Annotated in this window: 55 protein-coding genes and 11 pseudogenes (1 of these 66 running past the window's edge); 34 read left to right on the plus strand and 32 right to left on the minus strand. The window is 58.1% G+C overall.

The genetic code is table 11. The features are described from left to right. On the plus strand, positions 1-81 hold the final stretch of the coding sequence (istB, locus tag P9292_RS41430) for an IS21-like element helper ATPase IstB (protein ID WP_309962218.1). 708 nt of this gene lie to the left of the window's left edge; 81 of the gene's 789 nt are visible here — the last part of the coding sequence; the start codon falls outside the window, past its left edge; the stop codon is at positions 79-81. A 555-nt stretch (positions 82-636) separates the two neighbouring features. On the opposite strand, the gene P9292_RS41435 is transcribed toward istB, so the two are convergent. The 3 genes and pseudogenes from P9292_RS41435 to P9292_RS41445 all read right to left on the minus strand — a co-directional run. Next, positions 637-1086 (minus strand): response regulator, encoded by a 450-nt coding sequence (locus tag P9292_RS41435; RefSeq protein WP_309965796.1) that lies wholly within the window; start codon positions 1084-1086, stop codon positions 637-639. Positions 1087-1451: 365 nt separating this feature from the next. Next, positions 1452-1733 (minus strand): annotated as a pseudogene (locus P9292_RS41440) (transposase); the annotation flags it as partial. Between the two features lie 284 nt (positions 1734-2017). After that, positions 2018-3153: pseudogene (locus P9292_RS41445) on the minus strand (IS3 family transposase); the annotation flags it as partial. Between the two features lie 152 nt (positions 3154-3305). Here P9292_RS41445 and P9292_RS41450 point away from each other — a divergent pair. From P9292_RS41450 to P9292_RS41460, 3 genes are all read left to right on the plus strand, one after another. Further along, a complete protein-coding gene (locus P9292_RS41450) occupies positions 3306-3746 on the plus strand; it encodes a response regulator (protein WP_309965799.1) in 441 nt (146 codons plus the stop codon). 344 nt (positions 3747-4090) lie between these two features. Continuing rightward, positions 4091-4384 carry a DUF6723 family protein gene (locus P9292_RS41455; RefSeq protein WP_309965803.1) on the plus strand — a complete coding sequence of 98 codons (294 nt, stop codon included), beginning with the start codon at positions 4091-4093 and terminating at the stop codon, positions 4382-4384. A gap of 246 nt (positions 4385-4630) precedes the next feature. After that, positions 4631-5065 (plus strand): response regulator, encoded by a 435-nt coding sequence (locus tag P9292_RS41460; RefSeq protein ID WP_309965805.1) that lies wholly within the window; start codon positions 4631-4633, stop codon positions 5063-5065. Between the two features lie 27 nt (positions 5066-5092). Here the strand turns inward: P9292_RS41460 and P9292_RS41465 are convergent, their stop codons facing one another. Next, complete coding sequence (locus tag P9292_RS41465) at positions 5093-5644, minus strand: DUF1003 domain-containing protein (protein WP_309965808.1); 552 nt, start codon at positions 5642-5644, stop codon at positions 5093-5095. A gap of 308 nt (positions 5645-5952) precedes the next feature. Here P9292_RS41465 and P9292_RS41470 point away from each other — a divergent pair, with 308 nt between their 5' ends. The 5 genes and pseudogenes from P9292_RS41470 to P9292_RS41490 all read left to right on the plus strand — a co-directional run. Then, entirely contained in the window at positions 5953-6669 is a 717-nt protein-coding gene (locus P9292_RS41470; RefSeq protein WP_309965811.1) for a YrzE family protein, read from the plus strand. A gap of 11 nt (positions 6670-6680) precedes the next feature. Beyond that, complete coding sequence (locus tag P9292_RS41475; protein WP_309965814.1) at positions 6681-7130, plus strand: YsnF/AvaK domain-containing protein; 450 nt, start codon at positions 6681-6683, stop codon at positions 7128-7130. An 84-nt stretch (positions 7131-7214) separates the two neighbouring features. Next, positions 7215-7622: a hypothetical protein gene (locus P9292_RS41480; RefSeq protein WP_309965817.1), complete on the plus strand. Its 408-nt coding sequence runs from the start codon at positions 7215-7217 to the stop codon at positions 7620-7622. Continuing rightward, positions 7564-8076 carry a YsnF/AvaK domain-containing protein gene (locus tag P9292_RS41485; RefSeq protein ID WP_309965820.1) on the plus strand — a complete coding sequence of 171 codons (513 nt, stop codon included), beginning with the start codon at positions 7564-7566 and terminating at the stop codon, positions 8074-8076. Before P9292_RS41480 ends, P9292_RS41485 begins: the two co-directional genes overlap by 59 nt. 476 nt (positions 8077-8552) lie before the next feature. Continuing rightward, positions 8553-9688: pseudogene (locus P9292_RS41490) on the plus strand (IS3 family transposase); the annotation flags it as partial. A 363-nt stretch (positions 9689-10051) separates the two neighbouring features. Here P9292_RS41490 and ligD read toward each other — a convergent pair. From ligD to P9292_RS41505, 3 genes are all read right to left on the minus strand, one after another. Then, positions 10052-12013 (minus strand): DNA ligase D, encoded by a 1962-nt coding sequence (ligD, locus tag P9292_RS41495; protein ID WP_309965822.1) that lies wholly within the window; start codon positions 12011-12013, stop codon positions 10052-10054. Between the two features lie 12 nt (positions 12014-12025). After that, positions 12026-12235, minus strand: coding sequence for a hypothetical protein (locus P9292_RS41500; RefSeq protein ID WP_309965826.1), 210 nt, complete (start codon positions 12233-12235; stop codon positions 12026-12028). Positions 12236-12401: 166 nt separating this feature from the next. Continuing rightward, positions 12402-12731, minus strand: a complete 330-nt coding sequence (locus P9292_RS41505) for a hypothetical protein (RefSeq protein ID WP_309965829.1) — start codon at positions 12729-12731, stop codon at positions 12402-12404. Positions 12732-13685: 954 nt separating this feature from the next. Between P9292_RS41505 and P9292_RS41510 the strand changes: the two genes are divergently transcribed. From P9292_RS41510 to gcvA, 12 genes and pseudogenes are all read left to right on the plus strand, one after another. Next, positions 13686-14090, plus strand: coding sequence for a hypothetical protein (locus tag P9292_RS41510; RefSeq protein ID WP_309965832.1), 405 nt, complete (start codon positions 13686-13688; stop codon positions 14088-14090). Next, on the plus strand, positions 14087-14362 hold the full coding sequence (locus tag P9292_RS41515; protein WP_309965836.1) for a phage integrase family protein: 276 nt from the start codon (positions 14087-14089) through the stop codon (positions 14360-14362). Before P9292_RS41510 ends, P9292_RS41515 begins: the two co-directional genes overlap by 4 nt. Continuing rightward, positions 14362-14556, plus strand: coding sequence for a hypothetical protein (locus P9292_RS41520; protein ID WP_309965839.1), 195 nt, complete (start codon positions 14362-14364; stop codon positions 14554-14556). The genes P9292_RS41515 and P9292_RS41520 overlap by 1 nt, the downstream gene beginning before the upstream one ends. Before the next feature lie 6 nt (positions 14557-14562). After that, the gene (locus tag P9292_RS41525) at positions 14563-15042 is read left to right on the plus strand and encodes a hypothetical protein (protein WP_309965844.1); all 480 of its coding nucleotides are present in this window, start codon (positions 14563-14565) and stop codon (positions 15040-15042) included. A gap of 467 nt (positions 15043-15509) precedes the next feature. Beyond that, positions 15510-16078 (plus strand): annotated as a pseudogene (locus tag P9292_RS41530) (ABC transporter ATP-binding protein); the annotation flags it as partial. Continuing rightward, a complete protein-coding gene (locus tag P9292_RS41535) occupies positions 16078-16812 on the plus strand; it encodes an ABC transporter ATP-binding protein (RefSeq protein WP_309965850.1) in 735 nt (244 codons plus the stop codon). The pseudogene P9292_RS41530 and the gene P9292_RS41535, both read left to right, overlap by 1 nt. Before the next feature lie 690 nt (positions 16813-17502). Next, positions 17503-17739, plus strand: a pseudogene (locus P9292_RS43450) (transposase); the annotation flags it as partial. Between the two features lie 439 nt (positions 17740-18178). Next, positions 18179-19639 (plus strand): ATPase domain-containing protein, encoded by a 1461-nt coding sequence (locus P9292_RS41540; RefSeq protein WP_309965853.1) that lies wholly within the window; start codon positions 18179-18181, stop codon positions 19637-19639. Continuing rightward, the gene (locus tag P9292_RS41545) at positions 19629-21284 is read left to right on the plus strand and encodes a response regulator (protein ID WP_309965856.1); all 1656 of its coding nucleotides are present in this window, start codon (positions 19629-19631) and stop codon (positions 21282-21284) included. Before P9292_RS41540 ends, P9292_RS41545 begins: the two co-directional genes overlap by 11 nt. A 181-nt stretch (positions 21285-21465) precedes the next feature. Further along, entirely contained in the window at positions 21466-22662 is a 1197-nt protein-coding gene (locus P9292_RS41550; protein ID WP_309965859.1) for an SDR family oxidoreductase, read from the plus strand. 52 nt (positions 22663-22714) lie between these two features. After that, positions 22715-23725 carry a D-cysteine desulfhydrase family protein gene (locus P9292_RS41555; RefSeq protein WP_309965862.1) on the plus strand — a complete coding sequence of 337 codons (1011 nt, stop codon included), beginning with the start codon at positions 22715-22717 and terminating at the stop codon, positions 23723-23725. Positions 23726-23807: 82 nt separating this feature from the next. Next, positions 23808-24725, plus strand: coding sequence for a transcriptional regulator GcvA (gene gcvA, locus P9292_RS41560; RefSeq protein ID WP_309965865.1), 918 nt, complete (start codon positions 23808-23810; stop codon positions 24723-24725). Positions 24726-25263: 538 nt separating this feature from the next. On the opposite strand, the gene P9292_RS41565 is transcribed toward gcvA, so the two are convergent. Next, entirely contained in the window at positions 25264-25923 is a 660-nt protein-coding gene (locus P9292_RS41565) for a flavin reductase family protein (protein ID WP_309965867.1), read from the minus strand. A gap of 218 nt (positions 25924-26141) precedes the next feature. Further along, entirely contained in the window at positions 26142-27047 is a 906-nt protein-coding gene (locus P9292_RS41570; RefSeq protein ID WP_309965870.1) for an AraC family transcriptional regulator, read from the minus strand. Between the two features lie 192 nt (positions 27048-27239). Between P9292_RS41570 and P9292_RS41575 the strand changes: the two genes are divergently transcribed. The 5 genes and pseudogenes from P9292_RS41575 to P9292_RS41595 all read left to right on the plus strand — a co-directional run. Next, positions 27240-27551 (plus strand): SDR family NAD(P)-dependent oxidoreductase, encoded by a 312-nt coding sequence (locus P9292_RS41575; RefSeq protein WP_309965873.1) that lies wholly within the window; start codon positions 27240-27242, stop codon positions 27549-27551. Next, on the plus strand, positions 27499-27894 hold the full coding sequence (locus tag P9292_RS41580; RefSeq protein WP_309965876.1) for a transposase: 396 nt from the start codon (positions 27499-27501) through the stop codon (positions 27892-27894). The genes P9292_RS41575 and P9292_RS41580 overlap by 53 nt, the downstream gene beginning before the upstream one ends. Then, the gene (gene tnpB / locus P9292_RS41585; protein WP_309851376.1) at positions 27891-28226 is read left to right on the plus strand and encodes an IS66 family insertion sequence element accessory protein TnpB; all 336 of its coding nucleotides are present in this window, start codon (positions 27891-27893) and stop codon (positions 28224-28226) included. The genes P9292_RS41580 and tnpB overlap by 4 nt, the downstream gene beginning before the upstream one ends. 57 nt (positions 28227-28283) lie before the next feature. Then, a pseudogene (gene tnpC / locus P9292_RS41590) lies at positions 28284-29816 on the plus strand (IS66 family transposase). A gap of 28 nt (positions 29817-29844) precedes the next feature. Continuing rightward, a pseudogene (locus P9292_RS41595) lies at positions 29845-30435 on the plus strand (SDR family NAD(P)-dependent oxidoreductase); the annotation flags it as partial. Positions 30436-30623: 188 nt separating this feature from the next. On the opposite strand, the gene P9292_RS41600 reads toward P9292_RS41595, so the two are convergent. From P9292_RS41600 to P9292_RS41610, 3 genes are all read right to left on the minus strand, one after another. Continuing rightward, on the minus strand, positions 30624-30905 hold the full coding sequence (locus P9292_RS41600) for a hypothetical protein (RefSeq protein WP_309965879.1): 282 nt from the start codon (positions 30903-30905) through the stop codon (positions 30624-30626). Between the two features lie 186 nt (positions 30906-31091). Beyond that, complete coding sequence (locus tag P9292_RS41605; RefSeq protein ID WP_309965882.1) at positions 31092-31244, minus strand: hypothetical protein; 153 nt, start codon at positions 31242-31244, stop codon at positions 31092-31094. Positions 31245-31631: 387 nt separating this feature from the next. Next, complete coding sequence (locus P9292_RS41610) at positions 31632-31790, minus strand: hypothetical protein (RefSeq protein WP_309965884.1); 159 nt, start codon at positions 31788-31790, stop codon at positions 31632-31634. A gap of 240 nt (positions 31791-32030) precedes the next feature. Between P9292_RS41610 and P9292_RS41615 the strand changes: the two genes are divergently transcribed. Beyond that, positions 32031-36146, plus strand: coding sequence for a chemotaxis protein CheB (locus tag P9292_RS41615; RefSeq protein ID WP_309965886.1), 4116 nt, complete (start codon positions 32031-32033; stop codon positions 36144-36146). 761 nt (positions 36147-36907) lie between these two features. Then, positions 36908-37128: pseudogene (locus tag P9292_RS41625) on the plus strand (hypothetical protein). Between the two features lie 109 nt (positions 37129-37237). On the opposite strand, the gene P9292_RS43455 reads toward P9292_RS41625, so the two are convergent. From P9292_RS43455 to P9292_RS41645, 4 genes and pseudogenes are all read right to left on the minus strand, one after another. Then, on the minus strand, positions 37238-37567 hold the full coding sequence (locus P9292_RS43455; RefSeq protein WP_409015637.1) for a hypothetical protein: 330 nt from the start codon (positions 37565-37567) through the stop codon (positions 37238-37240). Next, positions 37513-37746, minus strand: a pseudogene (locus P9292_RS41635) (hypothetical protein); the annotation flags it as partial. The pseudogene P9292_RS41635 and the gene P9292_RS43455, both read right to left, overlap by 55 nt. Further along, positions 37694-37978 carry a hypothetical protein gene (locus P9292_RS41640; protein ID WP_309965891.1) on the minus strand — a complete coding sequence of 95 codons (285 nt, stop codon included), beginning with the start codon at positions 37976-37978 and terminating at the stop codon, positions 37694-37696. The pseudogene P9292_RS41635 and the gene P9292_RS41640, both read right to left, overlap by 53 nt. A gap of 382 nt (positions 37979-38360) precedes the next feature. Then, positions 38361-38735: a DUF2934 domain-containing protein gene (locus P9292_RS41645; RefSeq protein ID WP_309965894.1), complete on the minus strand. Its 375-nt coding sequence runs from the start codon at positions 38733-38735 to the stop codon at positions 38361-38363. A 614-nt stretch (positions 38736-39349) separates the two neighbouring features. Between P9292_RS41645 and P9292_RS41650 the strand changes: the two genes are divergently transcribed. Then, entirely contained in the window at positions 39350-39652 is a 303-nt protein-coding gene (locus P9292_RS41650; RefSeq protein ID WP_309965897.1) for a hypothetical protein, read from the plus strand. Between the two features lie 602 nt (positions 39653-40254). Here P9292_RS41650 and P9292_RS41655 read toward each other — a convergent pair. Next, positions 40255-40569, minus strand: a complete 315-nt coding sequence (locus P9292_RS41655; protein WP_309965900.1) for a helix-turn-helix transcriptional regulator — start codon at positions 40567-40569, stop codon at positions 40255-40257. A 136-nt stretch (positions 40570-40705) separates the two neighbouring features. On the opposite strand from P9292_RS41655, the gene P9292_RS41660 reads away from it, so the two are divergent. From P9292_RS41660 to P9292_RS41670, 3 genes are all read left to right on the plus strand, one after another. Continuing rightward, positions 40706-41032, plus strand: a complete 327-nt coding sequence (locus P9292_RS41660; RefSeq protein WP_309965902.1) for a hypothetical protein — start codon at positions 40706-40708, stop codon at positions 41030-41032. Between the two features lie 250 nt (positions 41033-41282). Beyond that, positions 41283-41498, plus strand: a complete 216-nt coding sequence (locus P9292_RS41665) for a hypothetical protein (protein WP_309965905.1) — start codon at positions 41283-41285, stop codon at positions 41496-41498. Between the two features lie 326 nt (positions 41499-41824). Further along, entirely contained in the window at positions 41825-42067 is a 243-nt protein-coding gene (locus P9292_RS41670) for a hypothetical protein (RefSeq protein ID WP_309965908.1), read from the plus strand. A 440-nt stretch (positions 42068-42507) separates the two neighbouring features. Here the strand turns inward: P9292_RS41670 and P9292_RS41675 are convergent, their stop codons facing one another. Then, the gene (locus tag P9292_RS41675) at positions 42508-43116 is read right to left on the minus strand and encodes an RES family NAD+ phosphorylase (RefSeq protein WP_309965911.1); all 609 of its coding nucleotides are present in this window, start codon (positions 43114-43116) and stop codon (positions 42508-42510) included. Continuing rightward, complete coding sequence (locus P9292_RS41680) at positions 43113-43736, minus strand: integrase (protein WP_309851610.1); 624 nt, start codon at positions 43734-43736, stop codon at positions 43113-43115. The genes P9292_RS41675 and P9292_RS41680 overlap by 4 nt, the downstream gene beginning before the upstream one ends. A gap of 403 nt (positions 43737-44139) precedes the next feature. On the opposite strand from P9292_RS41680, the gene P9292_RS43460 reads away from it, so the two are divergent. Continuing rightward, on the plus strand, positions 44140-44361 hold the full coding sequence (locus tag P9292_RS43460; protein WP_409014303.1) for a ProQ/FINO family protein: 222 nt from the start codon (positions 44140-44142) through the stop codon (positions 44359-44361). Positions 44362-44590: 229 nt separating this feature from the next. Here the strand turns inward: P9292_RS43460 and P9292_RS41685 are convergent, their stop codons facing one another. The 4 genes from P9292_RS41685 to P9292_RS41700 form a co-directional block, all read right to left on the minus strand. Then, positions 44591-45112 (minus strand): RES family NAD+ phosphorylase, encoded by a 522-nt coding sequence (locus P9292_RS41685; protein WP_309853750.1) that lies wholly within the window; start codon positions 45110-45112, stop codon positions 44591-44593. Continuing rightward, complete coding sequence (locus tag P9292_RS41690) at positions 45109-45513, minus strand: DUF2384 domain-containing protein (RefSeq protein ID WP_309853747.1); 405 nt, start codon at positions 45511-45513, stop codon at positions 45109-45111. The genes P9292_RS41685 and P9292_RS41690 overlap by 4 nt, the downstream gene beginning before the upstream one ends. Before the next feature lie 338 nt (positions 45514-45851). Continuing rightward, positions 45852-46181 carry a type II toxin-antitoxin system RelE/ParE family toxin gene (locus tag P9292_RS41695; protein WP_309965915.1) on the minus strand — a complete coding sequence of 110 codons (330 nt, stop codon included), beginning with the start codon at positions 46179-46181 and terminating at the stop codon, positions 45852-45854. Further along, complete coding sequence (locus P9292_RS41700) at positions 46178-46414, minus strand: type II toxin-antitoxin system ParD family antitoxin (RefSeq protein ID WP_309853741.1); 237 nt, start codon at positions 46412-46414, stop codon at positions 46178-46180. The genes P9292_RS41695 and P9292_RS41700 overlap by 4 nt, the downstream gene beginning before the upstream one ends. A gap of 870 nt (positions 46415-47284) precedes the next feature. Between P9292_RS41700 and P9292_RS41705 the strand changes: the two genes are divergently transcribed. Next, a complete protein-coding gene (locus P9292_RS41705; RefSeq protein ID WP_309965918.1) occupies positions 47285-47767 on the plus strand; it encodes an Lrp/AsnC family transcriptional regulator in 483 nt (160 codons plus the stop codon). An 11-nt stretch (positions 47768-47778) separates the two neighbouring features. On the opposite strand, the gene P9292_RS41710 is transcribed toward P9292_RS41705, so the two are convergent. The 9 genes and pseudogenes from P9292_RS41710 to P9292_RS41745 form a co-directional block, all read right to left on the minus strand. Next, positions 47779-48921 carry an FAD-dependent oxidoreductase gene (locus P9292_RS41710; RefSeq protein WP_309965921.1) on the minus strand — a complete coding sequence of 381 codons (1143 nt, stop codon included), beginning with the start codon at positions 48919-48921 and terminating at the stop codon, positions 47779-47781. A gap of 191 nt (positions 48922-49112) precedes the next feature. After that, positions 49113-50491 (minus strand): annotated as a pseudogene (locus P9292_RS41715) (LLM class flavin-dependent oxidoreductase). A gap of 20 nt (positions 50492-50511) precedes the next feature. Continuing rightward, positions 50512-50808, minus strand: a complete 297-nt coding sequence (locus tag P9292_RS43465; RefSeq protein WP_409015639.1) for a hypothetical protein — start codon at positions 50806-50808, stop codon at positions 50512-50514. Between the two features lie 70 nt (positions 50809-50878). After that, positions 50879-51352, minus strand: a pseudogene (locus P9292_RS41720) (ATP-binding cassette domain-containing protein); the annotation flags it as partial. Positions 51353-51355: 3 nt separating this feature from the next. Then, positions 51356-52192, minus strand: coding sequence for an ABC transporter ATP-binding protein (locus P9292_RS41725; RefSeq protein ID WP_309965924.1), 837 nt, complete (start codon positions 52190-52192; stop codon positions 51356-51358). Further along, positions 52189-52344, minus strand: coding sequence for a hypothetical protein (locus P9292_RS41730; RefSeq protein WP_309965927.1), 156 nt, complete (start codon positions 52342-52344; stop codon positions 52189-52191). The genes P9292_RS41725 and P9292_RS41730 overlap by 4 nt, the downstream gene beginning before the upstream one ends. Before the next feature lie 20 nt (positions 52345-52364). Continuing rightward, positions 52365-53105, minus strand: coding sequence for an ABC transporter permease (locus P9292_RS41735; protein WP_309965930.1), 741 nt, complete (start codon positions 53103-53105; stop codon positions 52365-52367). 4 nt (positions 53106-53109) lie between these two features. Next, entirely contained in the window at positions 53110-54099 is a 990-nt protein-coding gene (locus tag P9292_RS41740; RefSeq protein ID WP_309965932.1) for an ABC transporter permease, read from the minus strand. Between the two features lie 10 nt (positions 54100-54109). Beyond that, positions 54110-55663 (minus strand): ABC transporter substrate-binding protein, encoded by a 1554-nt coding sequence (locus P9292_RS41745; protein ID WP_309965935.1) that lies wholly within the window; start codon positions 55661-55663, stop codon positions 54110-54112. Positions 55664-55812: the final 149 nt, after the last annotated feature.

The following is a 55812-nucleotide window of genomic DNA, read 5'->3' on the forward strand; positions in this document are numbered from 1 at the left end:
GAGAGCTACCGTGTTCCACGCCCGATGCCCGAGAGCAACAAATCAGCACTTGCGAAAGGAGGTAAAAACAAGGATTCTTGATCCCCGTTCGAGCCCCGAATCAGGCGCCTTTCGCTGGCGCCATTGCGCCGAAAACACCCGGCCCCTTTACGGCGAAAAGCAACAGCACGTGATTTCGTGATCGCCAAGAGAGGCGGTCGGCCCGCCAAAGCGGGCCGACACCGTTGCTATCGTGACATGTGCCTAGACCTAGGACACCTGTCAATCTTAGGCTACCGCTTACTGAAAGCCAAAGACAATTTGCCTCGGCTTCAACCGCAGTGGGGCAGCGGGATCGCTCGATCAAAGTTGAAACAATACGCGAACGTACGTACCACTAAAAAAAGCCCGCTCGTTAGAGCGGGCTGAAGGAACGTGCCCTTGCGAGACAAGATAATCAGTCTGCTCTAATGTGCCGAAGTCATACTGTTAGGTAACGAACGTGAGCCGTGCTGCAGCCAAAATTCCACACGTTGTAGGTGCCGAAAATGACGCCATTCGGAAGGCGCGAGTCATAACGAAGCGATTGTCGCAACTCAGGTCTTTTAAGCGCTTAATTGGGCGTTCCAAAACACCTCCTCACGGTGCGCTGTACCGCTACCGCGGCGAGTGGTTCAATGCTCCCCAAACGCTTGCAACGTTGTGAATCGCGTTGAAGTACTCGGAAACAACAAGTGGCTTAATGATGTAAGCGTTCGCTCCTAGTTCGTAAGCCCGACGCACGTCTTCGTGCCCGTTGGACGACGTGAGCATCACTACTGGGACCCTCGAAAGTTCGGGAGCTTGCCGTATTCGGCGCAGGACGTCAAAGCCATCGGAGCGCGGCATTTTGACATCTAGAAGAACGAACGCAGGCGAAATCGGCAGCCTGTCCTTCCAAGCTCCTCTGCACGTCAGGAAATCGAGCGCTTGCTGACCATCTTCCACCGCGATCATCTTAAGGCGCCGCTCGCTTTTCGCAAGCGCTGCCGTCGTCAACTCGCGATCTGACGCGCTGCTATCAACGACAAGCACGGTCCGCACTTTAGCTTCCACTTTCCTGTCCATCTCCGGCACCCTGTTTTGCGGCCAAGAAAGTCTCGGTCGTCGCTCCGCTATTTTAGATGGGCCGACGTCCCCAGACCAACGGCTACTTAACACATCGGGCGAAGCGCTCTGATCGTGAGCATCAATCTTAGGGCGCGGCGGGTGCTGAAGACCCTATGCAAACTCGCTGCGAAAGCCTTCTCCCAGCCACTAGTTCCCGTCTGGCGTTTGCAGAGGGCACATCGTTGTCCAGCGCAAAGAGGGGCTCATTCTCGCCGTCGTCATTGACGAGGATCAACGGATCAACACGTCAGCCTACGTGCCCAGTCCGCTGGCTTCGATCCACAATATGGGGATGAGATTACGCCGTCGAGTTGGTCTAAGTCGGCTACACGCAATCGCGCAAGCAGCGCCTCGTGCAACTCCTCCCATGCGCCGGCGGCCTGCCGGTCACGCGAACGACTTCAGGAACTCATGCCACTGCCGTCGCCCACCTCGCGAGGCATTGGTCCCACGCAGGCCCGTCTGTAAGACGAGGAGGATGCCTGTGAGCACCGCTCAATTATCAAGCGGCTTGCGTCCCGGATAACGGATTTGTCGCGGTTTGGGAGGGGCAGCAGCCGTTCAATGAGTGCCCACGGTTCGTCGTAGAGGATCGGCTTAGCCATTTTTCGTCGTCGATACAATGGAAGGTTAGGGTGTTCATCGAGAGTAAGTAGCCTGTTCGCGCTTTTTTTAGGGCTTCTTATAGAAGTGCTCGTACAATTCATTTGAGATTGACCCGCTCTGACGGACGGATTTGCAGTCAAGGGTTCAACGTTATCTAGCCTCCGTTGAGTGTTGAATCGCGAGTTGTCCACGGACGGGCAGCGGGTCGCTTTTCACGACCACGACGCTGCCCGTCGGTGGGCAACTCGCAGGGTGATGCGGCTTTTGTCTTCGCGCTCAGGTTTTCGAATTCGAGCGGCGAACAATATCCGATGCTGCTATGCAGGCGGCGTACGTTGTACCAACCTTCCAAGAATGAGAAGATGCACCGCCGTGCTTGTTCGTGGGTCGCGAAGTGTTCGCGCAGCAGCAGTTCTGCCTCAAGCGTGCCAAAAAAGGATTCGCACATTGCGTTGTCGTAGGCGTCACCGGCTGTACCCGTCGACGGCTGTACACCCGCTTCGCGGCAGCGTCGCCCAAATGCAATTGACGTGTATTGGGATCCCTGGTCGGTATGCAGGATGACGCCCTCGTGGCGCCGCTGCTGGAGCGCCATGTCGAGCGCGCGTAACATAAGTTCAGTGTACAAGTGGTTCGACATCGCCCAGCCGACAATGCGCCGACTGAATACATCGAGCACCACGGCCAGATATAGAAAGCCTTCCGCCGTCGGAATGTAGGTGGCATCTGCGACCCACAGTATGTTCGGCCCTCCAGCATTGAAGTGCCGGCGCACCAAATCCGGCGCGCGCCGTGCTCCCGCACGCTGACGCGTCGTATGTGGCCAGCGCCGTCGGCTTGCTCCCCTTAGGTCCGCAATGCGCATTAGGCGTGCGACTCGCTTGCGTCCCACGTGCACACCTTCGCGCGCGAGTTGCACATGGATGCGCGGCGCCCCATACGTACCGTGCGAACTCGCATGCAGCGTACGAATGCGTGCGAGTAATTGAGCATCGCTACGTGATTGCCTAGACGGCTCACGCACCAGCCACGCGTAGTAACCGCTGGTCGAGACTCCCAACAGCCGCGCCATCGTGGCAATGGGCCAACGGGCCCGGTTCGCTCTCATGAATCCGTATCCTTCGAAGATACGGCTCCTGTCTCGCGGGCGAACCAGGCCGCGGCGTGAGAGAGAATGTCGCGCTCCGTTTTTAGTTGCCGATTCTCGCGGCGCAAACGGGTGAGTTCCTGGCGCTCAGCGGTGGTTAAACCCTCCTGACGCACACCGGCGTCAATATCCGCTTGCGCGACCCAGTTAATTATCGTCTGTACGCTAGGCTCGAACTCTCGCGCCAGCTCCTCAGGTGTTCGCCCGGCCTTCACCAGGTCAACGATACGAGCCCGGAACTCCGCCGGGTACGGTGCTCGATGCCTACCCATTTTTAGCACCTCCTTATACAAAGAATAGGTGTCCGTTTTCCCGGGTCAATCTCAATTATCGAGAGCGCGAAGTCGGAGCGCAGCCATCATCAACTCGACGAAACGTCGCTTGTGGCCGCAGACCGTTGTCGGGTCGAACAATCGGAGAGCGTATGAAGTGGGATGCAGAACTATCGCCTCGATGTGAAATCTGGACGATGCGCAAAAGGCGGGGCGTCGCGATGCCTCGCGTGCTCGTGGTTGACGATTTTCGGGATACAGCTGATGCTATTTGTTGCGTGCTGAGCCTGTTTGATATCGACACGAGCGTCGCCTACGGAGGGGAGTCAGCGCTTCGAAAAGCGCGCGACTGGCAGCCCGACGTCGCGTTGCTAGATATCTGGATGCCGGACATAAGCGGGCTGGATGTCTCCCAACAAATCCGGAAGTCAGCGCACCTTGCCGACACGATTTTAATCGCACATTCAGCCGCCGCAGAGAGCGCGGACCGTGAACGCGCAAAAAGCGCGGCGTTCGATGCGTTCTGTGCGAAGCCCACTGACGCCGAGCGGCTTGTTCCGCTAGTGCGGTATTTCGTGCGGGAGTCTACTTGAACAAGCACTGAGCGGTTGAAACGTCCCAAGGGTAGGTCAAGGGTCTCGGCAGCGTGGATCCTGAGGCAGCGAATCAGCTTTCCGCGTTTTGTGTCGACGATCGGGTGATTGCGTGACACTGATATCTCGTCCCCTCCTTAGAACTGGCCAATTTCTTGTTCATCGCCGAAATCGTTTACTGTGGCTGGGTTTGCGAAAGGCGAGTCGTTGACGTTGCATTCGCGAGGGTCTTCCGAGGTCCATTAGTCAAACTTGGCGTTAGTAAGGCACCTACATGCAACTATGGTGTTGTTGAGGACCATGGATTGCACTCGTGTCGTCGGACTCCTCACCCGGGAGGTGCTATGAATGCAACGCAACGGCGTCCGAGAACGACTCGCTTGCCGAGGAAAGTCGTGCCTCCTGTTGCGGGCACCAGCGAAAGCGACTTCGAGGTCTACGCTGCCTACCGCGGATCACCGTCTGGAGGATTCTACGGAACTTTGGCGGTCGTGCGAACAACCGATGGTCGACTGCTTTATCCGTTTGAAGGCGCCGCAGAGATTGGGCCCTTCGGTAGCAAGCTCGAGGCGGTAGACGCAGCGAAACGACAAGGGCTCGCAATCATCGATGGCGACCTGCTGAGGCCCGAGCTTTAGTATTCGAGCCTGTCCGTGCACGATCGAATAATGCTGCCTGTTCCGGTAACCCGCTACCTCCACTGCCGTCCGTGTCGGGATCGGAATAGAGCAGGGCCGTGGGGCGGCCGTGAGTGGAAGAAGCGAAACGGCAAACAGCTGTCCGCACGACCGTCGTTTCCGATGTCGGCTCATTCAGGCTGCCAATCGCAGTCTTTGGCACCGTCGTTGCTGAGGGTGTGAAAGGTCTTGCCTCCAGGAAACCACATGTCAAGCGCCGCACTTTTGCCATCCTCCCGCGTCTGGAGCACGCGCATCTTTAAGTCATTGAACAGGCCTGTCTGCGCTCTGGTCATCGACGACGACGAACGAATCGCCCAAGCGCTTGCTGCAGTACTCGAGGTCGAAGGCTTCGAGGTGAAAATAACCGACTGCGTTCATTGCTTCGAAATAGTCAAGAGATGGCCCCCGAACGTGGTGCTGCTCGACATCGAAATGCCTTTCATGAGCGGCTTCGGCGTGGCCAAGGAGCTTCGCAAGCTGAGCCAATGTGCCGACACACCGATTGTCGCTCACACCTCGCTACCCGAAGACGCTGTGCTCTTGCAAGGCATACCGGCAGGCATCGACGCCTATTGTCGAAAAGGAAACGCACTGGACGCTTTGATTGCTCTTCTTGGGGTAATGGCGCCGAGCACATGAGGAGGACCTCTCCATCGACAAAACAAGCTATTCGCGCTGCTCCTTTCGTTGCTCAATTGCTTCAAGAACGGCATCTGGATTGGTCGCCGCCTGTAGCGTTTCCGCATGTTGGTCGTGCCGATCAGGCACGTGAGGAAGATCCCGTCGAAGCTCCTCAAGCAACATGATGATTTTTGTGGTTTTCTGCTCGGCCAGCAGATTAATCTGGAGTTCAAGGTGCGCGCGGTCTTCCTCTACGCGGGCTAAGCGATTTTGCCGAATCAGCACCGCCATTGTAATTAGGACGCCGATGAAAGTGACAATGCCTTGCAACAGAGAAAACGGTGGTTCGTCGAAGTAGCGATAGCCTAGGTGATGCAACAAGACGTCACTGACAATCCATGCCACGCTCGCGCATAGGAAAGTCAGTAGGAACCGTGGTTCGCCAAAGAACACGCTGACTCGCTCAATCACTCTTTGGAGCACGGTGCGCTTTGCATCCTCGCGCTGCGCAAACTGCGACACCTTCTCCAGATTTTTGTGAATCGCTTCAGAAATGCTCGTGGCGGTGCTGTTGTCGGCCCGTGGATCTGGTGTCATGTCAGCGTTGCAGTCTCGGTTGAAAGTGTCCAAGTGAGGAGGGAAATCCTTCACCTCCAACATAACGCAATGGCCGGGACAACGTGTTGCCCCTGCATCGACATCAACAAACGCCCGCGAAGCTGAAGGCGGCGTTCATCCGCTATGTGAGATCGCGATTGCTCTCGATTCATGTCGAGGGTTCCGTTGTTCGCGGCAACCTCCATCCATGATTTACCGCATTTTGAATGCCTTCGGTTCGACGCACGGCACGGCGTTTGCGGCCACTATAGGCTTGGACAAAATTAAACAAACATCAGGAGGAAATTATGAAACTGCTTACAACCAGCGATGGACTGCCACGCTTGTCTTGGGGGGCCGTCATCGCGGGCGTTATCCTTTCAATGATCGTGTATTTGATCATGAGCGTCCTAGGCACGGCGATCGGTGCCTCGCTCCTTTCGCCGATGTCGAAGCCCGATGCGTTGCAAGGGTTTGGATTTGGCTCTGGGGTGTGGGTTATCGTCACCACCGTCATTGCGGTTTTCGTCGGTTCCTATTACGCGGGGCGCTGCGCACCAGTACTTGGCTGGCTGCATGGCCTGCTTTCATGGGCAGTCATGACGCTCCTGGTTGTCTATGGCATGACTTCGCTCATCTCTGGAGCAGTTAGTACGGCGGGCAGTGTTGCCGCGACAAGCGCCCAAGTCGGTGCGACAGCTGCAAATCAGGCCGGCAGCAGTAACCAAATGGTCGACTCGGCCAAACAACAAGTCCAGGCGGCAGTAGCGTCGGCTGCGTCGGCGGCATCCGACCCGGACGCCGAGCAGAATGCGCGTGCGGTAGCGGACGCCGCCGCGCGAGGCGTTGCCCGAGCGAGCTGGTTCTCATTTGCCGCTCTGATCGTGGGCGCGATCATCGCGATCGTTTCGGGCGCGACCGGCTTCCGTCACCAGCCTCCGTTTGAAGAAGGCGGCGGATCGGCAGTCGATCGCGATGTAGCCCCCGCACGCGCTCGCACGGTTCAAGCGGGCCGTCGCACTTGATGGAACTTTCAATGAACTCAAAAATGCCTCCAAACGCTCCGCCGCCACCTGCTGTCGTGTCTGACGAGGTTCGCCTCGCTGCTGTGCAGGAGGAACTTGCGGTGGACGTCAGGAAAACAGAAACCGGCGCAGTGCGCGTGCGTAAGGTCGTGCATGAGGAGATGCAACCCGTCCCCATGCGGCTGAGGAGCGAACAGGTCGAAGTCAGCCGCGTCGCAGTCAATCGTGCGGTCGACGAGCGCAGCGAACCACGGCAGGAAGGTGACACCCTGATCATTCCTGTCTACGAATACGTGCCTGTCGTTAGGATGCAGTTGACCTTGAAGGAAGAGGTACGGATTAAGACCACCGAGACGCAGAAGGACGTGGTGCATCAAGTGCTCGTCAACACCGAGGAGCTGATCGTGGAACGGCGCGAAGGTGCGAATGGCGAGTGGAGACGCGACCCGACCGTGGATTGACCGTAACCAGGAACAGCGGTTGCGGAACCAGCGCACGCGCAACATTCCCCGGCTTAGCGTAGGCCTTTCTATGGAGATGCTGCTATGACTCAAACCATCATTGGGATATTCGATAGTTTTCAAGATGCCGAGGCTGCACAGACTCGCCTCGAAGCAGAAGGCGTCGCCCGTTCCGACATGAGCGTGCACGCGAACGATGCCGGTTCTACTCTTGGTACCGAGACGGCCACGCGCGATGTGACGACGGGCGCTACCGGCGAGCAGCACGAAGGGGCGATGGGACGCATCGAACACTTCTTCAAAAACCTGTTTGGCGACGACGATCGTCCCGAGGAAGTCGGCCACTATCAAGAAGCGGTTCGTCGCGGCGGCGCGCTCTTGTCGGTGGACGTGCAGGATGAATCCGCAAGCGAGCGTGTACGCGACGCACTGTATGCGGCAGGCGCTGTTGATATTGATTCGCGAGTTGCTCAGTGGCGCGGTGCCGGCTGATACCGGCTACGATCGGAGCGCTCCTGCCTACACCGCTGACCAGGTCGCGGCCGAACGACAGGCGTTTCCGGTTGTCCAGGAGTCGTTGGAAGTCGGCAAGCGTGTCGTCCAGACGGGCGGTGTACGAGCGTACTCACGGCTGACGGAGACGCCAGTCAGTGAGTCGGTATCGCTTCACGAAGAGCACGCAAGCATTGAACGGCGGGCGGTCGATCGGCCTGCGACTGCGGCAGACTTGAAGGAAGGGTTTGTCGAGATCAAGGAAACAGCGGAACAGCCGGTCGTTGCGAAGACAGCGCGCGTGGTCGAGGAAGTGGTCGTCGGTAAAGAGGCATCAAATCGAACAGAGACCGTCAACGACACGGTGCGTGGTACTGAGGTAGAGGTCGAACGAACCGCGGGCCTCGAAGGCGCGTCGACGACTACCCCTGATATCAAGAAAACACCGCTTTAACTCTTTGAATCGGCCAGCTTGCTTCGTCCCGCACAGGCAGTCGGCCGACCACTCAATTCTCGCGGGCGCACACCTAGCGACACATGTTCCGTCTTAACGACGGAACATGTTCCTTAACGAGTATGTCATCCAAGGAGTGAGTATTTGGCCGAACACCGTTCTCATCACGTGCTTGGGCCCTAGGACAACGGTTGCGACCAACACCACGGAAATCAGCTGCGCATAAGGCGACTGAAGAATCACCGGTCCGTGTTGAGCTGGACGGGGGCGCACGCCGCGCCGGGCTTCGGCAATCGACGAGTTGAAATGGTTGGCCGCGATCAATTCAGCTCGGGTCGCGGCCATTCGGGCGAGGACCGTCTGTTGGGAGGTATTAGCAGCGTTTGCGCTCACTTCATCGACTCCTTAACTGCCGCGATATCTGAGATTGACCCGGGAAAACGGACACCTATTCTTTGTATAAGGAGGTGCTAAAAATGGGTAGGCATCGAGCACCGTACCCGGCGGAGTTCCGGGCTCGTATCGTTGACCTGGTGAAGGCCGGGCGAACACCTGAGGAGCTGGCGCGAGAGTTCGAGCCTAGCGTACAGACGATAATTAACTGGGTCGCGCAAGCGGATATTGACGCCGGTGTGCGTCAGGAGGGTTTAACCACCGCTGAGCGCCAGGAACTCACCCGTTTGCGCCGCGAGAATCGGCAACTAAAAACGGAGCGCGACATTCTCTCTCACGCCGCGGCCTGGTTCGCCCGCGAGACAGGAGCCGTATCTTCGAAGGATACGGATTCATGAGAGCGAACCGGGCCCGTTGGCCCATTGCCACGATGGCGCGGCTGTTGGGAGTCTCGACCAGCGGTTACTACGCGTGGCTGGTGCGTGAGCCGTCTAGGCAATCACGTAGCGATGCTCAATTACTCGCACGCATTCGTACGCTGCATGCGAGTTCGCACGGTACGTATGGGGCGCCGCGCATCCATGTGCAACTCGCGCGCGAAGGTGTGCACGTGGGACGCAAGCGAGTCGCACGCCTAATGCGCATTGCGGACCTAAGGGGAGCAAGCCGACGGCGCTGGCCACATACGACGCGTCAGCGTGCGGGAGCACGGCGCGCGCCGGATTTGGTGCGCCGGCACTTCAATGCTGGAGGGCCGAACATACTGTGGGTCGCAGATGCCACCTACATTCCGACGGCGGAAGGCTTTCTATATCTGGCCGTGGTGCTCGATGTATTCAGTCGGCGCATTGTCGGCTGGGCGATGTCGAACCACTTGTACACTGAACTTATGTTACGCGCGCTCGACATGGCGCTCCAGCAGCGGCGCCACGAGGGCGTCATCCTGCATACCGACCAGGGATCCCAATACACGTCAATTGCATTTGGGCGACGCTGCCGCGAAGCGGGTGTACAGCCGTCGACGGGTACAGCCGGTGACGCCTACGACAACGCAATGTGCGAATCCTTTTTTGGCACGCTTGAGGCAGAACTGCTGCTGCGCGAACACTTCGCGACCCACGAACAAGCACGGCGGTGCATCTTCTCATTCTTGGAAGGTTGGTACAACGTACGCCGCCTGCATAGCAGCATCGGATATTGTTCGCCGCTCGAATTCGAAAACCTGAGCGCGAAGACAAAAGCCGCATCACCCTGCGAGTTGCCCACCGACGGGCAGCGTCGTGGTCGTGAAAAGCGACCCGCTGCCCGTCCGTGGACAACTCGCGATTCAACACTCAACGGAGGCTAGATAACGTTGAACCCTTGACTGCAAATCCGTCCGTCAGAGCGGGTCAATCTCAGAATGTCGTTCGCAACAGGTGCCGAAACCGGGGCAGGGCATTCTGCTAAGTCTTGTCTAAGTATTGCCCGATAAGCTGCGAGTTCTCTCAGAGGTATGATTGTTCTCGGAAATTCATACTTTTTGCGCCGCCCCGTGTGGGCGGCTTTTTTTCGTTCTCTCGTTCCTGGCGTATCGGTCCTATTACCGCATACCGACGGCACGGCGCATTGCTGCGGTGATGCCCTGCCGGCAGCGGAAATATCCCTGCCATGGGTCAGCGCCGAGCGTCCGTTGACGGTGCGCGGTCGTCTTGATCGTCCACTGATCGGCCGCATTGATGTCTGGCAGCTCGTCCCAGGCAACCGGGATAGAGACGCCAAGTCCTGACCGCGCCCGCGCAGAAAACACTGCGGCGGTACTGGCGCTCTTTCCGTTTCGTAAGTAGTCGATAAATATTTTACCGACGCGGTTTTTTGGGCCGAGCACCGCCGAAAACCGGTCCGGCATCACCCTGACCATATGCTGTGCGACGGCTTTGGAAAATCCCTTCACGTCATCCCAATCCTGCCGACGGGAAACCGGAATAACGATGTGATACCCCTTCCCGCCGCTGGTCTTTATAAAGCTTTTGAGGCCGATTTCATCGAGGAGCACTTTGGCAAGCTGCGCCGCCTCCGTCATCATCCGCCACGACAACTGCGGGTCTGGGTCGAGGTCGAGGACAAAGCGATCGGGATGCTCCAGATCCGGCCGCACCGCGTTCCAGGAATGCAGCTCGATCACGTTCATCTGCGCCAAGCCGATGAGCGCCTCGTGCGCATCGACGGCAAGCAGTGGCTGGTGGTTGGGAAACAGTTCTTTCGGAAGGCGTGTGATCCCTGGGATCTTCGCGCGCTCCTCGTGCTTCTGGAAAAATAGCTCACCCTGGATGCCATCAGGAGCCCGAACCAACGACACTGGGCGGTCCTGCAGGTACGGAAGCGCCCATTCCGCGATTTCGTCGTAATAGCGGACGAGATCAATCTTTTTCAGGCCGGTGACGGTGTCGATAATTCGGTCAGCATTCGAAACATTGACGCCGGCCAGCGCCAGGTTGCCACGACCGCGCGGCGCCGCCCGCGTCGATCCCGTCACCTTCTCCACCGGCTCACCGTATTCCACGTCGACCACCGGTTCCTCGGTGACGTTCTCGGCCGGTTTGTCGTCGCGCATGCCGTGAAAGACCGGATGCCGGACCTCGCCAGGCGTCCATTCAAGAAAGGATATTTCCGCGACGAGGCGCGGATCCAGCCAGACATGAGCGCGGTCTTTTACCGGTACAGGCGGGTTATAAAACGGGCTTTCCGCGCGTGTCAGCGCGTCGCACTTACGTTCAAGCGCCGTCAATTGTGACGGGCGCAGCTTCGGTTTTGCCGTGCCGGCGAAACGCAGGGAACCGTCACGTTCATGGACGCCGAGCATTAGCGCTCGAAGCCCGGACTTGGCGCCCTTCGTGTGGGTAATTCCGCCAACGACAAGTTCTTGCCTAAGCAGGCATTTCACCTTGATCCAATCCGTTGACCGGCCGGAAACGTAAGCCGCGTCCGCGCGCTTGCCGATAATGCCTTCCAACTGCATGCGGCAGGCGGAGGCGACCAGGCTTTGGGGGTCTTCAGAGAAATTGTCGCTGAAACGAATGCGATCGTCGTTGACCTCTCCCAGCAATTCAGCCAGCAAGGCGCGGCGCGATCGCAAGGGCACCGCGCGAAGATCGTAGCCGTTGAGGTATATAAGGTCGAACGCGAAATACGTCAGCTTCGCCGTGCTTCGCCGGTCGAACGCATTCTGCAGCGCGTTGAAATCAGGCAGACCACCTGAATTCAATACAACCACTTCGCCATCCAACCAAGCGGTCTCGGCCGGTAGGCTGGAAAGCGCCTCGCGAAGGCCAGCCATCTTGTCGGTCCAGTCATGACCGCCGCGGGTGAGCAAGGCCGGTTTCCCGTCCTCCAAGCGCACCATCAGGCGATAACCGTCGAATTTGATTTCGTAGGACCACTCTCCTTGCGTCGGCGGCGCCGAAACTAAAGAGGCCAATTGCGGGGCAATCGCCTGCGGAAAAGACGCACGAAAAGCCCCCGCCTCTTCCAGAGGATGAGGCCGGGGTTTCTTCGCCCGTGCCATGGCGAGCTTGCCTTAATCCTTACTGCCTAGCTCGCTGTGCTTATGTGAATGGGTCGCCCCATAGACCAATTCATAATGCGCGCCTTTCCCGCTCCGGGTGGGCGGGAAATGTTCGCCCTCGACGCACGTCACTTCGAACCCGCTACCGCCGTCACCTTCGTGAACCACCTTGTAAATGCCGGATGTTTTCACGGTCTCGCCGGGCTTGTGTTGATCGGCCATGGAAGCCTCCTCTCGTGAATTTCAGGGTAGTTTTATGAAGCAAAACGTGTTCCGATGACCGTTGCGGCTGTTCGGGGATAGCATATGTCAGCGAACGACATGGCGCGGATTTAAGTTGAGCTAGTCCTGGACAGTGTGCCAGTGCAGTGTCACCATTCTCAACCACCTAAATGGCAGCCGGCCCGTCCGCTATCTCATCGCTTGGACGCTCCTCATTTCGCGATTGCCCTTGCTTCGCAAGGAGGTGTTCGACTTTCTCTGATGCCCCAATGATCGCGTGCAGTCGGGTCTCGCGCATTTGGCGATCGTATTCGTTGATTACCAGCGTGAATTGATTGGTTAAAGCTTCCGTGAATGTCCACACACCACTGCTTGCGCCATTATCTAACGCATCAAAGGCACCTTTTCGAGCCTGTTGGACTAGAGGTAGCGGCAATAGACCATCGCCGGCTGCCGTGATCATCTCACACATCAGTGAGATTGAAGCCATGTTCATGGCGGCGGCTCTATCCCCTCGACCTTCCCGTATCGTCTGAAACCACAGGCGCGCTTGTAAGCACAACTGGTCAGATTCCGGCTGCTTTAGAGGCAAATACAACTGCTTTTTACGGCGCGGTTGTACGGTTCTCGATTCGGACGGCCTTTTGCGCTTTTTCGATACTGGCATGGTTAAACGGCGAGAGCAAAGAGCTCGATATTAGGTCGAGAAAAAGCGCTAGTGTGGTGCCATGCATGAACATTTTGAACGGCTAGTGCGCAACATCGTGTAGTCAATGATCTGCTTATCGCGAACAGTGGTCGCACTTCGTCTGAACAACTCGGTGAGGCACGGCTCATCGTCGCGAACGATGCCGATTGTCGACATCTATCGATCATTCAAGCCTGATAAGGCCGTATTATCGGGATAGCGTTTGAGGGGTAAAATTGGGCTTTTCCTATTTACCTGAGGTGGTAGCGCCCCGTGGCACAGGGCAACAGCGGCTTTTCTGACCAAGAGATCGCCCGCGCGGTCCTTCAGCTCGATAGCAGCGTGACGCTCTGGCGTCGTGCCGCAAGTGCGTCGCTTTCGGATTTGGCCGCCACAGCCTTTACCCATTCGGCCAAGCGGGATCGAGCTTGCGGTGCTGACCGCACTGGCGCAAAGCTACGTAACGCGATTGTGGAAGACCAACGGTTTTTGCCGGTGCTGGATTATGTTGCGCATGCGGTGGCATCACGCTTGTACAACGGGCGCTGTGGGGCGAACAGTTTGAAGACCTATGGCTTGCAAGGCAATTGTGCAAGGCGCGCCTGGCATTCGAGATACTCTGCGGGACGTGGCCTGACGTGTTCATGCGGCAAGCCCGTACGACCTTGACGCGACTTGGCCTGTCGGCGCTCGTGCCGCCGATGTTTCGCGATTTACCGCGCGCGCCTAGCGCGGGCGAGGGCGACGATGAGGCAGAGCGCGATGCTTGATGCTTCGAAGCCGCGCCCCCCGGAAAGGCTCACTTTTGAGCGGGGCTACACGACCAAGGACTTCACCGCGCTGCGTGCGTACGTCCAGCGTATCGCACCGGCTGTCATCGCCCGGACCTACTACGATCCCGACGACGATCCGCATGCTGTGACTCCTGGCGCGATGGAGCGGCATCTCAAAACCATGCTCGATACGCTGGTGACGCCAGCACTTGCACATGGTTCGACCGCGCTGGCCGAGCATCTGCGCGCGTCCGTCCGTCAACACGGGCACGCCAAGCTCACGGCGGTGACCTTCCGGATGGTCACGGAAGCAGCGCAACTGGCGGCGCGCTGCCTCCACATCCGGATCACGCCATTGGGGCGTGGTTGCGTCCGCGCATCGCCCGGCGTTTGAAAGGCGAGGGCATCACCACGCTGGCCGAGCTAGTCGCCTTCTGCAATCGACGTGGCGGCAGCTGGTGGCGGTCGATCTCGCGCATCGGTCCGGGTCGCGCCCGCGCGATCGTCAGTTTGCTGCGGCGTCAGCAGGCGGCGCTGCAACTGACCATCGAGGCCGATGTCGATTCGGCCGAGCAGCTTGGCGTTCCGTTGGTGGCGGCTGAACTCATTGAGGTGGCACCGGCTCTCTCTTGGACCAAGAGAAAAATCAGACCGCGAGCCGCCTAGTGCTCGCGCCGCTCGAACGGTTGGCCGTACCGCACGCTCTTTTGGGCGCCGAGGGCGAAAACCGCTCGACCGCCTTCTGCTATATCCAGGCGAGTCACGATTTGGATGCGGTGCGCGCCTATCTGAATCGCTATTGCGATCAGCCAAAAACGTTGCGCGCCTACACCAAAGAACTCGAGCGCTTTTTACTGTAGGCGGTAGTGCTGCGCGGTAAGGCGCTGAGCGATCTGCGCGTGGACGACTGCGAAGTCTATAAGGATTTTCTAAAAAAGCCCGATCCGCGGTTTGTGGGGGAGCGTTTTGCGCGCCACTCGCCGCGCTGGCGACCCTTTGCCTCGGTCGCCAACGGGTCGGCCGTTCTGTCGCCCGAATCCCAACGCTACGCGGTTCGGTTGCTGCGCAGTGCCTTCGCGTGGCTGGTGGATGTGCGCTACCTCGGCGGCAATCCATGGACGGCAGTGAATGATCCGCCGGCGGTGCGTCGCATGAATGGCATGAAGATCGATCGGGCGTTACCGGTTGACCTGTGGCGGCGCTTGCGCGACGAGCTTGATGTGCGTTGCGATGACCCGCTCGCGGCACAGCCGCGCGAATTCGGGGCAATTGGCCAATGGCGTGCCGTGCGCGCGGCAATCCTCTTGATGGGCGATTCGGGATTGCGGCGCGAAGAGGCCGCATAAGGCACGTCGCGAATGTCTTAGACCCTCGGCGTACGGGACGCTTGCGCGGCCCGTGTGGGAACTCACAATCGTTGGCAAAGGACAGCGCGAACGCACCGTCCCCGTCAGCGCCGCGACGTTTGCTGCACTACGCGCGCATTGGCAAGATCGCGGGAGGATGTTCGACGGCACTCAAACCAACTGGGCACCGGCGACAATTCCGCACGGGCCGCTACTGGCACCCGTTGTGATTCCATGGACGAATGCGTCACGCCGACGTCATCGACATGCGGGAACCGGTGACCCGCATCCCCTACCAAACAAATCTTTGCCTGCCGATGAGGTAGGCTATACGGCGGACGGGCTCAACAGGCTAATCGGTCGAATGATGAAGTGCCTGGTTGAAACGATAGATACGTTGAGTCTTGATGAGCGTGTCCAACTAGGCCGCGTGAATGCACACGCATTCCGGCATACCTTCGGCACGCAGTTATACGCCGACGGCGGTGTATCAGGTGGCGAAGGCGGGCATTGCGCGCACGTTCCAGAACATCCGGCTCTTCGGCGGCATGACCGCGCTCGAAAACGTGATGGTCGGACGCCATGTGCGCACGAAGCACGTCTCATCGGCGCGGTGTTTCAGACGCCGTCCGAGCGGCGCGAAGAGCGCGAGATCAAGGAGCGCGCGCTCGAGCTGCTCGAATACGTGGGCGTGCTGCAATACGCCGATTACACGTCGCGCAATCTGTCGTACGGCCACCAGCGGCGTTTGGAAATCGCGCGCGCACTGGCGACCGATCCGAAGCTGCTCGCGCTCGACGAACCGGCCGCCGGCATGAACGCGACGGAGAAAGTGGAGCTTACGCGTCTGCTCGACAAGATCCGTAGCGACGGCAAGACGATTCTGTTGATCGAACACGACGTGAAACTCGTGATGGGATTGTGCAACCGCATGACGGTGCTCGATTACGGCAAGGTGATCGCCGAGGGTCTGCCGCAGGACGTGCAGAAGGACCCGAAGGTGATCGAGGCATATCTGGGTGCGGGGGTGCATTAATGGCGACGCCAAGCGCAATGTTGAAGGTCAAGGGTTTGCAGGTGAACTACGGCGGCATCCAGGCGGTGAAGGGTGTCGATCTGGAAGTCGGACAGGGCGAACTCGTCACGCTGATCGGCGCGAACGGCGCCGGCAAGACCACGACGATGAAGGCCATCACCGGTCTCAAGCCGTATTCGGGCGGCGACATCGAATACATGGGTCAGTCGATCCGTGGCGTGCCGACGCACGAGTTGCTCAAGCGCGGTCTTGCCATGGTGCCGGAAGGCCGCGGCATCTTCGCGCGCATGTCGATTCTGGAAAACATGCAGATGGGCGCCTATCTGCGCAACGACGCCGACCAGATTCAGAAGGACACCGACCGCATGTTCGGCTTCTTCCCGCGGCTGAAGGAGCGCGCATCGCAATATGCGGGCACGCTGTCGGGCGGCGAACAGCAGATGCTCGCCATGGCGCGCGCGTTGTTGTCGCGTCCGAAACTGCTTCTGCTCGATGAGCCGTCGATGGGTCTTTCACCCATCATGGTCGAGAAGATTTTCGAGGTGGTGCGGGAGATTTCGTCGGAAGGGCTGACGGTGTTGCTCGTCGAACAAAACGCGCGTTTGGCGTTGCAGGCGGCGAATCGCGGCTATGTGATGGACTCGGGCGTGGTCACCATGTCCGGCGACGCCAAGATCATGCTCGACGATCCGAAGGTGCGTGCGGCGTATCTGGGGGAGCAAGCGTTCACGTAGCGCCAGGATGAACGCTTTGCGATGCAGGGAGAAAAACGGAAAGGCAGACAGCACGCCGCTCGCTCCAGACGCTGTTATAGCTTCACACCGTCTGAGGCTTGTCATGACGCCCTCCAGCACGGACACCGGCGGCGCCGGATCATCAATCACCCGTGCCATTGGCATAGCGCCGATCATGGCTACCAGCGCCAGGATGGCGTATCCAGACGCCGTTTGCTGAGAGACGTCCTGAAGTTGTGAACGCCGTCCAATGAGCGCTCATAGTCGACGTTAGTGACCTCATTCCGGTCTCGACGCAGCAATGTCTGCCTGGGCTACCATGACGCTCTATACGCAGCGTGGTCCGTCTTCGCCTTGAAAAGAGCAGGCAACGACGCACACACCATATGTAGAGGTGCGCTATTTCTGCTACTAGTACAAATCCAATAATGCAGCTTAGTCTGGAACTTGGTCTTCGGTCGCCTGCGTTAACGATGCTGAGCGGTCCGGGTGATACCCCCGTCCAGTAAGCGAGCTCGGAAGTAGAATTTCCAGCAAAGGGAGTTCTACGCAAAGAAGAAGTAGAAGTTCACGGATAGCCAACATTGAGTGGCGGGAAAGCCGTTGGCGATACGTTGCGACCACGGCCAGCAGTACATGAGTGACGCGATCACGTACTGGGCCTCGCACCGCGATGTCGCATTAAACTATATCCAGCTGGTCAAGCCGCAGCAGAAACGCCTACGTGGAACGCTTCAACCGCACGGTTCGTTATGAATGGCGGTCGCAGTACCACGGGGATGATCTGGCGCACGTCCAGCAGTTCGCAAAAGAGATGGATGTGGCAATATATTCGCGAGCGCCCCCAACATGGCCCTTGACGGGGTGACACCAAACAGCGGCCGAGGTCCGCCGTATAGCCGCTACTTCAAGCAGCAGATTTGCTAGCCTTCAACGGCTCCTTGTGAGGGGCGAGCAGCAGCCTTGCGGGCGGGCGCGCGTTGAGCTAAAGATTCGGGTTGATCTCGCAGCGACCGAGAGGAGCATCGAAGAGTCACTAGCGGTCACCGTGCCACGAGCCTCAGCGCGGACATGCGCCGGCGTTTAAAGGCAGGAATGCGCGTTTCGAAGGACTGCATCGGGCGCGCGGTCGTGAAATCGTCGCGGCTCACTCGGAGCAATGCCCGTGCCATAATTCGGGGTCGCGGCGTGATCTGTCCTAGCCCGTCGAAAAACTGCTTTTACGCAGGGCAAAGAGAAGGGAAGGGCACGGAGAGCTTTCGCGCTTCTCATCGCGGGACTAGAAGTTGCGTTCAGGGGCCGTCGCTAATTTTTCTTTTCTTCTTATATGCCTTTGCAACAGAAACTTGAGATCGTTGAAACGGGCGTGCCAGAACTGGATGTCATTCTGCGCGGAGGGCTACCGGAGAACCGGCTGCATCTGATTGAGGGTGCACCCGGAACGGGCAAGACGACGATTGCAATCCGTTACTTGCTCAACGGTTTAGGAAAGAAGAAACGCTGCCTGTATGTAACGTTGTCCGAATCGGTCGAAGAGCTCATCACAGCAGCCAGCACTCACGGTTGGAATTTAGACGGGATCGAACTCTTTGAGCTTATCCCTGACGAAGCACATGCCGAGCGGCAGCAGACCGTGCTTTTCCCGGCCGAAGTCGAATTCGGGAAGACGATTAGCCGACTCATGGAGCGCATTGAGCAAGTGAATCCGGATCGGCTGGTGATCGATAGTATTGCAGAGGTGCGCATGCTTGCGCAGGATCCTTTGCAATTTCGACTGCAACTCTTGACGTTGAAGCGATTTCTTCAAGGGAGGAAGATCACGACACTTTTGCTCGATGATCTTGCCGAGGACGACCAAGGCGACCTGCACAACTTTGTCCATGGGGTCGTTTCGCTACGCTCATTTGAGCGCGACTACGGTGCAGCACGCCGTCGAATGCGGATCAGCAAAATGCGCGGCGTCGACATTATGAGCGGCTGGCACGACTATGCGCTTGCCACTGGGGAGGTACTTGTTTTCCCAAGTCTCATCGCGGAGGAGCACGAAAGCGACGTGCAAGGTCCGCCTCTCACAAGCGTGTTTATAAGTTTGAACGACATGCTCCCGCAAGGGCTGGATCGCGGGACGACCACCATGTTGATTGGCCCGTCGGGAGCCGCAAAATCCACAATCGCCTTGAGCTACGTGCTTTCGGCGGTAGCCGACGGTGAAGCGACAAGCCTCTTTTCCTTCGATGAGACGTACGAGACCTTCCTGCGGCGAAGCAAGTCGATTAACCTGGACCCCGAGAAGGCGATTCAGGAAGAGCGCTTTTTTTGGCACCGCATCAATCCTTCGCGCATCTCACCGGGTGAGTTCGTATGGCAGGTCAGACGTGATGTTGAAGACCGAAATGTGCGGGTCGTGGTGATCGACAGCGTCAACTCGTACCTCAACACAATGCCGGAAGAACAATCCCTCATCCTGCATCTTCACGAATTGCTCAGTTATCTGAATAAGCGAGGCATCGTCACGATTCTTGTGCTTGCACAACAAGGCGTCGTAGGCGACGTCGAGAACCCAATCGATCTGAGCTTTTTGAGCGACACGGTCATCCTCTGCCGTTTTTTCGAGGCGGCTGGACGGCTCCGGCGTGCAATCTCGATCATTAAGCGGCGCACCGGCGCTCACGACATGGCGATACACGAGTATCAGTTGTCCTCCGATGGGCTGGAAATTGGCCCGGCTCTGGAAGCGCTAAACGCAATTTTCACGGGCGCACCGACTTACACCGGCGCCGCCGAAGAGCTACTTGCTATTAAGTCCAATAATAATCATGGCAGATGAAGCGATCGGCAACAGTATTGCAGTCTGTGCTCCCTCGGGCGCCGACGCACTGACCATCGTGCAGGTGTTGGACGCTGTCGACTTGCGCGCGCGCGTCCTCGGAACGCTTGAGCAGTTCGGCGACTATCTGTTGAACGGAGGGAGCAGTACATGCGCTGGCTTGATGGTAGCGGAAGAAGCGTTAGTCGACGATACATCACTCGTTGAGGCACTCGAGCGTCAACCAATATGGTCGGACCTCCCCGTCACAATCTTAACCGTTGCAGGTCATCGAGCAAGTAGCCGTCGACGATGGGAACTTTTTCGCAGCCTGGGCAATGTCACCTTGCTTGCTCGACCCTTGCGCCGTGAAGACCTTCAAAGCGCTGCACGCGCGATGGCGCGCATTCGCGCCCGCCAGTACCAGACACGCACCCACTTGATTGAGCTGGAAGCGGCGTCGCGATTTTTGGAGCAAAGAGTTGCCGAGCGAACCAAAGAACTGCAAGCCGTAGAGGCGACTTTGCGCCAGTTGCAGAAGATGGAAGCGATCGGACAGCTTACCGGGGGCTTGGCGCACGACTTCAACAATCTTTTGCAAGTGATTGGCTCTAGTGTTGAGATGATCAAGCTCAAGGTGAAGCAGGGAAGAAGCACTGAGCTTGAGCGGTACGTGCAAAACATCGCGAGCGCCAAAGACCGCGCCGCCGCCCTGACGCATCGGCTACTGGCGTTTTCCCGTCGGCAGATCCTTGATCCAAAGCCCGTCGACGTCAATCGGCTCGTGCTCGACATGCTTGACTTGGTGCGAAGCACTGTAGGTCCGTCTGTCAATGTGGAGACGCGATTACATCCAGAGCCGGTGCACTGTTTATGCGACCCACCGCAACTTGAAAATGCGCTGCTCAATCTTTGCATCAACGCGCGGGATGCAATGCCAGCTGGTGGCCACCTCGTTATTGAGACAAGCCAGGTCGTCCTTGACGCCGACGAGGCGAAGCGATACGGGCTTGCGCCCGGGAGCTACATATCGAGTGCGGTCATCGATGACGGCGAGGGAATGGCAAGCGATGTTGCTGAGCGGGCTTTCGATCCGTTTTTTACGACCAAGCCGATGGATCAAGGCACCGGACTCGGTCTGTCGATGGTCTACGGTTTTGCTCGACAATCGCAGGGACATACCAGCATTGAGACTGTCGTCGGGAAGGGAACAACTGTTCGGATCTGGCTGCCAGAACTAGAGGCGCGGGTAAGTGCTGTCGAGCACCCCGTTACTCACGAGGGTGAAACCTTACTGGTAGTACGCAAGAGAATCTTGCTGGTCGACGATGAGGCCAATGTGCGAGCGTTAATCGCTGAGATTCTTCAGAACGTCGGTCATGATGTTGTCGAGGCAAGTGACGGCGTACGAGGACTTGAAATCTTACAATCAGATGCCGTGGTTGATTTGGTGATAAGCGACGTTGGCATGCCGCGGATGAACGGGCTGGAGATGATTGCAAAAGCGCGCGCTAAACGTCCCGAGCTTGACGTGATCTTCATTACGGGGTATTCGCAAACGCCTGTACTCTCCGAAGGAGAACCTGATGCGCGCTTGCAGGTAATGACTAAACCGTTCCTAATGGACGCCTTGCTTGAACGGATCGAGACAACCTTGACGAGATAGTGCGCGGGTGAGCATTAGGCAATTTAGGAGTTCCGACGCTGCCGAGCAGCCTTGTTAGGACCTCAAATAGTCGTTGTGCAGCGTTATCTCTTCGATGTCTTACAATGGATGCTGTGCTCGTAGCAGAACTTGCACGTCGCATGGAACAGGCTTTGTTCGAGGCTTTAACATCCTTCTGCTGTTGATCAACCATGCTGTCCGACCCAGCTCGCATCGCGGGTTCAACCGAAATCGGTTTGTTGACACGCTGGCCTTTGCGAATTTTGATGCGCTTACCTGCCTTACCGCGCATGTGTTGCGCGCGCCGCGCGCGTTCATCAACTTTGTCGATGAGGCACACAGAGGTTCTTCAATTAATCGTTACAACGACGTGACACCCAGCGTCACCAACCGCAAGTACTACAGAAATGTGTTGGGCAGTCGCGAAAAGCTCAATCCGAGCACAGATGGCGATAGCGATTGTTATTCAAGAAGTTTTTGTACGGTCGGCAAAGGCGTTAAACGTTTCAAACTAGATTTTTTATTTTGGGTCGCTAGTTCTTCTCATTTGTCGTGCGGTTTGCGGTCGACCAAAATGGTTTTCATCGAAGACGCCAACGGTCCTCGTCAACTCACGTCAAGGAGATTTACCATGAAGCTGCAAGACAAAGTCGCTCTCGTCACTGGCGGCACGTCAGGTATCGGTCTGGAGACTGCCAAGCTGTTCCGTGCGCAAGGCGCCAAGGTTGCTGTCATCGGCACAAATCCGGCCCGTCTCGAAGCCGCAGCTAAGGAACTGGGCGGCGACGCGCTGATTCTCTCCGCGGACCTCCGCAATGCCGCCGACATCGACCGCGCCATCCGCGATGTGGCCGCGACGTTCGGCCATATCGACGTCGTATTCGCCAACGCTGGGGCGGGTCTGGCTGCCCCGTTAGCAGCGGTTACTCCCGAGATGATTCAGGAGCAATTTGCTCTGAATTTTACCGGCTTGTTCCTTACCATTCAAAAGGCGGCGCCGCTCATCCCGAATGGAGGTAGCATCGTGGCCACGACATCGTTCCTGAACACAGTCGGCACGCCGGGCCTATCCGTTCTCTCGGCGACCAAGGCAGCCATTCGGTCGCTGGTGCGTTCTCTCGGCGCGGAGCTTGCGCCGCGCGGCATCCGCGTCAACGCCGTCAGCCCGGGGCCGATTGCAACGCCGTTCCACACCAAGCTCGGCCTTACCGAAGGGCAACTCTCCGACACCGCAGCCGTCATTCAGGCAGCAGTGCCGCTCAAGCGCTTCGGTGAAGCCGCCGAAATCGCGAAGGCGGTTCTGTTTCTGGCGAGCGATGACTCTTCGTTCACGACCGCCGCTGAATTCGTAGTTGATGGTGGCCTGTCGCAAATCTAGTGTGACGGTGGGGCCGCCGTGATGGCGTCCCCACATCGATGGAGGATTCACGATGCAAGAAGGACATCCTGATCTGGCCGCTTATCCCCGATTCGCTCTGCTGGAAGGCGCGACGCCTGTCCAGCGTCTCACCCGGCTCGAACAACGGCTGGGCAACGTCGGGATCTTCGTTAAACGCGACGATCTGATGGGGCTCGGAGGAGGCGGCAACAAGCTGAGAAAGCTGGAATTTCTGATTGGCGAGGCGCTTGCGCAAGGTGCGAATACCGTAATTACCGTCGGTGCGCGCCAGTCGAACCATGCACGACTCACGGCCGCTGCGGCAGCGCGGGCCGGTTTGCAATGCGAGCTGGTTCTTACTCGCTCGGTTCCCAGAACCGACGCGACCTACACCGACAATGGCAACGTGCTACTGGATGAGTTGCTGGGCGCTACTGTCCATGACCTGCCGGGTTCGGAAGACGCGTTGCTGTTTGCCACCCGGCGTGCCACGACCCTGACAGAGCTGGGGCGCCGTGTGTATGTCGCTCCGTTGGGGGGCTCGAGCCCTGTCGGTTGTCTCGGTTATGCCGCATGCGCCGTGGAGATCGAGACGCAGGCATCGGAAATGGGTGTGCATTTTGACGAAGTCGTCGTCCCGCACGGGAGCGGCGGCACGCATGCCGGCCTGGTTGCGGGGTTCGTCGCTCAGGGAAGAACAGCCGCGTTTGTTCGCTCGCATGCCGTGCTCGCCGACGAAGACAGGTCACGCATCGTCTCATTCGAAAAGTCGACTGCAACGCTGGACCTGCTTGGACACAAGGCGGAGTTTTCCGCCAGCGACCTGAACATCGACGATTCGCATCTTGGGGATGGATACGGCCTGCCAACCGACGCCATGCGCGAGGCATTGCGCACACTTGCCCGAACGGAGGGGCTGCTCCTGGACCCGGTCTATAGCGGGAAGGCGTTCGCCGGGCTTCTGCATGATGTACGAACTGGCCGCTACCGTTCCGGGCAAAATGTCCTGTTCTTGATGACCGGAGGTCTGCCAGGATTGTTCGCGTATCGAAACGCATTCTGAAGTGCGCGACCCGCGCTTGACGACACGATAGACTTTGGCTAAATGCGTTGCGAAGATCCGTTATGGACAGTGACCTATTCAGATGCGAGCACCTCATAACCTGAACGCACTCCGCGCCTTCGAAGCGGTCTCCCGTCATCTAAGTTACGCTGCGGCAGCTGAGGAGCTAAGCGTCACGCCCGCGGCAGTCGGGCACTTGATCCGCGGCCTTGAAGACACCCTCGAAGTAGAGTTGTTCCATCGGACCACATCGGGCGCAACGCGACTGTTTCTGACGGACGCTGCACGGTCCATACTGCCAGCACTGCAATCGGGATTTGACCTGCTGTCCGAGGCCGTTGAACAGCTCAAGGCGAGCAAGTCGCGCACGGCATTCAGCGTCACCGTTCCCGCCGCCTTTGCCGACAAGTGGTTGCTGCCTCGTGTCGACCGATTTCAGCAGCGGCATCCGTATTATGACTTGCGCATCGACACGAGTAACCGTCTCGTCGATTTCACTGCCGACCGGGTCGATGTCGGCATCCGCTACGGTGCGGGCAAATGGCCAAACCTCACATCGACATTTCTTTTGCGCGATGAGTTCTTCCCTGTGTGCAGCCCGGTTCTCTTGCGCGGCAAGCAACGTCTGGAAACGCCCGCCGATCTTAAGCACCATCTCCTGATCCATGATGTCTCAATGCAGTCGTCGGGCGTGTTCCCGACGTGGCGCTCATGGCTTCAGAAAGCTGGATGCAGAAATAGCGTCGACTGCAATCGGGGCATCCAGATCAACGATTCGGCGGCGGCATATCAGACGGCCATCTCAGGAAACGGAGTCGCACTTGGACGGACCACACTCGTTGAAAGGGACCTTGAGGAGGGGCGCCTCGTTCGACCGTTCGACGTAGTTCAAAGCTGTGAACTCGCGTATTACCTCGTGCACAAAAAAGCGAACGAGAACTCGGCGCCTGTCGTTGCCTTCAAGGAATGGCTAATAGAAGAAGCTGGCGCACGGGGATGACACTCGGAGTCTTCATCCCAGGCCTGCGTGCTACCTCAACACCGACAAGTTGAAAATCCTCGGCGCGATCGACGTAAACGCGAGCGCCACGCAGCTGCTGAAGCTTATTGCGGACCAGCGCCGCAACGTCGATAAACGAGAGAACAGGACGTTTGCTCAGTGGAACGAGCGGCACACGCCACGGCCTCTCGTTCGCGATTGCACGAGCCGAACCGCCCAAATCGGCTCTTGGTCGAGCGAAGATATGAAGCTCCTTCGCACCAGTCGAAGACCTTTCGTTGGCTGGAGCGGCTGCTCCGCGTCCCTCACGATGGAAGAAGCCTCATGCGCGGAGGCCTCTTCATCGTCTATGTGTCTCGGTCGCCTCCTCTGGTACGCACGCCGTAGCGAAGGCTCGAATATCAAGGAGAGGTGTCGTCTACGGATTCGGTCGGCAAGGCGATGCCAGGTTCAGTCGATTCAGCATAATCAGTGCTCCACAGCGAGCGACGTGCTTCAAGAATCTTGGAAATCCAGAACGGAATTTTTAGGTCCGGCGTTAGACCTTTGCCAGACAGGCATAAGCAGTCTCCGGTATTTCGGCAAGTCGGGAAGGATGCACCTGTTCGCTCAGGCCATAAAACTTCTGAAAATTCATGATCAACGGCGACCACTTGTCCGGATCTATCCGGTTGACGTGACCTTCCATCAACATATCCGGATGAACGTGCACGCGCTGGACACGCACTTCGAACAGGCGGATCGCGCCGCGTAGCTCGTCGCTGTCCTCGCCGATCCCATGCGTTGCCGCCACGACCGCCTCGAGTTGGATCGGGCATTCGAGCGCGCGGGCCGCTTCGACAGTTTCGGACGCCAATTTCGTCATCCCAGCACGGCCGAACTTATCCGGTTCATATACGTAGCCCATATCCCGCCTGAACTCAGACACCGGATACTTACCGGTCGTCCGCGCGATGCGGTCGACTGCGCCGACTTCGGTGGGAGACGGAAGATTTAGCACGCATTCGCCGCTGCGAAGCAGATTGCGCGTCGTCTGCGAGTCGGACGCAATGCCGAGCACGCCTCGCCAGCCAAGCCAGAAAGCCGACGATATTGGCGCGAGGTTGTCGCTCCCATCTTCGTTGACCGTGCTGACTAAAACAACGGGGGTGCCGGGATACAGAATATGAGGTTCGACGACGACGTGGGACGCATTCATAAATTAGCTCCGTAAGTTAATGTATGCATGATGCGATCGCATTGTGTCAGGCACACTCCGGTTTTTGCTCCGTAATTATGATCAACCTGGGAACAGTCCGATCCACGCCAGGAAGCTGTCAAACGATCTTCTTAGGCCAGGAACCGCTGCGTGCGGGGTCGAAAACTAGTCTTGCTATTAGCGTGGGCGGTGTAAGCGCGCAAAAACCAAGACTCAGCTCAAAGCGTTGACGCGGACCAATTGAACGCGGTCTTCATCTGTTCGATTTCCTCAGTCGGCGATCGGCCGAATTCTCGCTTAAATTCCCGGCTGAATTGCGATGGGCTTTCGTAGCCCACCGTCGCGGACGCGGCAGCTGCCGTCAACCCGGTGCGGATCATCAACAGGCGCGCCTGGTGCAGTCGTGTCGACTTTAGATATTGAATTGGAGTCGTATGAGTCACAGCCTTGAAATGGCGGTGAAACACCGGCACGCTCATGCCGCTATCGTAGCTCAAACTATCGACGTCGATACGCTTGGCGTAATCGCTGTGAATACGGCGCAGCGCCCGTGCGATCTTCGAGAAATGACCGGTCGTCGCGAGCGATGCACGCATTGCATCGCCTTGCTCGCCCGTCAGCACCAGGAAGAATATCTCTTTCAGCACGAGCGGCGCGACAATCCGCGCCTCCAGCTGTGAACCAAGCGCCTCCAGAAGACGAAGCAGGGTGTTCGACAGCCTGTCGGTTAGTGGAGTGGAGTAGATCCCTCGTGGCGCCACGAGTGTTTTTTGGCCGGGCATGTCCACGCTGAGCATCAGGTCGGCGGTGACGCTCGCGTCGAGGCGAAGGGTGACGGCGAGAAAGGGTTCCTCGGATGTTGCTTCAGTTTCGGTGGAGAATGGCAATGGCACTGAGAGGATAAGATAGTGACTTGTGTCGTAGAGAAACACCTCTTCTCCAAGGAACCCGCGCTTGCGGCCTTGGCAGACGAGAATGATGCTCGGCTCGTACAAAACGGGAGTGCGGCCTAGTGAGCGGTTTGCACGAACGAAGCTGACACCGTCCAGCATCGATGCCGTACACCCCTCGTTAGGCGCAAGCATCTCGATCAGCCTGACAATTCGCCTTTGCATCTCAGGCATCCTCCCTCCCAAGTATTGACTGCCAATCACCAATATATTCGATACGCGGCGTCCATGTGCTCGTTTGATACTTTTAGGCAAGGGTCCGAGAACCACAGCCATGGCTCGTCGGATATCCGGCATGTACATTCATATCCACGAATTTGAATTGATCTATAGATGGCTCGAAAATCGACTTTTGAGGAAACGAACATGCAAGATATCAATGAGGTTGGAGACAAAGTCGCGATCGTCACCGGTGCGGCTAGCGGCATTGGGCGCGCAATCACTGACCTGCTCGTGGCACGTGGCGCATATGTGATAGCGGAGGACATCGATCCCGCCGTCGAATCGCTGGCAGGACCGAATGTCGTACCACTCGTCGCCGACATCTGTAAGCACGCGGCGATCACATCTGGTTTTCGATTGCTTGGCGTAAGAGCATACGTTTCCACGATCAGGAAGCGGACACGTGCACACTATTTCCCAAGACATATCGGCGGGCCGCACACGGCGGACCTATAGCGCCTCGTTCAAGTCTGAGCTTATCAACCAATGTCGGCAGGTCGGCGTCTCATGTTCAGCCGTGGCGATCTCCCATGGCCTAAATCCCAATGTGCTGCGACGCTGGATTAAAGCGGCCGCCGACCCCAGCGACGCTACGCCGCCTGGGCCCAACTCGCTTGATATCGACGTCAAGGCGGCTTTCATCGCGCTGCCAATGACTGTGCCGACACCACAAGCGCCCGATGCGGCGCAAGTGAACGTGCGTATCGACATTCAGCGCAACGGCACAACGGTGTCAGTGCTGTGGCCGCAGCTTTGCTTGAGTGAGAGTGCGGCTTGGGTTCGGGAGGTGTTGCGATGATCCGCATCGACGCCATTTGGCTTGCGACCGAACCTCTTGATATGCGAGCCGGCGCCGATACCATCCTTGCACGCGTGGTGAAGGTTTTTGGGTCCGCACGGCCACACCACGCATATTTATTTGCCAATCAGCGCTCGACGCGCATGAAGGTCCTGGTCTACGACGGATTTGGTGTCTGGCTTGCTGCGCGACGCTTGAACAAGGGTCATTTCGTTTGGGCCAGTGATCATGGCGATGTCGCTGAGACATTAAATCTCGAGCAACTGCACGCACTTGTGATCGGGCTGCCCTGGCAGACGTTGGCGCACGATCACGTCATCGCGGTGGTATAGCAAAGACGTATACAGTTTCGATTCCCCCGGCTTGCAGGTGCTGGCAAACTTGAGGACATGGAATCCCCCACTGATCTCGACGCTCTGAACCCCGATCAACTGCGCGCGCTTGCGCGTCAATTGATGACCCAGGTCGACGAGAAGACGCGCGAATCGCACTACCGCCAAACGCGCATTGACCAACTCACGCATGAGCTCTCGGTCATCAAACGTCTGCAATTCGGCAGGCGTAGCGAGCAGCTCACCACCGAGCAATTGAGCCTGCTGGACGAGGCAATCGATGAGGATTTGGCCGCGTTGGAAGCTGAGCTCGATGAGCTGCGCTCGGATGTGCCGCAGGAGAAGCCCCGCAAGTGTGCCAAACGCTTGCCGTTGCCGCCCCAGTTACCCCGTACCGATATCCACCACGAGCCGACGGAGTTGAGTTGCTCCTGTGGCTGCCAGCGGGTGCGTATTGGCGAGGATATCAGCGAGAAGCTCGACTACACGCCGGGCGTGTTCACTGTTGAGCGCCATATCCGCGGGAAATGGGCCTGTAAAGCGTGCGAGACATTGGTCCAGGCGCCCGTGCCGCCACATGTGATCGACAAAGGAATTCCGACTAATGGATTGCTTGCACAGGTGTTAGTCGCCAAATACGGCGACCACCTTCCTCTGTACCGGCAGGAACGCATCTTCGCCCGCGCGGGTGTTGCAATTCCACAGTCGACGCTCGGCGGCTGGGTGGGCATATGCGGTGTGCGTTTGCAGCCCCTGGTCGAGGCGCTTCGCGAGGAATTACTGCGCCACACCGTCGTACATGCAGATGAAACGCCGGTGCAGATGTTGAGCCCCGGCAAAGGGAAGACACATTGCGCCTATCTATGGGCGTACACGTCGACCCAATTCGCAGACGTGCGCGCGGTCGTGTACGAGTTTGCAGACGGTAGATCTGGCGAACATGCTCGCGCCTTCCTGGGCGACTGGCGTGGCAAGCTGGTCGTCGACGATTACAGCGGCTATAAAGCCGGATTCAAGCTGGGCATCACGGAAATTGGCTGTATGGCACACGCACGGAGAAAATTCTTCGATCTGTACGAGAGCAAAAAAAGCCAGATCGCCGAACAAGCACTGAAATTCTTCGTGGCGCTCTACGACGTCGAGCGCGAAGCAGCTAACTTGAACCCTGAACAACGACGAGCGATTCGCGAGGAGCGAGGCCGCCCGATTGCACAAGCATTGCACGTCTGAATGCTCGCACAGCGCAAACTCGTCGTCGCGGGTTCGCCGATCGCCAAAGCACTGGACTACAATCTCAAGCGCTGGCAGGCGCTTACGCGCTATCTTGACGATCCTCAGGTGCCCATTGATAACAATCGAATCGAGAATCTGATTCGGCCCTGGGCAATCGGAAGGGCGAATTGGCTATTCGCGGGTTCTTTACGCGCTGGACAACGAGCTGCAGCTATCATGAGTCTCGTGCGTTCCGCCCAGCTTAATGGGCACGACCCGTACGCATACCTAAAGGATATTCTCACGCGGCTGCCGACGCAGAGGGCCGATAAGATCACTGAATTGCTTCCGCATAATTGGGTACCAGCCGCCTCCTGATTAAGCGCACCCGTGACTTTGCCGGGCGCTTACCGACATCTCCGCCGTTGGCAGCGCGGAAAAAGCGGTAGCGCTTGCCGTCGAACGGTTTTCGCGGCTAGACCTGCTCGTGAACAACGCGGGCATCATTATCAACAAGCTGGTGGTGGACATGTCGCGCGACGACTGGGAGCGCATCATGAATGTCAACGTGACAGGCGCCTTCCTGCACTCACGCGAAGCGATGAAAGCGATGATCCCTCAGCGTTCCGGCGCAATTGTCAATCTGGCTTCCTATGCCTCGTACTTTGCATTCCCCACGGTCGCTGCTTATACCGCATCGAAAGGGGCTCTTGCACAGTTGACGCGAACGCTTGCACTAGAGGCTATAGAGTACGGTATCCGGGTCAATGCCGTTGGCTCGGGCGACGTACTTACGAACATCCTCAACAACGTCGCGTCAGACGGCGACGGCGTCGCGGCACTAGCTAAGCACGGTGAAGGCGCGCCGATCGGTCGGGCGGCCAATCCGAAAGAGATCGCGGAAGTGGTGCTATTCTTAGCCTCCGAGCGCGCCAGCTTCATGGTTGGGTCAGTCGTGATGGCAGATGGCGGAATGAGCGTAAAAGTTGGCTCGTAGCGCTGCGATGAGTGAGAAGTATCATAAGGCGGGAGTGCGTAAATCGTGAATAGCGAGCCGGCAACGGCACGAAACACTGCGGTCCTCTACATTGAGCGGTGACGCGTGCGCCGCAAAGGGCATGGGATCGCTTTACGCTACACCACGAGTCACAAGGGAAAAGCGCAACGTGCGAATGACAGGCCTCCTCATATCGGGGAGCCTCGCTGATTGAGCTTAGGCGGCGGGAAACGGAAAAAAGTCGCGACAATTCCCTTTTGCAGGCGCAATAATGCCAAGTTGTTTCTCTTTAAAGACATTAGTGAACGCACCATGATCAGCTCATGTTTCAACTGATCGTCCATTTCCATCACCTGCGCATGTTCGAGCAGCTCGTTAAGGCGGCACAGGAACTCGCTATCAGTCACCAGCAGGTTATCCAACTCCGCACTCAAGCTCTGAGTAGCGATGATTATTTCGTTGCGGTTCATACGCCATCTCATGCTAAATTTTTTTAGAACAGAAAGAGCAGCATTCCGTAGGCCATCTGCGACATGGTTGTCCAAGGGTTGAGCGCTGCAGTAGTGGCTGGTGGATCCAGCCATTGGCACCTTGATGCAACCGACAAAGGCTTGAGCCCCGTTAGCTTTATAACACCTTAGCTGCGACTGCGGCTTTCATTTGCGCGGTGACTTACCGACCGCACTGGCGCCACACTGCCGCAACACCAGGCGAGGAATGGACGACGAATGGTCGAAGATGCGTTTGGCCTCGAAGCCATTTTCCAATGCATAGGCGAGGGTGGCGCCATACGAGATCGACGCGTGCATTCGATGCAAGCTTCAATGTGACAGAGTCTGACCGTCTTTGTGTGTGAGCGAGTCGCTATGCGCGTTGCAAGCGTAAAGCGAACTCAGCTGTCGAAGGCCACGATCGTTACCAGTCAGCTTCCGATCCGACCACTGTTGCACAAACAGGGCAGAGCTAGGACGAGATCTTGGCCTTTCTCAACAGCACAGCTTGTCTATTGACAAGGTTGAGACCAGGCGTGCGGCTTGCTGGTCGTAGTGATCATTGAGGAAGTATGGAATCCTGTTCGCGCGGTTCTGTTCGGATCCCAAAATTCTCCCCAAAGTCTCGTCCAATCCGCATTCTGGCCGTTGACGACGGTGGCAGGCCGGCGCGGAGGCAGTCGCATTTGCGCTTATACCGGATGGTCACGATGCTAAGCCTCTACGCATGGTGACGAAGCTTTGAGATTCCTTGCCGCCTGAGTGCCACACATATCCGTACTCGACGTCAACATGCCATCCGCCGTATTTCACGCCCGCGGCGCCTTCGCTCGGTATCAAAAGCACGTCTGAAGCGATGATCATTGCTCACACCTTGCTGGATGAGAGCACAGTCTTGCCAATAGGGCCACCTGCCGTTTTTGACGCACTTTGTCGAAAACGTAACGTTCCTGAACCATTGCGCGGTATGATTTCGCGCGTGGCGGCTCGCTGAAAAGCGCCTTGCCCGCCTTGGGTATCTGCCCAATTACAACCTTAGCCAGCGCTTTTTCTCATGGTGGCTCCGATAAGTGGTTCCGCGTGTTGTGCCCCATGGAGAAAAGCATGCTCATTCGTGCCAAGTCTGGACAAGGGTCCCACGGACCCGATTTTCCGGTAGTGGGAATCGGTGCATCGGCTGGCGGGGTGCAGGCGCTGCTGCAGCTGTTCGAGGTCGCTCCGAATACGACGGGCGTCGCGTTCGTGGTGGTGATGCACCTATCACCCGACCATACGAGCCATGCCCACGAAGTCATACAGAACGTTACGCGTCTGCGGGTTCGACAGGTCGCCAGTCCTGTACCGCTTGAGAAAGACACGGTTTATGTGATTCCGCCCGGTAAGCTGCTTTCGATGGTCGATGGCTATTTGCGCATCAGTGAGCCGGAGCTTCCCCGCTTACCGCCTACGTCGATCGACGTGTTCTTTCGAAGCCTGGCCGAAGCGCACGGTTCGCGCGCAATTGCCGTCATTCTTTCCGGAACCGGTTCAGATGGCTCTGTGGGCATTTCACGCGTACGTGAGCGCGGGGGTGTGACGCTTGCTCAGCTTCCAGAGGAGGCGCAATACGGAGATATGCCGCGCAGCGCCATCGCCACTGGCGCCATCGATCTTGTGTTGCCAGTGGCGCAGGTCATCACGACAGTGCTGGAGCTAGCGAGAAACGCAGCGCAGATCGTTCTGCCTACGCCGTCAGACGCTTTGCCTGAGAGCCCATCGCCGCAGCCCACCACAGCTGATGACGCAATAGATGAGGTGCTAAAAGTCCTGCGTGTGCGCACACGTCACAATTTCGCAGGTTACAAACGAGGCACGGTCGTTCGGCGCATCGAGCGCCGCATGCAAGTTGCGCGCACACCCACCGTCGCGGCCTACCGCGCTTATCTGGAGGCAAACACCGAGGAAACGCCGAAGCTGCTTGCTGACATGCTCATCGGTGTCACTCAGTTCTTTCGCGATCCCCAATCGTTTGCAGGTCTTGAGCAAAGCGTCTTACCCCAACTGTTGGTCAACCTAAAGGGCCGCGACGAGGTCCGCGCATGGGTGCCCGCTTGTTCAACGGGGGAGGAAGCGTATTCTTTGGCTATATTGCTTGACGAGGCGGTGCGTCGCTTGCCCCATCGGCCTCGCGTGAGCGTCTATGCCAGTGATATCGACGAGCGCGCCATTGGCGTCGCGCGCGCAGCGACTTATCCGCAGGCCATTGAAAATGATGTTTCGCCTGAACGCCTGAGCCAGTATTTCAACAAAGAAGGTAGCCGCTATCGTTTGTGCAAAGCGCTTCGCGACACGGTTATTTTCGCTGCCCATAACTTGCTGCGCGATCCGCCGTTCTCACGGCTCGATCTTGTTTCGTGCCGCAATGTGCTCATCTACCTGGATCGGCGCGCGCAGTCGCACGTGCTCGAGACCCTTCACTTTGCGCTCAAGCCCCATCATGGCTTTCTGTTTCTCGGCACCGCGGAGTCAGCGGAGTTCGCGGGGGAGCTATTTACCCCCGTTGATAAGCATCAGCGAATTTATCGTGCCCGGCCTGACGCCGTCGGCCGAGGACTGAGCACCTTAGGCGATGTGAGTGCACCATTTCATTTTGGGCCGGGTTCCCTACAATCATCGGGTGCGTCACGAGCCTTGGACGAGGGCACCCGTCCAAGCGAAGCGCGCGCGCATGGACTGTACGGACCGCCCCTTGTCGCGGCCTGTATCGACGGCACGATCGTACACCGTTCGATGAGTGCGAACCGGCTCACCGAAAAGCCGGACCACTCTAGAGCTGCGAACATTCTGGATGTCGTACGTGCGGATGCGCAAGCAAGGTTGAAGCTCGCAATCGAGCGCTGCTTCGCAACTTCGCAACGTCAAGAGGAAGTCTCGGTACCTTTCGCAACCGCCTCAGGAGAGCTCTTGGCTGACCTGTCGCTACGCCGTTACCGCGATTTGTCCCATCAAGAATTTCTTGTGTCGATCACATGCGACGTGCTCACAGCGCTTGCGGATGACGGCAGCGAACGGACACAAGCGACAGATCCCGAGCAAGGCGATACGATCGATTCGCTGCGCGAGGCGCTCGAGGGCAGCGAATCCTTACTGCACCATTCGGTGCAACTGGAACGCTCATCGGGTGAAGCGCTTCGCGCGTCAAACGAAGAATTGCAGGCGATGAACGAAGAGTTGCGCTCGGCCACCGAGGAACTGGAAGCAAGTCGGGAGGAGTTGCAATCGCTCAATGAGGAGCTGATGACCGTCAATGCGGAGCTGCTCCTCAAGGTCCAGGAGTCCTCCCGCGTTAGCGATGACCTGAAAAATCTTATCTCGTCAGTAGGCGTCGCCACCGTGTTTGTGGACCGAATGCTTCGTATCAAGCGCTACACTTCCCCGGCAGAAACACTTTTTAATATTCGTTCGGGCGATGAAGGGCGGCCCTTGCGAGATCTGACGCACAACCTTGAGTATCCCGAACTCGTCAACGACTTGCGCGGCGCATTCGAGTCCCTCAAACGCTCGGAGCGGGAGGTGTACGGGCATGACGGTCGTGTCTTTTTGGCGCGGGTGTTGCCCTATCTAACCGATGACAACCGCATCGATGGTGCCGTGCTCGCGCTCATCGATATCAGCGAGCAGAAGACAGCGCAGAATCAGGCCCGCGCCAGCGAGGAGAAGCTTCGGCTCGCAGCGCGAGAAACACACGACTTCGCCATTATTGTGCTGGACGACGACGGCATTATCGTGAGTTGGAACGTAGGGGCGGCTCGCATGTTTGGGTTTGCCCCGGACGAGATGCTCGGCCAGCCACTTGACTCCATATTTACGCCGGAAGACATCGCCGAAGGCGTGCCCTCGCAGGAACGACACACAGCGGCGACACGGGGGCGAGCTGAAGATGAGCGATGGCACGCATGCAAGGATGGGCGTCGCATTTTCTGCAGCGGCTTTTTAAGCCGCGTCCAGGCGCCGGGATTCTCCGGGTTCACCAAGATCGTTCACGATGCCACCAGCCGCAAGCTCGCAGAGAGTAGGAAAGAACGCGTGCTCGAGCGTGAACGCGCGGACAACACGGAAGTTCGCAAGCTCAGCCGCCTTAAGGACGAGTTTATTGCGGTTCTCTCTCACGAGTTGAAGAATCCGCTCAATCTGATTTTCATGAAGTCCGAGATCCTAATCCGAACGCCGGAGGCGAAGACAAGCGCGAGGATTCAGGACGTCGCGAGCACGATCCAGAAATCCGTCTTGGCTCAGGCGCAGATCATTGATGACCTGCTGGATTTTTCACGAATTCAAACGGGCAAACTTTCGCTGCGTTTTACGCCCGTCGATATCACCGGCATTATTCGCACCATTGCTGATGCCATGCGTGACGACTTCCACACGAGCAACGTGGGGCTGCAGCTAGATATCCCGTCAACGCCCGTGCTCATTCATGCGGACCCGGTTCGCCTCGAGCAAATCGTATGGAACCTGTTGAGCAACGCCTTAAAATTTACGCCAAGCGATGGGCAGGTTGCCGTAAGGCTTAATCTAGAAGCAGGGCGGATGCGGTTGGAGGTTGCCGACACAGGGTGCGGCATCGAACGCGACGCAATCGCATCCGTCTTCAACATCTTCGAACAAACGCCGAACAAGCCCTATCGCACGCGCCCCGGTGGACTTGGCATCGGCTTGTCCTTGGTCCAGCAGATCGCTCAACTACACGGCGGAACGGCTGAAGCATTTTCGGATGGCGCAGGCCGTGGCGCCCGGTTCATCGTGTCCTTACCGGCGGACGGCTCGCTCGCGAACCGACAAGCAGGAGACAAGTCAGCCGATCTTAGTGTCTTTGTCGACGCCCACATCCTGATTGTGGAAGATTCCAAGGAGTCGCTCGATGCAATGGCTGAACTCCTCACGCTGCACGGGGCTCGCGTCGAGACGGCGAGCAAGGCGGCAGATGCCCTTGCCATCGCGAACCAGGTCAGCTTGGACGCGGTCGTGACCGATGTGGGTCTTCCGGACATGGACGGTTATCGTCTGGCTGCCCAACTGCGCACACTTAAAGGCCTGTCAAACATCTTGATCGTCGCTGTTACGGGACGTCCGGTGAGCCAGGACGCGGATATTGCACGAGAGGCCGGCTGCGATGAGTTGTTATCCAAGCCGTTTAATCTAAAAGCACTTGCGGATGCGATTCGCGCCAAGCGGCGCTGATTTCACTATCATCGAGAGACCTCGCTACGCGGCTAAGACGGCAACGATTGGCGCGCGTGGCTGATCCTTACGATCGGTTGGGGCAGCAAAGCTAAGCTGGAACGCGCTCGCTGCAGCCAGTGCGTCCAGCAATGCCTATTTAATGGTTGGACGCGCTCCTTGAGATGCCGCCGCGATCAGAAGTTCAAGTGTCCCGAGTGCCTAACACCTTGTCGTTTGTAGCGGCCCTGCCGTTATCTTCAATGCAAGACACGGCAGTCCAGTTCCGGAATCCGTGCTTTGGCTCCACATGGGCTGATGCTCGTTGACGTCTTCTACGAGAACGTCATGCGAGCGAAGTGCGAGAACACCTTGTTCGAAACGCATGACGGGCCGCAGGCGCCCGGCGAAAACCTCGTCTTACAGTTTCTGCCCAGCAACGGTCAGTTGCTATCGTCGCATGTCTCTCGTCAAAGTGGACGGCGCCCAGTTAACCGGATCTACGCTCGTTTGCCGCCATCACAGACGAGCCGCCTGCCGAAGTAGAGGCCGTAGGCCACGATCGCTGCATCATCCCGAACAAGCGTGAAAATGTCGACGCCTGGTTGAATTCGCGGGCTTCCAACCTCGCCGCACTCGATGCAAATCTCGTGGATCGAGACCGGCCTTACTACGAGCATCGACTCGCCGCATAAATCGTGGACAGCGGCAGCCGCTTGCCGGACGCCACTCGGAACGCGTCTTGCTGAGCTGTTTGTGTTCTTTACTGAGGAGATGCAACGATGGCAGGCGACAACTCGTATAAGCCCGGTAGATCGTCAAGGTGTCCGGCATCTATTCCGTCGTGCATGACGATGGCAAAGATACGTTCGAAGTCACGTGTGTCGAGGGCGAGCATTTTCCGCCGACGAGAAGCGGCAAGGGCGCCCACTTCGAACTTAAATATGCGGCCACGCACTCTCACAAGCACGGCGAACTGAAGGGCACCGAGGCGCGTGGGTGACATCGCCAACAGGTCTGATTGTCTGATCCACCGGCATGAAGCATTACGTCTAACGCTTCATGCCGACCGCGCGGCGCATCGCGGCAGTGATGCCTTGCCGCGTGCGCCACTAGTCTTCCCATGGGTCCGCTGCAAGCGTGCGTTGCCGGTGGATGGCCTGCGCCACCGTCCATTGGTCGCCACTTTTTACATCCGTTAACTCATCCCACGATATCGGCATTGACACCGCCATGCCCGGGCGGGCGCGCACCGAAAACGCGGCCACCGTGCTGGCGCTTCGACCATTGCGCAGATAGTCGATGAAAATCTTGCCTACGCGTCTCGCAGTCGCGGCATGCGCTCGGTCCAATCGTGTCCGTTGCGAGTGATCAGCTTGACGTCGCCCAACTCGATGCGCGCGAGCATTCGATAGCCGTCGAACTTGATCTCGTAGGACCAGTCTCCCTTCGCAGGGTGTCGCTCCGCCAACGTGGCCAGTTGTGGCTCGATGAGCGCTGGCATTTCGCCTGGCGCAGTCTCGGGAGGGCGTACGCGCGTCGCGCGCGAACCATTCCACCGCCCCATGTCATTCGTCGTCCGCGTCCGGCGGGACGCTGTCGCCATCGCACTTTGCGTCATTCCCGATCATCGGCGGACGGAGTGGTTGGTACGTGTCGATGCCCGCCATCTGGAGGGCCGCGTCGATGCGCTGAAGCTCGACCTTAAAACTGACTCGCCACCGAGTTGGCGGTTCGTCATCGCCCAACAGCGTCATGCCGTCATGGATAACGAGCGCATAGCGCGCGACCAAAAGCGCATCGATAAGCTGCGCTTCCCGTTTGGCTTGTTCCGAGAACGCTGTCGCTTTCATGGCGGCACCTCCCGTCGGGAACCAGCAAGCAATGCGCCCGGACGGGGAACCAGGAAAGGCGAGCCGTTGATTACGTGAGACCGGTGAAACGAGGACTTGCATTTACCGCTTGGGGTTTGCTGGGTTTGTCTCCTCCATGTCCACCGATATGGATTCAGCCCGCTGAATCGAGCGGGCTTTTCTTTTTCACAAGGCGGTTGCGCCCATCGGGAAACGCAATTGCCGCTTGTTCAAAGACAGGCACGATAAGCAGCGTAGACCCCGGGCAATAAGTAACGAAAAATAACGGTAATGTTTGCCCGAACCTTTTAGCCGACGACGTTCGAGATACCGGGCATAGGAGGGAGCATTTCGCTTAAAAGACCTGCGCAGTCGTAGCGCTTCAAATCGCCGTTTTCTTCTTTGCTCCAGCAGGCGGGCCCGCTGTCTTGCCAGCCACCTTGTGTTTGGCATTCTTCGCCTTCTTTGCGTCGCCTGTAGCGGTTAGGTGTAGGGGGCTATTGATCCCGGCTCCAGCGTCCGCTACCCCTGACAATCCGCCCGGAGCGGTTTGCTTGGAACTGGCGATGTGGCCTTCACGCGTAGAGGGCGAAGCGGCGACGGTTTCGGTCATTCTTTCAGAAAGCGGAACCTGTTCTTCGAGAAGCTGGATGGCGAGATTCCAATAGTGTTCGTCGCGCCCTTCGCAGCGTCCATCTGCTTCCCATAAACGGTAGGCGCGCTCGCGCACCTCTTCTTCGGTGAAAGTCGCCGACATTGAGTTCCCTCATTGCATTTCAAAACAGCCCAACTTATGCGTTGGGATGGATGTCCACACTCGACGCGGTTCCGGGGACCAACGGAGCACTATCAGCGTCTTGCGCGACATACGAGACCACAAATCTTCTTGGCAGTAAGGCGGCATATGCTTGGGTCGGCACTGGCGGCTCATGTGCGTGTCGTCTGCGGCCGGGTGAGGCTAGGCCTTGCCGTAGTATTGCACGAACGGATCGCCCAACGGTCAGACTGCGCGTCCTTAGCAGCAGGTTGCTACAAATTGATGTGGTGGACGCGGCGGCATCGGCGGCAATGGAGCGCTCAAGACAACACATCGCCTCAGGGGGCGTCGAACCAAAAGAGATAATGGCTCGCCGCCCATCAGCACAGACCCTTGACGTCCTTACCCGAATTCCGGCGTCGGTCGTAGGCATGCGCCTTCCATTGGCGGCTCGTCCATCTGGCGTCGATTAGGAAATGATGCCGCTGGGATCGCCGTTCGGTGAGATGGCGCGCGCCGATGAAGAGGACGGACGAACTGACAACCAGAAGTCGGTCAACGCTGCCTTCGAGGCATACGCCAGCAGAAGTGCAGCCTAAGAGACGATCAACGCCGTGCTCACCACCGTTGCGCGCGAGGTGGTCCAGCGAAACTCCGTTCAGTTAATCGGAGGCAGCTTCAACACCGGCGAGCGCGCCACGCGCATCGGTCTCATTCGAACACCGGCAACACGTTACAGATCGACCACCGCGAAAAATATGAAGTTCACGGCCGGCAACGCGCACAAGGACGCGGTCACGTCGAGCAAAGGGAAGATCAGCAAGCGACATCCGGGCACAAGTCAGAAAAGCGGGTTGTCCAGCCGCAGCAATTTGCCACCTTCACAATCGAGTTCGGCTCGGTACCGTTTCTTATAGGCTGACCGGATCTTGGCACGCTGCCCCCCGAGTTTCGCCCCGGACCACAACCCCGGGAGTCTCGCCGCCCTCGGCGGTTTTTACAGAAACCAAAGGGCAGGGTTTCAAACGGACTTGAAAGCCGACGATTCGTCCCCAGGTCTCCGCCATAATGGGCCTTGTTCGCTGCGACGCAGCTTGGTTCAGGCCCCGTTTAGTTATCCTTAATTCGATAAAAAATGCCGGTGTTCCATAATTTCATGTTGATATAACCCAAAAACAGCATCGGATTGAAACCGGTTCCATCATATTATTCGCGTGCAGCGCCGGTACGTGACTTTAGGCGGCCGGGACCTGAGAGAGAAAGCCGAACTCCAAAAATCTACGGCCGGCGCTGCACCTCGGCCGACGAAATTCTGAAGACTTGAGCTAAGCTTATGATTTGAAATCCTAAATATAGAGCACGGCGCATTCGATAAATCTTCAAATCGTAATTTGACATAAAATGGTTTCTCGATCGTTGGGTCGTTCGCGCTAAGCGCGAGCCGCCCGCACGCGACTCGACGCCGCGCATACAGTCGGTTCATCACACTTGAAACGGTGCGCTAGCAAAACAACAACGTTCAGCTACTTTTCAGACGCTTTCTGCTCCGGGGACGCCTCGATGAATCTAGTCGCCCAAGGAGTTCAGTGTGCTTGGTGGAACCATCAATTGGATCAGCGTCCGCCAACAGACTGTCCAGTGCCACATGCAAATCGCCGTATCCCAAGGCGTCGAAAATGCGCAGCTTCGTCATCACACCAAGGTCCGACTTGCCGTTACGCCATGCGGAGATCTGTGCGCGGGTGACACCGAGCTGATCGGCAAGTTGTGCGTCACTGGTAAAACCGCCTGCGACCTTGAGTTCGTCAAAAAGTGCGAACCAATCATTTTTCATGCATCCGCCAGGAACAATGCCCGGCTTCCTTTCAAGCTATTTGGGAATGAAAGTTGCGTGAGCGTGAGAATTGCCCGGTGTAGACCACACGAACGACCGGGTTCCGTCAACAAGACTAACATCTGAGACGAATGGTATGCCAGACTCCCGCGCCACAATCGCCTTCCCGCAGAACGTAGCGACGGATCCAGTCGACGCACTTCAGAGAGTGCCTGCCCTCGCTGAACTGAACGACCTCCAAGTACAACTTGTTCTAACGATGTATGCGAGAGCGGATCAAAGCCGGGTCAATGGACAAGAGGATGCGGTGCCATCGCAATTTCTGCGCGTGATAGTCACCTTGATCGACGTGCTTGAATTGAACGGCGTCGATGATGCGCCGCGCTGCATGGATGAACTGAAAAAAATTATCAGGGCGATTTACCCGGAAGCGCCGAGCCTCGCAACTGGAAACCACCATTAGCAATGCATGATCGACTGCTCGTGGTGCTACGCCCGAAAAACGTCTCATGGTAAACCCGGATTAAGCAACAATCTTTCTTTGAATTGAGAACCATCTGTCAAATGCATTTGACAGAATACAATCTTCGTCTTATTGTAAGCGTGCCTTCCGAGGGTACCGAAGTAATAACAGCGGCAGTTGACCGCGATAATAACCGAATGCGTCGAAACCGTTTAAGGGTTTGGTGCTTTCGATTAAGAGAATCGGATCTATGTCTTCCTTTTTCATCGAGGCCACGTATCTCGTTGAGGCGGAATGGCCTGAACGAGCCATCGGCCGGTTCACCTTCGAGTTCAAAGAAGAGTCAACCGATCCGGTGCAGTTCGAGAAAGACCTCATCGATCAAGCGACGGCATTGATAACCGAGGCCCACGAGATTACGCCAGACTTTGTCTGCATCACAAGAATTAAATCCGTAGAAACGTAAGTCGCTACATCTACTGTTTTGTAATGCGTAGCCCGAGTTCACATCACTGCTTGCCAGTTCACAGCCTACAATAGTCGACGATCGCCTCAATATTGGGGATCGCGGTTCTTGAATACCCAAAGCATTCGATCGCGGTAGCGAAAATATATCGTTTATAACCGAGGGCCGGTCCGGCGTGGAGAGAATTCGGACGAGCGAATGCTGTCTGCGGGGCTGGTAGTCGCTTGGAAGAGTCGATACGGCCTCCAAGTAGTCATACCCGCAAGATTGATCGTTTAAGCCTTGCGGGTTTTGTTTGCAGGGACGCACTACGTGCGTCGCACACCATGGGATCGAACAAACAACCAAATAAGCTCATCGCGATCGAGCGGATGATTTCAAGTATCTGGCAACGCGCTGACGAATGTCATGAGCGATTGCTGGCGACACGTAAGCAAGGTGCCGATTCGTTCACGGTGGAAAATGATCTGACGCGCCTCGAGTCAGAACGTCTGCACTTAGAGCGTATGCGAGCGCGATTGCTTGAAACTGTGAAATCGAAAAAGCTTTTTAAGCGGACCGGCACGTAATCCTCACCACTCAATCCAGAGCCTGCGACCGTTAGCACCTTCCCGAACACCATTTTCCGACAAACTCACCCAGCGCGCATCCGGCATCGCAGTGCACGGCGCCAAGAAAGCTAGTCGGCCAGTCTATGCACTTCATTCGACGGCTTCTGAGTACGCTGCTGTCGTCCGACTAACAGCAGCCTACAATGACAGGTGAGTACAAGTTGCCAACTTCGAGAGTTGAGAAGCTAACTGCGCATTGACATCGGAGAACCACCCCAGCCCGATTTAACATAAAGGGATTCATCGTTTGTTATTTAGGATTGCTATATAACTGTTCCCTAGTAGGCTGGTGAGTCTCGACCTTTCGAAGAGTATAGGGAAACCCGTTAGTGTTTCCGCTACCTTCGATTTGAGGATCGACTCAGGCGCCAGGGAAACACTTCGGACCCTCTGTGCGGTCAACGGCTTCGGACTTTGGCCACGTCAATGCGATACTTATTTACGAAAGCGGGCCAGTCGACATGTTGCGCCAGCGGGAGATCGTCAACCACCACGACTTTCGCTCGTGCCCGGCAGAAGAGAGCAATGCATGTCGCTGGGAAATTATTCCGCGAGGGATAAAGCAGACCGTCGAAGGCTGGGATGCCGCTGTAGTCGAGCGCTTTGTGAATCTGCCGAGAAATACGCTGTGTGTGGAAGTAAGGTCGGCTCGCCAGTTGGCCGAGATTGAGGCCGAATTCCCGCGCCATCACGCCTGGCGCGGTCAGGTCAGCCAAGTTCAGTCGCTCGACTACGCCGACAGCACGCACAATGCGTCCACGAATCTCGCTTAGCGTAATGGTACGCGAACGGCTCCGGTGCCATTGGTGCTGATGGAAGACCGACTCCATCAATACTGTCGGAAGGTCGAAGCCCAAGTACAGAACCCCATAGTCACCGGTCGGATCGTCGTATCGATTTGCGGAGCTTGTACCAAAATAGAGCGGTGTGGCGGCGTATTCGACTCGGCTGATGTGCTGGAGCAGTTCTCCGGCCGCAATGACGCGGCTTGGAATCGACAAAGTCAAACCGCTTCCTCACCGTGAATACCGACCGCGTTCAGGACAACCTCGACAAGTCGATCAAAGTTACCTGGCGTCACGGCTTCGATAGGTGAGTGACCACCGAGCGCATCATTTCGAGACGACAGCGCTCGATAGAGCGTCCATGAGTCAACCGACGCCGCTCGGGTGAGCGCTTCGCGCGTAAATTTAAGCTTCAGCGGATCAAGCTGCCAATCGGGCAGTCGCTGACCCCGACGACCCACGTCTAATGAGAGAAGCCGTCGAGGCTGTGCTGACAGATCTTTATAAATCTGTTGGCGCGACTTGTGTGCGAACCGCGCAAACTCCGTCAGTGGAATGTTCCCGGGTGCATCGTATGCGCGCAACAACGCTGCACGTCCGCGCTGCACATCGGTCGCCGACGGCTGCCAGGGTGACTCGGCCCGAAGCGAGCGTGCTTTCGCTCGCAGGTCCGTGTTGAGCTGGAGGGGCGAGGGCGCGGCTTCCGCAAATTTCTCTCGAATCAACGCGTTCAGCTCTGCGATGAAGGCATCCTCATCATCGATGCGTACGGCGCGTTCGAAACGATGAGCGTCTTCAGCGGTGATCTCAGGGAAATCTATGGCGGGCATTGGCTTGGACATGATTTGGCCTCGTGCGAGACACATACCGGCACTTTAAACACTTTTGTCGCGTTTGTCAATTTTGTCGCCTTAGCCTGGCTTCCTGGCCACGCGGCAAACGATCGCAGTTAGGCTTGACGACGGTGATGAAGACGACTGGTAAAATGCGCCGACTGAGTGCAGGCGATGGCATTCCGACAGCCCGTTGCGCTCAAAGCGCAGCTGAGCCGAGGCAGCAAAACGTTGCGCCACGCTCGACGTTATCGCAAGTAAGCGTCAACCGAAATTGAGCAGCCACGGAGACCTGCGCGATCGTCCGCTACCGCAGCGGCGCATGCAGGAACCACGCTGCAACGACGTTTCGCGCGCGCCTTTCCGCGAAATCTTGTCCGATAGTGCCGCTTAAGGTATGGATTTGTTGGACATGCTTACCCGAGCGGCGTCGCTCGGACTGAGCGAGCGAGACGCTCGTAACGGCGTCAAGCTATGGTGCCGCGGCCAACGCTACTGGACATGTCTCATCGAAGGCACGGTGCGCGTAGACCTTGACGGTGCGAATGCTGGCGTCGTTACAGCGACCGAAGTGGAGTATGGGACGAGTCAGGAGAACACTCGGCTCGCGCGCAACAGGAGCAGTTCTCAATAACCTTCATGGTACACGGCGTTGACCTGGCAAGCATCATGCAATAAACAGCGAACTTGACATAACTAACAGTGATCATTCGTGATGCGAAGCATAGTGCCCGTGCAAACAATCGATCTTGCTAAACCGTCGGCTGCATGGGCATGTTTGACACGAAATGTCTTAAGGATATCGATCCCGTTGGGGGGGGCAAGGGCGCACGGTCCCTGATGTCTGTCGAGCTCTCCGAAGCTCAATCCCAAGAAGACTGGTTCCGCGGCAGAGCGTTATATGGATCGTAGACGTCGAAGTGGTCCGTCGAGTCAAGACGCTCTGTGTACAGAACGAGGTTCGTACCGTCAGGCTTTAGTCGTGATTTAAAGAGGATACCCTTGGCACCGCTGGCGACGACCTCATCGCCAAGGATCCAGCTGGGCGGCTCGATCCGTTCATTGAACCAGCAGTGACGCCAGTCGCAATAGAAATCCTCCCACAACGCCGACCACTTTCCGCTGTCGTACCCGCCGGTGAAATCGACAATCGGAGCGGCCGTGAGGTTGTAGCTGACCAGGGTCCCCGGTGGCATCAAGGACGACAGCTGCTGATACTCTCTGATGGCCGTGTCGTGGTCGAAGGCCAAGTAGAGCGCATTCAGCCCGACACGATTCGCGCGACCGCCGTGCGTTCCCGCTCCCGCGCCGCTCGTCGGCGCAACAGCCCACCTGGGAACGTGCATACGATAGACAGTTACCCCAGCCAATTCTGTGAGGATCATCCTGCCGCACCCGCCTCGAGCGACGCAACGTAACGAAGGACGTCATCCGCCCGACTTTCGGACACCAATTGCTCGGCGGTTTTGTAGTTGAACACCGGCAGCGGTTCGTTGCGATACCAGAACAGCGCCTTCGTGACGTCGCCTGAGATATCCGTCGCGGCACGGATGACCCGCAGAGCGTCGCGGAGGAATCGTTGCACGCTTTCGGACGCAGGCTGTCGGCTGATCGTGTTCCGGTGTACATGTGCTTGCTGGGCAAGAGTTTGCAAGTCAATATGCAAGGCCTCGCCGAAGCGCCGAGCGGAGACAATCGGGGCTGGGTCTTCGGGATCGCGTAATGAGGCCATGAACCGGTCAAAGCTCACGTTTGCACTGGGAATAGCGCCGGTATCCGAATTCATGGCTCGCTCCACGCACATAATGTGGACAATTTTAGCACAAATAGCAATACCACCGCCGAGCATGAAAGCCGACGTTTTGCCTTGTCGATGGCGCCGCGGTCATGACAATGAAGTAAGAATCCGAATTCTTAAAAAAGGGAGTTAGTAATGCAAATATTGTGCGTCAAAGCCCGTGGACGAAATTTCACGTGAAACCATGTACAGTTTCCAGACACCAAACTCTACATCTGCATACTTAAAATTCGATAAATTGCCTTATGTAAAACCACATTACCCCGCTGATCCGATGTCATGTTCCTGACTAGCCTGCAAACCAAGAATATGCAGACGACGCGCGCCTACGCGTTTTCATCGAGCAACCACGCTGGAATGTCGCGCGCCCCATTGATTACCCGCCAAACTTCAACGTGATCGGCACGCTCTACATAGAACACCAGGTGCGGGTAACGCTTGAGCGGCCATGACCGCAAGCCTGGAAAATCGAGTTCGTACGCGTAACGGGGCGACCCCATTGCAGGTTGTCTGGCCAACTTCATGTACGCCGTTTCGATTTCGCTGATAAAACCAAGCGCTGCCTGCCCCGATCCCTCATCTACAAGGTAATAGTCGATCTCTGTCTCAACGTCTTGCCGTGCTCTAAGCGAAGGTATGACGGGTTTCGATTTCATTTGCGCGCAGTGCGTACGCGCGCGCGGAGCGACTCAAAATAGGTGCTATCAACCGGTGTCGTCATACCTGATGCAGCGCCTTCCAGCAGCAAAGCACGCAGATGCTGCCGCTGCTGATCGCGGCGGATCAGTTCGCGGACATACTCGCTGCTCGTGCCATAGCCGCGTTCGTTGACTTGCTCGTCGACGAAGCACTTCAGCCCATCCGGCAAAGATATGTTCATGGTAGTCATGATTCGCAGAATAGCACCTTTGCCAAATGTTGCCAAAATGCGCCGTGAAACTTCTAGCCCAAGAGTTCCATTATTCGCCGAGCGCTACACGTTCCATCGGGCTTGTCGATGAGCGCAACGCTTGGTTCGCGCATCACACGGAAAAGTCCGCGGGAGCGCACGAAGGCGTTGCTTTCCAACTCGCCTGGTTCCAACGGACGGGCCATGCCGTGCCATGGCGACCCGCTCGGTCTCCTGTAACTGCTTCCGCTGAGACGGCACGTTTGCACGCAAGCGGCGCTGTATGCGCTGCGCAACGAGGCGTTGCGCGGCTTTACTTCTGACTCACGTTGATTGCGGGCGATTACCCTTCACCTTCACGACGTAACTAAACGGTGCGAGTCGCTGCTTTCGGAGCAAACCATGTCGTGCCGCATCTCCAGAGCCGACAGAGCCCGGACCTTGCGTGGCCCGGGGACCATTGCTCAGTCGAAGCCACCGAAGGGCCACGGCAAACGTCGAATTGCGCATCCTTGCAGAGGGCGAGGCCGAACACATGCTGTGGACGGTGATGAAAGTTGGCAGATAAAAATCGGTCGGGAAATGCGGGCTGCTATGGTGAGCGTGCGAGCCTGTTCCAACGTGTCGGTGCGGACCATCTGGAAGCGCCTGCGCCCGGTCCAAGAGGGCATGCATCTTACCGTCGAAGCCGCACGTTTCCAGCAAAGCCGGGGACCAAGGTTATGCCGTGTCAAAAGTCGGTGCGTCTATAATTTGCTCCAGCTATTGCGGCCTGGCCACGTCTTCAGAGCAGATGCATCCGAACCTTCGGGGCCTGTGCCGGGAAGCACGCCGATGCAAGCCAGGCCGCCCTTCTGCCGGATACGATCCATGCCCATCGACCGCATCGACGCTAATATTCTCGCGCTGCTTCAACGCAATAACCGCCTGACTACCGACGAAATCGGCAAGGCCGCAGGGTTTTCCTCGACAGCCGTGCAGCGACGCCTCAAGAAGCTACGCGCGGACGGCGTCATCGAGGCGGACGTGTCGATCGTGCAGCCCAAGGCGGTCGGGCGGCCGATCTCGATCGTGGTCATGGTGACATTGGAGCGCGAGCGCGCGGATATCGTCGACCGCTTCAAGCAGTCGATCCGGCAGACGCCGGAGGTCATGAACGGCTTCTACGTAACGGGCGATTCAGACTTTTTGCTGATCGTCACCGCCCGCAGCATGGAAGATTATGAGCAGTTCACGCGCAAGTTTTTCTACGAAAACCCCGATATCAAGGGCTTCAAGACGATGGTCATCATGGACCGCGTGAAGGTCGGCTTCTCCGTGCCCATCGACTTCTCCGACATCGGCGGAGACTAAAGTCACAGCGATCAGCTTCCCGCCGCCCATGCCGACAAATCTCGTGCGTCGAGTTCGCCGTCGAGACACTCCATTATGCGTTCGCCCATCAACGCAGAGAACTTGAACATCTGCCCGTCGCAGTTAGTGACGACGATGCCGTCGCCGAAGCGCTGAACATTGAACCGCTCGCTTGCATCCTTCACGTAATAGCCCACCGCCATGCGCTGCGGAACATACTCGTCCGCCCGATGCAGATATGGCGCGAAGTGACCGATGACTTCATGGCCTTCTTCGGGATCGGCGATAAAACCGTCGCGCGGCGCGCCCGCACGACGATGCGCGCCCGAACCAAACTTGAGTCCGGTTCCATTTACCGGCATCAGCGCGTAGTTGTCGCCTTCGCCGATGTCGGTCAGGCAAGGGCCGTTAGCCCACGCGGCCGCATACTGGGCGGGCGGCTCGACATAGCACACGGCCTGCCGCCATACAGGCAGACTGCCCTGATTCAGCCTGACCGCCACGGCGTCATCGAGCTCAAGCGTGGGAAGCCACGCGCCCGCGGCCACGACGAGCGCATCGCCCTGAATTGTCGTGCCGCCTTCGAGCCGGACTCTGGCGCGCGCCACCTCGACTTGGACCGCGCGCGCGTTCTCGTGAATGACGGCGCCGCGAGCCCGGATCCACGTCGAGAGTCCGGTGACGATCCGGTCGGCGAAGAGCACACCGCCTTCTTCCGTGTACAGGCCATGCACCGCCTTCGGCAGCTTTAGTTGCGGAACGCGCTTCTCCATCTCCGCATGATCGAGCCATTCGAATGCAACATCCGCCCTCTGAAGCGACGGAACGGATGCCGCGATGTAATCGTTCGAATTTGTCGACACGCCGAGCGCGCCGGTCCGGTAATAGTGCTGCTCGCCGAGATCGCGCCACAGCCGGTCCCACGCAGCGAAAGCCTGATGAACCATGCGCGTGTAGCCGAGCGCCGCGCCGTACTGGAAGCGGATCATGCGATGCTGGTCAAACGACGCGCCGTGCGGATTCGGCACCGTGTTCTGCTCGATGATCGTCACACGGTCGCCACGCAGAAGCGCCGCGCGCGCGGTCGACAGACCCACCGCGCCTGCCCCGACGATTATGATATGCCGCTGCGCGACGTTTTTCTGGTGTTGCATGTGCCTTACCTCTTCCTGTTATCTCGTTGGTCCGAAGACCGTGCGTCTGCGACACGCGCTCAAATCGCGGGCCGCCGCATCGAAGCACCACCATCCGCGAGGCGCCGGGTCTTGGCATCAGCGTGCTCATCGTTCGGACCACGATAGTTGCGGCTGTAGTTCGGCTTGGGATGAGCGCGATTCACTGACCTTTAATCGAAGCGACGGAATCGCGCGCCCGGATGCCTGTCCGGCAAATGGGCGCCTGCGCCGGGGAAAAGCTTTTCGCGCAACGTGCCTTCGTCGTAGGCTTGTTTGTATCGGCCGCGCCGTTGCAACTCGGGAACGATGAAGTCGGCGAAATCCTCGTAAGCGCGTGGCGTGATCGCGTAACTCAGATTGAAGCCGTCGATATCCGTCAGCGCGACCCAGCGTTCCAGCTCGTCCGCAACCGTCGCGGGCGAACCCACGAACACCGGACCGCGCCCGCCGATGGCGTTGTGCCGCGCCAGTTCCCGCACGGTCCAGACCCGGCCCGGATCGCCTGTCGTGAAGTTCTCCAGCGCCGAGCGTATGCCGTCCTCGATGTTCAGGTGGCGGATCGGCTCATCGGGATCGAGTTTCGAGAAGTCGATGCCGGTCCAGCCGGAAAACAGCGCCAGCGCCGCTTCCGTGCTGATGTACTGCTCGTAGTCGGCGAGCTTGTCGCGGGCCTCGGCGTCGGTGCGCCCGGTGATGATGGTCGCCATTGCGAAGAACAGAATATCTTCGGCGCGGCGTCCGGCACGCACCGCTTCGGCACGGGTGGATGCCACCACTGGCGCGAGCACGGTGGTGCTCGGCCCGCTCAGGTAGACGCACTCCGCATGCGTGCCCGCGAAACGCTTGCCGCGCGAGGAAGAACCGGCCTGAAACAACAGCGGTGTGCGCTGCGGCGACGGCTCCGCAAGGTGAATCGCATCCATTTTGAAGTGCTTTCCTTCATGCACGATGCGATGCACTTTATTCGGATCGGCGAATACGCCTCTTTGTCGGTCTCGTACTGCCGCGCCATCCTGCCAGCTTCCTTCCCAGAGCTTGTAGACGACGTCCATATATTCGTCGGCGATGTCGTAGCGATCGTCATGCGCGATCACGCCGCCGCGCCCCAGCGCCCGCGCGCTGCTTTTTGCATAGCCGGTCACGATATTCCAGCCGATGCGGCCATCGGTGAGATGGTCGAGCGTCGACATACGCCGCGCGAACGCGTAGGGCGGTTCGTTGTTGGCGTTGCTGGTGACGCCGAAGCCCAGGTGTCGCGTGGCATGCGCCATCGCCGTGATCGACACCAGCGGATCGTTCTTGGGCAGTTGTGCGGCAAGACGAAGTGCGGCGTCCGAATTGCCGCCGTAGATATCGTTGACTCCAGACTGTCGGCGATGAACAGCGCGTCGATCAGCCCGCGTTCGAGCGTGCGGGCGAGATCGACCCAGTAAGCGAGCCTGTTGTACGCAAGCGATTGATCGTCCGGATGTCGCCACAGTCCCGGCGATTGATGCACGGGACTGTGCATCGCAAAGGCGTTGAAGCGAATGAGTCTTTGTTCAGGCATGAAGGACTCGTCAGGCAGAACTAATGTTGCGCCGCCGCCAGCGCAGCATGGCGACGCCGACGATCTTCGCGATCCGCGCCCGCGCGCAGCAGCGACGGCGCCGAGCGCACCAGCAATTGCGTATAGGGATGCGAGGGATTGCCGAGCACTTGCGCCGGCCGGCCCGGATTCGACGATCTTCCCGCGATAGAGCACGACGATCCGGTCCGAGATTCCCGCGACCGATCCGAGATCATGTGAGATGAACAACTGCGTGATGTTGCGCTTGCTTGACAGTTCCTTGAAAAGTCCCAGCAGCCTGATCCGGTTCGATGCATCCAGCGCGCTGACCGGTTCGTCGAGAATCAACAAGGCGGGTTGATTGACGATGGCACGCGCGATGACCACGCGCTGACGCTGGCCGCCGGAAATCTCTCCGGGATAGCAGGCCGCGAACTCAGGCGGCAGATGCACCGATTGCAACGCGTCATGCACGGCTCGATCGAGCGTCGCCTGGTCGTCGATGCCGCGCACGCGCAGCCCTTCGGCGAGCGATTCGAAAACGGTAAAATCCGGATCGAGGCTTTGCAGCGGTTCCTGGAACACGTATTGAATCTCGCCCGACTGACGGAATTTGCGTAGCGTTCTTCCGGTGAACGAAGAAATTACGCTATCGCGGAGCCGGATCTGTCCGGTCCTTGGGCGCGCAAGACCGAGAATGGCTCGGGCGAGCGTGGTTTTGCCGGACCCGGTTTCGCCAATCAACCCGACGATTTCTCCCGGATTCAGATGCAGCGTCAGGTCGTCCAGCACCGCAGCCGATTTGCCGTAGCCGACCGTGAGATTTTCAATGCTCAGAACAGGCGTTTGCGCTGAAGTCATGGCTCAGGCCTCGGCGTCGATCAACTTATCCAGACCGTATTCGAGATGGTCCTGAATCAGCAATCGGGTGTAGGGATGTTCCGGCGCGTCGAGCACGCGTCGTGTCGGTCCGGATTCCACGATGACGCCATCGCGCATCACGATCAGATGGTCGGAAATCTGCGCGACTACGGCGAGATCGTGCGTGACGAATATGAGCGAAAGCTGGTGCTGTTCACGGAGATCGGTAATCAGGTCCAGCACTTCGGCCTGAACCGTCACATCGAGCGCGGTGGTTGCTTCATCGGCGATCAGCAGAATAGGATTCGCCGCAACGGCGATTGCAATGACGATCCGTTGCAGCATGCCGCCGGACAGCTCGTGCGAATACTGTCGATAGACCAGCGCCGGATTGCGCAGACCGACGCGTTCGAACAGCGCAAGCGCACGGTCCGTGACCTCGTCGTCCGGAACTTGCGCGCGGTTGCGCAACACTTGAGCGAGTTGCTTGCCGACCGGAATGGACGGATTCAGATACGACGCCGGGTCCTGAAACACCGCGGCAATTCGCACCGCCCGCAGCGGCCGCCATTGATCGTGATCGAAGCGGGTGACGTCGATGCCATCGAATTCGATCCGCCCCGAAGCTACAGCGGCGTTCTCGGGCAGGATGCCGAGAATCGCCTTGCAGGTGAGCGACTTTCCACTGCCCGATTCGCCGACGATCCCCAGACTCTTGCCGCGCTCGAGCCGAAAGCCGATGTCCTTGACCAGCCGTTTTCCCGTGAGCGTATCGACGAGCGTGAGACCGTGTACGTCGAGAATATTGGACGGAACTGCTGTGGTCGCATTCGCTGTCATGATGCGCGTCCCCATCCGTCGCTTTCGTCGAGCTCGTCGAGCAACTGCGCTTTGCGTGCTTCGTCGGTGACATCGTCGGTTGCGACGGTCTCGCGGCGCGGATGGCGGTCGCGGGCCGAAACGTCGCGCAATGCATCGGCAAAGCCGTTCAAGGCAGCGATCGTGATGACGATCAGTACTCCGGAAAAAGCGGTGCATAGGGTTTGAAGCCCAGATAGGCGAGATCCGACGAAAGAATGCCGCCCCAGGTCGGATTGGGCGGCACGATGCCGATTCCCAGATAGGTCAGACTGGACACCACCACGAATCCCCCGGCGAGCACATTGGCCGAAGCGATCGCGATCGATGCCACGATCTTGCTCAGCACATGCCGCCGCACGATCCAGAATGGAGAGGCGCCTGCCAGAACCGCCGCCTGGACATACTGCGTGTTCCCTACCGCCAGCGCGGCCGAACGCGTGACGCGGAAAAATGCCGGCGAAATCATGATGCCGACGACCATCATCGCCTGTTGCAGGCCATTGCCGACGAGTTGCGTGACGGCCACCGCGAAGACGAGGAACGGGATGGTCACGAGGGTGTCCATGATGCGCAGCGAGAACCACTCGAAGGCGCGGCCCGAGTACACCGACAACAGCGCCGGGATCACGCCGGCGAAGAAGCCGATGATCACCACTTCCAGCGCGGCGAAGACCGACAATCTCGCCCCGGTGAGGATGCGGCTCAGCACATCGCGGCCCAGGTAGTCGGTTCCGAGCCAGTGCGCGACGGACGGACCGGCGAGCACGGTCGCGGATTTCTCGAATGGATCGAACGGAGAGAGCAGGGGCCCGAATAAGGCCAGCAACAGTATGAAAATCAGCGCGCCGGCCGAGATCCAGCCGACCGGGCGCTTCAAAGCCGCGAGAAACATGATGTCAGATGCCTCGTTGGGCCGCGGGCTTCAGTCTGTTCAGGATGGCATTGACGAGCAGATTGAACACCAGGACCAGGATGATCGAGAAGATGAGCGCGCCCTGCACTACGGGCACGTCGCCTTGCTGTGCGGCCGAGGCCGTGAAGATGCCATAGCCGGGAAGATGAAAGATCGACTCGGTGATGACCGCGCCGCCCAGCAGGATCGGAAACTTCATGCCCAGCACCGTCAGCGCCGGGCCGACACCGTTTCGCAAAACCTGAGTGCGCATAATCTCCCCCTCGGTCAGGCCGCGTAGCCGCGCACCGGTCACGTAGTTCGACTGATACGCGCCGACCAGTCCGGTACGCAATTGCCGGGCGATATCCGCGACGGTATCGAGACTCAGCGCGGAGGCAGGCAGCGTGATCCGCGCGAGCCATGCCGACGGATTCTGGTCGAACGGCACGTAGCCGCCGGAAGGAAACAGGCGAAATCCCACCGCGAATACCGCGATCAGCAGAATGCCGACCACGAAACTTGGCACTGCCGACACTACCGACGTCACCGCCGTGATGCCCCGGTCGATCCATGTGCCGCGATTGAGCGCCGCGCTCAGTCCGAGTACCGTGCCCAGCACCACCGCGATGATCAGCGCGAAAAACGTGATCGACAGGCTGACGGGCGCTTTCTGCCAGAGCATCTCCGAGACGCTTTGCGAATCCTTCCACGAGACGCCCAGATCGCCATGAAAAATCGCCGACAGCCAGTGCAGATACTGGACGAGGATCGGTTCCTTCAATCCCCATTTCTGCTCGATGCGTGCGATGAGTTCTGGCGTCGCATCTTCACCGGCAACGAAAGCCAGTGGTGTGATGCCGCTGAGCGCGCGCAGCAGGAATGTGATGAGCGTGGCGAACAGAAACACCGGCACCGAAATGGCGAGAATGCGCGCCAGCGCGGTCACGACGCGCCAGGCCGGCTGAGGGTTCGAAAACGTGCGATCACTCATGGCCGCGTGCTCAATTCGTCTGGTTGCCGAGCGTGACGCCTTCCCAGCGGATCTGGCCTTGTCCGCCGGCCAGCACTGAAATGCCATCGCCCTTGATGAACGTCCACGGAATCTCATACAGATAGTGATTGGGGTTCTGCAATACGCCGATCCGAACGGTACGGTTCAGGACGGTTTGATAGTTCGGCGAATCGAGCGGCGTGGTGCGCAGTTGTGAGAGTGCATCGAGAAACTCCTGGCTGGCGTTCGGCGCACTGCCGTTCATGATGCCGCGCGGACCGTAGAAGACCATCAGCGCCTGCACCGGCGACTCGCGGCCCGTGGACGTATCCTGAGTGAGCACGAAGTCCTTGTCGTACAGCTTGATCTGATTGCCCTTGCCCTCGGGCACCACGCGAATCTTCACGTTCACGCCGACTTTCTTCAGTTGCGCCTGCACCAGTTCCGCGAATTGCGAGCTGTCGCCGATCTGCGTGAACTCGATATTCAGCGCGCCTTCCTTGTAACCGGCTTCGGCCAGCAGCGATCTGGCCTTGTCCGGATCGTAGGACCATGTGTTCGCGATCGACTGATCGAACTGCGGATAGCGGGCCGGAAAGGGCTGATTGATTGCGGTGCCAACGCCGAAGTTCAGCACCTTGACGAATTCCTGCCGATCGAAGGCGTGGCGGAAGGCTTCGAGTACCTTCGGGTTGCCCTTGAACGGTGCGCGATTCGCGTTGATGGAAATGTCGGCGACCTGGCCGGTGGTGGTGTATTCGACCTTGAGTCCTGCAGCTTCGCCAGCCTTCGCTTGTGCGGGTTGCGCGAATACGACGTTATAGACGCCGGTCTGAACGGCGGACACCGTGGATGCCGGATCGGCCTTTGGATAAATCTCGAAGCGGTCGATATGAATCTCGCTGGCGCGCCAGTAATTCGGGTTCTTCTCGAAGGTGGTGTGATCGTCGGGAATCGACTCGACGACACGGAACGGACCCGCGCCGACCGGAAACACTTCGAGCCGCTTCTGGTCCTTCGCCGCCGCGGTCGGACTCGCGACATAACCGACACGGCCCGCGAGCAGCAGCGGCACCTGATAGTCGGCCTGACTTAGCTTGAACAGCACGTTGCGATCGTCCACCGCCACGACCTCGTCGATGGTCTTGAGCAACTCGGACGAGCGCGCATCCTTCTGCGTTTTGGAGCGCACGAAGTAGTCGACGACCGCCTTGGCATTGACTGGCGTACCGTCGGAGAACTTGAGATTGGGGCGCAGCGTGAACGTGACCTGTGTGCCGTCGGCGTTGTATTTCCAGCTTTCTGCCAGTCCCGGTTGCGGATGTCCGTTCTTGTCGATTTCGGTCAGGCCTTCGTAGGCCAGTTCCAGCCCGAAGATATCCCAGCCGATCTGCGATGTCACCGGGTCCCATGATGTCGGCAGCCCGATGGCCCATTTAACCGTCTTCGGCTTGTTGGCAATGGCCTTGCTTTTTTCACTGAAACCAAACGATACCGCGATGACGGCCACCACGGCCACGCCCGCAATAGCTCCCCATAAAGCCTTTGTGCTTTTCCTGGTCACGATAATCCTGATGCGCGAATTGAGAGATTCGAGGCGAACCGATGCGAGGCGGGAGCCCACGTCGCATCATTCTGTTTAAATAAGGAAAGCTAATGAAGATCGAAGCTATCGACCCGGCGAGCGCGTCGATATCAGGCCATCATATTTTA

The organism is Caballeronia sp. LZ001 (genome assembly GCF_031450875.1).
Lineage (GTDB): Bacteria > Pseudomonadota > Gammaproteobacteria > Burkholderiales > Burkholderiaceae > Caballeronia.

Excerpts from the sequence above, each read along its gene's own strand:
- P9292_RS41435 (WP_309965796.1), bottom strand. The coding sequence starts at position 1,086 with ATGGACAGGAAAGTGGAAGCTAAAGTGCGGACCGTGCTTGTCGTTGAT.
- P9292_RS41450 (WP_309965799.1), top strand. The coding sequence starts at position 3,306 with ATGAAGTGGGATGCAGAACTATCGCCTCGATGTGAAATCTGGACGATG.
- P9292_RS41455 (WP_309965803.1), top strand. The coding sequence starts at position 4,091 with ATGAATGCAACGCAACGGCGTCCGAGAACGACTCGCTTGCCGAGGAAA.
- P9292_RS41460 (WP_309965805.1), top strand. The coding sequence starts at position 4,631 with ATGTCAAGCGCCGCACTTTTGCCATCCTCCCGCGTCTGGAGCACGCGC.
- P9292_RS41465 (WP_309965808.1), bottom strand. The coding sequence starts at position 5,644 with ATGACACCAGATCCACGGGCCGACAACAGCACCGCCACGAGCATTTCT.
- P9292_RS41470 (WP_309965811.1), top strand. The coding sequence starts at position 5,953 with ATGAAACTGCTTACAACCAGCGATGGACTGCCACGCTTGTCTTGGGGG.
- P9292_RS41475 (WP_309965814.1), top strand. The coding sequence starts at position 6,681 with ATGAACTCAAAAATGCCTCCAAACGCTCCGCCGCCACCTGCTGTCGTG.
- P9292_RS41480 (WP_309965817.1), top strand. The coding sequence starts at position 7,215 with ATGACTCAAACCATCATTGGGATATTCGATAGTTTTCAAGATGCCGAG.
- P9292_RS41485 (WP_309965820.1), top strand. The coding sequence starts at position 7,564 with ATGCGGCAGGCGCTGTTGATATTGATTCGCGAGTTGCTCAGTGGCGCG.
- ligD (WP_309965822.1), bottom strand. The coding sequence starts at position 12,013 with ATGGCACGGGCGAAGAAACCCCGGCCTCATCCTCTGGAAGAGGCGGGG.
- P9292_RS41500 (WP_309965826.1), bottom strand. The coding sequence starts at position 12,235 with ATGGCCGATCAACACAAGCCCGGCGAGACCGTGAAAACATCCGGCATT.
- P9292_RS41505 (WP_309965829.1), bottom strand. The coding sequence starts at position 12,731 with ATGAACATGGCTTCAATCTCACTGATGTGTGAGATGATCACGGCAGCC.
- P9292_RS41510 (WP_309965832.1), top strand. The coding sequence starts at position 13,686 with ATGCTTGATGCTTCGAAGCCGCGCCCCCCGGAAAGGCTCACTTTTGAG.
- P9292_RS41535 (WP_309965850.1), top strand. The coding sequence starts at position 16,078 with ATGGCGACGCCAAGCGCAATGTTGAAGGTCAAGGGTTTGCAGGTGAAC.
- P9292_RS41545 (WP_309965856.1), top strand. The coding sequence starts at position 19,629 with ATGGCAGATGAAGCGATCGGCAACAGTATTGCAGTCTGTGCTCCCTCG.
- P9292_RS41555 (WP_309965862.1), top strand. The coding sequence starts at position 22,715 with ATGCAAGAAGGACATCCTGATCTGGCCGCTTATCCCCGATTCGCTCTG.
- gcvA (WP_309965865.1), top strand. The coding sequence starts at position 23,808 with ATGCGAGCACCTCATAACCTGAACGCACTCCGCGCCTTCGAAGCGGTC.
- P9292_RS41565 (WP_309965867.1), bottom strand. The coding sequence starts at position 25,923 with ATGAATGCGTCCCACGTCGTCGTCGAACCTCATATTCTGTATCCCGGC.
- P9292_RS41570 (WP_309965870.1), bottom strand. The coding sequence starts at position 27,047 with ATGCCTGAGATGCAAAGGCGAATTGTCAGGCTGATCGAGATGCTTGCG.
- P9292_RS41575 (WP_309965873.1), top strand. The coding sequence starts at position 27,240 with ATGCAAGATATCAATGAGGTTGGAGACAAAGTCGCGATCGTCACCGGT.
- tnpB (WP_309851376.1), top strand. The coding sequence starts at position 27,891 with ATGATCCGCATCGACGCCATTTGGCTTGCGACCGAACCTCTTGATATG.
- P9292_RS41600 (WP_309965879.1), bottom strand. The coding sequence starts at position 30,905 with ATGAACCGCAACGAAATAATCATCGCTACTCAGAGCTTGAGTGCGGAG.
- P9292_RS41605 (WP_309965882.1), bottom strand. The coding sequence starts at position 31,244 with ATGCACGCGTCGATCTCGTATGGCGCCACCCTCGCCTATGCATTGGAA.
- P9292_RS41610 (WP_309965884.1), bottom strand. The coding sequence starts at position 31,790 with ATGATCATCGCTTCAGACGTGCTTTTGATACCGAGCGAAGGCGCCGCG.
- P9292_RS41615 (WP_309965886.1), top strand. The coding sequence starts at position 32,031 with ATGCTCATTCGTGCCAAGTCTGGACAAGGGTCCCACGGACCCGATTTT.
- P9292_RS41640 (WP_309965891.1), bottom strand. The coding sequence starts at position 37,978 with ATGAAAGCGACAGCGTTCTCGGAACAAGCCAAACGGGAAGCGCAGCTT.
- P9292_RS41645 (WP_309965894.1), bottom strand. The coding sequence starts at position 38,735 with ATGTCGGCGACTTTCACCGAAGAAGAGGTGCGCGAGCGCGCCTACCGT.
- P9292_RS41655 (WP_309965900.1), bottom strand. The coding sequence starts at position 40,569 with ATGAAAAATGATTGGTTCGCACTTTTTGACGAACTCAAGGTCGCAGGC.
- P9292_RS41660 (WP_309965902.1), top strand. The coding sequence starts at position 40,706 with ATGCCAGACTCCCGCGCCACAATCGCCTTCCCGCAGAACGTAGCGACG.
- P9292_RS41665 (WP_309965905.1), top strand. The coding sequence starts at position 41,283 with ATGTCTTCCTTTTTCATCGAGGCCACGTATCTCGTTGAGGCGGAATGG.
- P9292_RS41670 (WP_309965908.1), top strand. The coding sequence starts at position 41,825 with ATGGGATCGAACAAACAACCAAATAAGCTCATCGCGATCGAGCGGATG.
- P9292_RS41680 (WP_309851610.1), bottom strand. The coding sequence starts at position 43,736 with ATGTCCAAGCCAATGCCCGCCATAGATTTCCCTGAGATCACCGCTGAA.
- P9292_RS43460 (WP_409014303.1), top strand. The coding sequence starts at position 44,140 with ATGCTTACCCGAGCGGCGTCGCTCGGACTGAGCGAGCGAGACGCTCGT.
- P9292_RS41685 (WP_309853750.1), bottom strand. The coding sequence starts at position 45,112 with ATGATCCTCACAGAATTGGCTGGGGTAACTGTCTATCGTATGCACGTT.
- P9292_RS41690 (WP_309853747.1), bottom strand. The coding sequence starts at position 45,513 with ATGAATTCGGATACCGGCGCTATTCCCAGTGCAAACGTGAGCTTTGAC.
- P9292_RS41695 (WP_309965915.1), bottom strand. The coding sequence starts at position 46,181 with ATGAAATCGAAACCCGTCATACCTTCGCTTAGAGCACGGCAAGACGTT.
- P9292_RS41700 (WP_309853741.1), bottom strand. The coding sequence starts at position 46,414 with ATGACTACCATGAACATATCTTTGCCGGATGGGCTGAAGTGCTTCGTC.
- P9292_RS41705 (WP_309965918.1), top strand. The coding sequence starts at position 47,285 with ATGCCCATCGACCGCATCGACGCTAATATTCTCGCGCTGCTTCAACGC.
- P9292_RS41710 (WP_309965921.1), bottom strand. The coding sequence starts at position 48,921 with ATGCAACACCAGAAAAACGTCGCGCAGCGGCATATCATAATCGTCGGG.
- P9292_RS43465 (WP_409015639.1), bottom strand. The coding sequence starts at position 50,808 with ATGCATCGAACCGGATCAGGCTGCTGGGACTTTTCAAGGAACTGTCAA.
- P9292_RS41725 (WP_309965924.1), bottom strand. The coding sequence starts at position 52,192 with ATGACAGCGAATGCGACCACAGCAGTTCCGTCCAATATTCTCGACGTA.
- P9292_RS41735 (WP_309965930.1), bottom strand. The coding sequence starts at position 53,105 with ATGTTTCTCGCGGCTTTGAAGCGCCCGGTCGGCTGGATCTCGGCCGGC.
- P9292_RS41740 (WP_309965932.1), bottom strand. The coding sequence starts at position 54,099 with ATGAGTGATCGCACGTTTTCGAACCCTCAGCCGGCCTGGCGCGTCGTG.